We start from the raw sequence: 56,000 nt of genomic DNA, 5'->3' as shown, positions 1-56,000 counted from the left end.
GCACCCTCCTGTTGCCCAATTTCTACATAGGAATGGATTTTCTCCAACGCTTTTTGATTGATTACCGGCCCCACTTTTACGGATTCATCTGTTCCATCACCAATCGTCAACGTTTTCATTTTTTCCAAGAGGCGATTTTGCAGTTCTTCTTTTGCGTCTTTGTGGACAATGACCCTGCTGCAGGCTGTGCATCGCTGTCCGGCTGTTCCGAAAGCACTCCAAAGTATCCCTTCAACCGCCAGATCGAGGTCGGCATCTTCCATGACAATCACTGCATTTTTTCCGCCCATTTCAAGAGAGACTTTCTTCAGATGGCGGCCGCCCATTTCCGCTACTTGCCGCCCTGTATCCGTAGAGCCCGTAAATGAAATAACCCGGATGTCCGGATGTTCAATCATGGCCGTTCCAACTTCAGATCCAGCGCCAAATACGATATTAGCAACGCCTTCCGGAAGGCCGACTTCTTCAAAAATTTTCCCCATTTCATACGCCATCATCGGCGTTTCTGTAGCCGGTTTCCACAAGAACGTATTTCCTCCAACAATCGCCGGAAAAGATTTCCATGTAGCAATGGCGACTGGGAAATTCCACGGAGTGATGAGGCCTACAACACCTATTGGCGCACGCACGCTCATCGCGAATTTATCGGCGAGCTCTGATGGCGTGGTTTCGCCAAACAGCCGTCGTCCTTCACCTGCCATATAATAAGCCATATCAATTCCTTCTTGCACTTCTCCGCGCCCTTCTTCAATTACTTTGCCCATCTCTTTCGTGAGCACTTGCGCCAAATGTTCTTTTCTTTCTTTCATTAAACGGCCAATTTCGTATAAATAATCTGCTCGTTTAGGAGCAGGAACCTTAGCCCATTTTTTTTGCGCCAGCTTTGCCGCTCTGGCCGCTTCATCTACATCTGCTTTTGACGACATCTGAACTTGCGCAAGCTCCTCGCCAGTCGCCGGATTTAATACCGGCGTGAATTTTGCATTTCGTGGATCTCGCCATTTTCCATTGATAAAGTTAACCAATTTCATGTTCCTATCCCCTCCGCTGCAAATATATGTAACCGCTTTCATACCCATTATTTCATAAGCTCCAAAAGAATCCTACCCCCTTATGAACAAAATTCAAAATTTTCTTTTTTTATTTTTTATGTGAATAGCCCTGCTTTTTAGAAATGCAGAAGCTTTTTAATATGAACAAATAGCCATTTCTGTGAAATTATTTGAAATCTATTGACACTAACGGTGCGTCATAGTCTAATCTAAAAGAAGAGGTGATCATATGTACAAAGTACAGGAAGTGGCAAAAATTGCGGGTGTCAGTGTGCGCACACTTCACCATTACGACAGCATCGGATTGTTGAAACCATCGAATATTGGTTCAAACCGTTATCGATACTACAACGATGAAGATTTGCGTTTGCTCCAGCATATTCTATTTTTCAAAGAAATTGGTTTCTCGCTGAAAAAGATCCAGGAAATCGTTGCTGAAGGATTTGACTCTACTTACGCATTGACCACACATATTGACTTGTTGAGAAAAAAGAAAGACCGGCTTGAAAGCCTGATCAGCAGCGCGGAGCAAACGCTGCTTGAAAATGCAGGGGCCGCCCCTATGACGAATGCAGATCGCTTTGCAGCATTTGCCATCAAAAAAACTGACGATGACATTAAAAAATACAAAATGGCAGTTCCGGAACTTGAAGCGAAGGTTGATGCCGATTCTCCTGCCGCAACCAGCGAAGAAATTATGGAGGTCAGTGCAGAAGAACTTACGCCGTTTGTGAATTCGCCAGCAGAGCTGGAAGAGTTCGTTGAAGAAGTAAATTCTGTCGAAGAGCCACAGCCGGAAAAAGAAGAAGAAGATTTGGAAGAAATCAACCGGGAAGGAAACCGCATCTACCAATCAGTTGCAAGTTTGATGTATCTCCCTCCGGAAGCGGCGGAAGTTCAGAAAGAAATGCATGCCTATTTTACGTTGCTAAACCGCTTCTACGATTGCACGCCGAAAATGTTCCGCGGCCTCGCCGACCTGTATGCGGCTGATAGCCGATTTGCCAATAACATTGACCAGCACGGCGCAGGGCTGGCAAACTATTTGAAAGAAGCGATGTACGTGTACGCTTCCATTTTGCAAGATGCGTGAGTTGATCGGACCATGCAGCAGCTGCGGCAAAGATATCTATTGCCGGGACGGCTTTCTTGATGGGGTATACGTAGACGGTGAACTGATTTGCTTTGACTGTGCAGAAGAGCAGGAACAATGAAACAGAAAAAAACGCTGCCGATTTGGCAGCGTTTTTCTTATGTCCAGACTCTCGAAGTCTTAAACCGTTTCTTTTAATGCGTCTAAGCGCTCCTGCACTTCAGCACCGGTCAATCCGTGCTCAAATGCATAGCGGTTGCGTGGATGTTCGCGGCATTCGTCTGAACATGAACGCATATATTTGTGTTCGTTTTCTTCAGAAGCCAAAATTTTCTTGTTGCATTCCGGGTTGGCGCAGTTTACATAGCGTTCGCATGGTTCGCCAGTAAAGTGGTCTTTCCCTACGACAACATGCTCCACTTGGTTGATCGGCACAGCAATGCGCTCATCGAAGACGTACATTTGCCCATCCCAAAGCTGTCCTTTCACTTCCGGATCTTTTCCGTATGTCGCGATGCCGCCGTGCAATTGGGCCACATCTTCAAACCCTTCTCTTTTCAGCCAGCCAGAGAATTTTTCACAGCGGATTCCGCCGGTGCAGTAAGTCAAAATTTTCTTGCCTTCGAACATTTCTTTATTTTCACGGACCCATTCCGGCAAATCACGGAAGTTTTCAACATCCGGACGTACAGCGCCGCGGAAATGGCCTAGGTCATATTCGTAGTCGTTGCGTGCATCCAGCACGATTGTATCCTGGTCCTGCATGCGTTTATAAAACTCCGCAGGCTCTAAATAAGTTCCCGTCAATTCATGCGGATTGATGTCTTCTTCCAGTCCTAAGTGAACGATTTCTTTTTTAGGGCGTACATGCATTTTTTTGAATGCATGGCCATCTGCTGCGTCTATTTTGAAAATGATATCCGAAAAGCGTGAATCGCTCTTCACCATTTCCATGTATGCTTCTGTTTGTTCGATTGTACCGGAACATGTTCCGTTGATTCCTTCCTTGGAAACAAGGATGCGCCCTTTTAACCCCAGCTCTTTGCACGCTGCCAAATGTTCAGCTGCGAACGTTTCCGGATCTTCAATCGGCGTGTATAGATAATAAAGTAAAACATTGTGTGTATGATTTTGCATGAATCATACCCCCTATTCTTCAATTTGTCTTTTTAACCGTTTAAGGCTTAAAAACCTAGATTATTTTACATCATACGCCAGTAAATTTCAACTTTTGCAAGATTTCGCGAATGCTCCTCCAACAAAAAAAACAGCTGCCTCTCAGCAGCTGCTCTTCTTCTTATTTAGCAAACTCTATTTTTTACAGAACGCCCTTCCAAACAAGAATGGATGGCTTCAGCATTTAATGCCATCATCGAGAGACGCGTCTGGATCGCTGCACTTCCAATATGCGGAAGGACGGTGACATTCGGCAGGCTCAATAACGGGTGGTCCAACGGCACGGGTTCCTGTTCGAACACGTCCAAGCCCGCTCCCCAGATTTTTTCAGCCTTCAGCGCTTCATACAACGCTTGCTCGTCCACGATACCGCCGCGGGCTACGTTGATCAGACACGCCGTATTTTTCATGAGGGAAAGCTCGCGCTCCCCAATCATCCCTCTTGTCTCTTCTGTTAACGGCGTCAAAATGACGACAAAATCCGATTTCTGAAGAAGTTCATCGAGTCCTGCATATTTCACGTCTTCTAAGCTTCTTCGTGTTCGATTGTGGTATAGGATATTCATGCCGAAGCCTTGGCCGCGTCTGGCAACTGCCTCTCCAATTCGCCCCATTCCAATGATCCCGAGCGTTGCGCCGCCAACTTGCTGCCCCGCCATCCCCATTGGCGACCACGATTTCCAATCGCCTGAACGGACAGATTTTTCCGCCTCAATAATGCGTCGCGCTGTTGCCAGCAGCAAGGCAAAAGTCAAGTCAGCTGTTGCTTCCGTTAAAACTTCCGGTGTATTCGTCACCATGACCCCATGTTTCCGGGCTGCATCCAAATCGATATTATTATAGCCGACTGCTAGATTAGCAACGATTTTCAATTTTGGTGCAGCTTCAAAAACTTCATTATCAATCTGGTTGGACAACATGGCCCATAATGCATGCGCCTCTTTTACTTGCTTGACGATCTCTTCTTTAGGGGCAGAAGTTTGATCGTCATGCCACATACGGACCTCATAACTTTGCTGTAATTCTGCCACTGCCTCATCCGGCAGCTTTTGCGTTATATAAATGATCGGTTTCATATAGTACCTCCATTTTCTATTGTCAAACAATTATAGCAACTAAAAAAACTGCCGGCAAACGCCAACAGTTTTCCCAGTATCTTCAATCCATTTCCCGTGTTCTTATTTTTTTGAAATAATACCATATGACCGCAATCACAAAAAGCGCAATCAGCGCATAGACCACGTTTGAATAAATATCCAATTGCTTCAAAATCGCTTCCCGGTTATCGCCGACCGCTTCTCCGACGTATACAAGCACGGTGTTCCAAAGCAGCGTTCCGAGCGTCGTAAAGGTAAGGAACAGCCATAGCTTCATGTTGGACATCCCGGCCGGAATGGAAATCAGGCTTCGAACCAATGGGATTAAGCGGCCAAAAAAGATGGTCCAAATTCCAAACTTATCAAACCAGCGATCCGCGCGGTGGATGTCCGATTTTTTCACACGCAGCCAACTGCCGTATTTTTCAACGATTCTTTCCAGGCGCTTTACGTCTACCAGCAGTCCTACTCCGTATAAAACGACGGCTCCCACCACTGAACCTGCTGTAGAAGCGAGAATAACGCCCAACATCGTCATATCGGTCGTAGTCGTCATAAAGCCGCCTACTGTCAATATAACCTCAGAAGGAATAGGAGGAAAAACGTTTTCCAGCATGATCAGCAGGAATATCCCGATATATCCATAATCCGACATGATATCTGTAATCCATTGTTCCATTATTTCCCCCCTCTTATTTTGTTTCTTTAAAGTTCATCTTAATGGACCATAGCTCCGACCGGCTGCCGGTACGGATCGGCGGGCCCCAAAATCCAAAACCGGAGGAGACCAAGAAATGGGTGCTGCCTATTTTCCGGTAGCCATAATCCAGTTCAAAGACTTTTCGGGTAATCAAGTGGTTCGGCCACATCTGTCCTTTATGAGTATGCCCGGAAATATGAAAATCTACACCCAGCGGTATCGGCGTTTTCAAATCGGAAGGCGTATGGTCCATGACAATCCATGGCAAATCCTGATTCGGTTTTAGCAATCCCAGTGCATGGCGCTTTCCGTTCGTCCGATCTTCCCGTCCGGTGATGTAGAAACGGCCTCCCACCAAAATGGTTTCATCCCGCAGAATTTTCACCCCTGAACTTTCCATCAAACGTTCCAGCAGCGGAATTTTCTTTCCATAGTATTCATGGTTTCCAAGAACGCCATAGACACCGAATCTGGATTTTAATTTTTCCATTTCTTCTTTCATGCCGTAGCGGGCGTACCAAATCGGATCATCATCGACCAGATCACCGGCCAAAAGCACTAAGTCCGGATTTAAGCGGTTGGCTCGATCTACAAATCGTTTCAGGTGCCGCTTTCCGGATAAGACGCCTAAATGGAAATCCGATCCAATGACAATCTGCAGCGGCTCCTGTTTCGGCCCTTCCACTTCGATTTCCAATTCCCGGAGAACCGGGCTGTATGCGAGATAAGAACCCACTGCGAATATACCAGCAAATAAAATCGCTACGGCTGTACCTAAAACGAAAACTTCATCTTTCAGATCGAGCACTAACCCAATGATATTGGCCAAAGGGATGAGCAGAATCGCGTATTGCAAAAATGCAAACCAGTAGGAGCCGATGATGGTAAATGCCAGCCATCTATGCCCGAGCCTGCCGATGAAAAAGCTGAAAGCGATAAGCAGCCAAAGGAAAGAAAACAGCCCGATATTCATCCAAGGGGCTATTGTTTCTACCCATAGGTATACATTCCAGCCCAAGTAAACCACTAACAGCAGATAGATGCCGAGTGCTCCTATAATAGAACTTACTATCTTCATATGAAGTTCCTCTTCTCTTTTTATATAGAAGCTATTATAGCATCTTCCCTTTCATTCAGCCTTGCTGAGAGGCAGCTAAGCCTCAGGTCTTAGTGAAAGATGCAGTCAAGGACCGTGTTGCGGAATTTACCGCCTTGGTATGATTAAGGTACAAATTGAGAGGAGGAGTTAAATTGAATAAGTTTTGGATGATTACACTCGGCGCTATCGCCGGCATTATCGTACTTTCCAATCTTGGCGCCATTGCGGGATTGGCCATCTCCGGATTGATTCTTTACATGGGCGTACATTATTACTTGAAAAGCACAACAACAGCAGCAAAAATTTGGTGGGGCTTTGTCGGAGCCGTCGGAGTCTTATCTGCCATCTCAAATGTACCGGCTTTGATCGGTGTTGCCGCAGCATATGGCCTATGGATGATTTACCGCAAATGGAACGAGCAGCCGGTAACGGTTGCTAAAACGGATGACCCGTTTACGAACTTTGAAAAACAATGGAATAAGCTTTCAAAATAAGGAGGAATAGAAATGACATCAATTTGGGAACGCTTTAAATTCGCAGTAGCAACTGACTTGGATGCATTGGTATCCAAAAAAGAAGAAAAAAATCCGCTTGCAGTGCTGAACCGCTACATCTTAGAAGCAGAAAAACAAACAACCGACACCGGAAAATGGGTTGAACGGCAAGCGCAATTAAATGTTAAACTGGAAAAAGAATTAGATGAAGCGACGGCCATGCTCCAGAAGCGCCAATCTCAGCTTGAATTGGCTCAGGCATCGGGAGAAAGTGACTTATCCGTTTTTGCTGAAATGGAAGTGGCGGCTTATTCAAACCGGGTGTCGGAATTGAAGCGCAGCATTTCAGAGAACTTGGAAGAGTTGACCGGTCTTGAACAGCGCTACGAAGAAATGAAACACAAAGTAAAAGACATGAAAGTCAAACAGCTCCAATTGATGGGGAAAGAAAATGCGACACGCGCCCACCATCAAATGGATAAAGTGCTGAATCCGGAACTCGCTGCAGAACGCCTGGGATCCTATGATGATATGGCTTCCTACATTAAAAACCTGGGAGCCAAAGTAGAAGAGGACCATGAACGTTCAGCAATGGAGCGCCGCTTGGAATTATTAGAAAAAAAGAGCGCACAACAAAAGGAAATTGGTTAAACTAAAATGAGAAGAAGTGGATCTTCTTCTCATTTTTCTGCTACAAAGAAGGAGGCAAAAACTGCGATGCGCAATTTAACTACTAACAAACAGGCGTTTTTCATCTTAAGCGCTTTACTTCTCATATTCGTGGAAGCTGCATTTTTCCAAAATGGCAGCGTGTTTTTGGTTCTTCTTGGTATCGGACTGCTCTACTACGGAATGAAAAAGAGCACAAAATCCAGAAAATCGTATATCTGGACCGGCTTTATCTTAATCGGCATTTCCGTTCTGTCCATGTGGAGTTTACGCCTTCTCGTTTTCGGCGTAGCCATCTACCTGTTGATCAAGCTTTGGAAAGGCGAAGAATGGGAGCAAACCGTTCCAATTCAAGGAATGAGGGACAAAGGGCTGATCCAAAACAAGTTCTTTTCGGCGCAAAGCACCCCGATCGAATCTTACGAGTGGAAAGACATCCACGTCCAAGGATTTGTCGGTGATTTGCTGATTGATGCCACGCAGACCGTGTTGCCGAAAAAGACTTCTGTCATCTCGGTGCGCCAAGGATTCGGCAAAGTGAAAGTCATTCTTCCTTATGAAGTTCCCGTCCGTATTTTTTACACAACCTTGCTTGGGGAAGCCCGCTTTTTCACAGGAAGCAAGCAGCGCATCTGGAACGGGACTGTACACGCTGAAGACGGCTTTTCAGAAGACGGCAGCCGCACCGAAATGATTGTCACCATCACTACTTGGATGGGAGATGTCGAGGTGATTCGCCGATGAAAAAGCTCGTGCCGCGCAGTTTATTTTTCACCGCTTTATTTGCAGCGATCATTTTCAGTATTTTAATCGTCTTGCTGGGCCTCCCTTCTGTACGAACTTGGTCGGTGCTTTGGGAAGATTTCGTGGCCGGCCTGCCTTTTGGCATGTGGCTATTTGTCCTGATTTTGGCTTTGTCCGGAGGCATTGCCTGGTGGACAGAATCGTTGTCTCGTTCGAAAGTCCAGGAAGTTGAGGATATTTTCCAAGCACTGCTAAGAAATGAAGACCAGACTGTGATTGAAGCCGCCCATATGAAAACGCTCCCGGCAAATCTATCCACCTCCATTTTAAAACTGCAAAAACTGCTGGAATCACAGCGAAGAAGCTTGACCCGGATTTCAAATGAACGGGCTGAAACCCAAGACAGACTCATTCAGGAACGGCTTGTAATGGAGCGGCAGCGTCTTGCTAGAGAATTGCATGATTCAGTGTCTCAGCAATTATTCGCCGCATCCATGCTGCTGTCATCGATGACGGAACAAGACCAGGCTTCTCCGGGCTTATTGCAGACCGAGAAAATGGTACAGCAAGCCCAGCTTGAAATGCGGGCCTTGCTTCTCCATCTGCGGCCGGCTGCCCTGCACGACAAGAGCTTGCGGCAAGGTTTATATGAGCTCGTCTCCGAACTCAAAGAGAAAGTCTCTTTTAAAATCGAACACAAACTTGAAGAAGTGCCTTTGCAAAAAGGGGCTGAAGACCATTTATTCCGCATCGCCCAAGAAACTTTATCCAATACACTGCGCCATTCCAAAGCGACCGAAGTCCATATTCTATTTATTGAACGAGATGATTTTGCTATTTTACGCATACAGGATAACGGGATCGGTTTTGAAAGCGAGCAGTCGAAGTCTACTTCTTACGGATTAAAGCATATCGAAGAGCGGGCGATTGAAATCGGCGCTACCAGCAAAATTGTTTCCGTGCCTTCTGAAGGAACCATTGTCGAAGTGAAAGTCCCTATCGAAAGGAAGATTTCCAATGATTCGAATCTTATTAGTTGATGACCATGAAATGGTGCGCATCGGCGTCTCTGCCTATCTCCAATCCCAATCGGACATGGAAGTCGCAGGAGAAGCCGCTAACGGCGAAGAAGCCGTCAAAATGGCTTTGGAACTCCGGCCCGATGTCATCTTAATGGATATGGTCATGCCGGTCATGAATGGCGCCGAAGCGACGGAGGCCATCATCCGTGAATGGCCGGAAGCGAAAATCATGATCGTCACCAGTTTCTTAGATGACGACAAAGTTTATCCTGCATTGAAAGCCGGGGCTGTCAGCTATATCTTAAAAACCTCAAAAGCTTCACGCATTGCCGATTCCATCCGTGAAACCATGAATGGCACGCCGGTATTGGAACCGGAAGTCATGAGCAAGATGATGAAGCAAATGCGCCACGACCGTGTACTTCATGATGAATTGACGGACCGGGAGATGGAAATCCTTCTGCTTCTTGCAAATGGCTATACCAATCAGGAAATAGCCGATCAACTCTTTATCGCTCTGAAGACCGTCAAAACCCATGTCAGCAACCTGCTCGCAAAATTGGAAGTCCATGACCGCACCCAAGCGGTCATCTACGCTTTCCAACATAAACTGGTTTCACCGCCCAAATAAAAAACGCCGCCTGAATCCCAGGCGGCGTTTTTCTATAAGCTATTGATGGTTACAATGACTTTAAATAAATCTCCGTCCACTTCGATTTTCATTTCTCCTCCGTGGAGGTCTACAATGGACTGGGCAATCGCTAAGCCTAGCCCCGAGCCTTCAGTCTGCCGCGAAGTGTCGCCGCGTTTAAAGCGCTCAAACAATTCATCTGTATTCTCTCCCAATTCGTAGCGCGTAACATTTTTAATCGTACACTCCGCCTGGCCTTCCCGTTCCTGCAAATTGATATAGACACGGGTTCCAGGCATCGCATATTTGATAGCGTTTAAGATTAAATTATCGAGCACCCGCCACCACTTTTGACCGTCTGCTTGCACGTAAAGCGGACTCTCCGGAGAAGCGACGCGGAAATCCAATCCAGACGCTTCAATATCTTCTGCATGTTCTGCCAGAGCTTGAAGGAGCAGTTGGTTCAGGTCCAGCCGTGTTCGGTTAAGTTCCATATTGCCGCTCGCCATTTTCGAAACTTCGAATAAATCTTCGATCAGCGTTTTTAACCGCTGTGATTTGCGGTCCAGGATATTGGCATAGGAAAGCCGCTCCTCTTCCGATAAATTCGGTGTTTTCATCAAATCTGTATAGGTAATGATGGACGTCAGCGGCGTACGCAAATCATGGCTGACATTCGTAATCAATTCGGTTTTCAGCCTTTCGCTTTTCGCCTGTTCAGACATTGACAGCCTTACGCCTTCCTTCAGGCGGGTGAGCTGCCGGGCATGGTCGGCTAAAGGCGAATGGCCTTTAATCGGGATGTCTTGGTTTAAACGGCCTTCGGCCATTTCTTTTGTATTCCGCATCAAAATGTTCAAATAGCCAAAGCGGCTCATGGTGATCAATAAAACTGGAATCCCGATAAAGAGCGTAGCGGGAATCCAGACAATCAGAATTCCCCAACTCATAAACATGGCGGCTGTCCCCATCCCCCATAGGAAAATGATAAACAGCAAAATCAGCATTTGAACACCGATTGATTTCTTCAAAAAGGCCTGGCTCGCCGTTTTTAAGCTCTTGAAAATTGAACTGTTCTTGATATCCTGTTCCAAGTGCTGCCAGCCTTTATAAAAATTAAGCATCCAGATAATTTGAATAATAGCTAAAGCGATAAAGACGACAGCCAGGATAAACTGCCAGACCAAACCGCTGCCGTATCTGAGCATATTATCAGACCAGGAATACTGCAGCATATTGATAAATTTTCTGCTGCCATAAGGCAAGGCCAAAAGCAACGTCAGAACCAACAGGAAAAGGCGTGCTTCCAACGGCAAACTGCTCCATTTTTCATTCAACGGGCTGTCTGCAAACCACTTTCTGTTGAAAGGCAGTTTGGTCAAAAGCAGCACAACTCCTACAACAGCCAGGCCAGCCATTACATACAACATGTACTTTGTGAACGTAAAATGATCAAACAGACTGCCATTAAAAGATTCGCTTAACAGCTTCCGGTCAATTTGCAGCGTTCCTTCAAAATTCGCATCCGATAAAGGAAGTGGAAATTCCATGCTTTGGACTTCGCTTCCGTAAAAATACTCGGAATCCATGGTCAGTGGATTGCCAGGCGTATATTCTTTCTTAAAATAAGGATTGCTTTTCAACTCCCCTTTTTTAAAGGTTTCGCCTGTCTCTAAATTTGTCAGGCTATAAACGAAATAGTCATAGTCTTCCTTGAAAGAAAGTTTTTGCCGGTTCAATTCCTGGATGGTTTTCTCCACTTCATTTTTCCGTTCGGCAATTATTTTTTCTTTAACTACATTATCATCTGCAAAGTTACTGCGAATCGCTTCTATTTTGTTGTCCCGTTCTTCCGTCAGTATCTTCTCTACACTGGCATTCCCGTTTGCCTTTGCCTCGTCGATATCCGCTGCGTATTGATTTTGGATGCTTTGGACTTGTTCGCTTAAGGTTCCATAGCGCATCCGATATTCTTCAATCTGCTCTTGTGTAACAGCCCCCACATCTTCCGCGTTTACCGGATCCAGCTCCAGCGCAATCAAACTGTTTTCAAAATAGGAAAGGTCGTTGTCAAAATCTATCGTGTCCAGATAGGATTTGCCGAAATAACCTTTTCCCGACTCTAATACACTGAAAGAACTGACTAAAACGATTGCCAGAAGGATCAGCCATAACCATTTTTTCAATTCAGGCATCCCCTTTCGATAATGCACGGAGAGATGCCATCAGATCCGCAGCAGGAAAATTCACTAACAACTCAAAAATAAAAGATAAACAATAAGCCAAGCTGAACAATGCGATGACAACTGCGACGATCGACCAAAAATCATTTTTCAATTTTGTAGCCAACGCCCCACACCACCTTTAAATACCTCGGATTCTTTGGATCGGTTTCAATCTTCTCCCGGATTTTCCGGATATGCACCGCCACAATATTTTCTGCATTATAAGCCGGTTCATTCCAGACCCGTTCATATATATCGTTGATGGAAAAAACACGCCCCGCGTTTGCCATCAATAATTCGGTTATTTTAAATTCTATCGGCGTCAATTTGATCGAATCTCCGTGCAATGTCACTTCTTTCGATTCCGAATCCAGCACCAGGCCGTCAATTTCAATCCGCTGCGCCTTGTCTTGGTAGGTACCAAGAGTAACGTAACGTCTGAGTTGGGACTTTACCCGGGCGACCAGTTCCATCGGATGGAACGGCTTCGTTACGTAATCATCCGCCCCTACAGACAAGCCATGGATTTTATCCGAGTCTTCCGCTTTAGCGCTAAGCATAATAATCGGGATATTGCGCTGTTCCCGGATTTTAAAAGTGGCTGAAATGCCATCCAGTTTCGGCATCATGATATCCAATATGATGACATGCACTTCATGGGTTTCTAAAAGCTCAATGGCCTCCAAGCCATTAGCTGCTTTAAGCACTTGATATCCTTCATTTTTCAAATAGATTTCAATGCCGTCGCGAATGTCCTGGTCGTCGTCTGTGACCAATACTGTAAAAGGAGCCATCAGTTTCACCTCTTCCGTTTATAGTTTTATTATAAAAGGCAATTCTTAAGCACAACGAAGGAAAAATATGAAGAAATTCTTAAGAAAAGCGGAAGCTAGAAAAGCGGAAACAGCCGCTTAGGTCCGAAAGGCATAAGACAAATTGGCGAAGCGGCGATCTTTGCCGCATAGCCAAGATGGCTTATGATCCGAGGGCCTGGCTGTTGGAGTCTGGACAATAGAAAAGCGGAAGCGCCCGTTCAGCTCCGACAAGCTTAAGAGGAGCTGGAAATTGCAGCTGCCGCTTTCCGCTTCCCGAAAGTTAAAATGAGAATTCCGCCTAATAGCAGGGCCACTCCTATCCAAGCTGTGCTGGATAGCACTTCCTGCACGATGAAGACGCCGAGAATGGCCGCTGTCAGCGGTTCGGCCAGCGACAGGGTAACGGCCGACGAAGAAGGGATTTTTTTCAATCCTGTTGAAAATAAGATGTAAGAAAGGCTTGTCGCACCGATTCCCAGATATGCAATGACGCCAATATTTACAGGATCCGCGATGTAAGATAAATCCAGCACAAATAAAAATGGAAGTAAAAAACACGCACTTATCGAGAAAATAACGGCGACGGCAGGAACGGCTTCCATTTTGCTTAAAGCATTTTTACTAACCATTGCATAACCGGCAAAAGCGGCGCCTGCCCCTAAAGCCAATAAAACACCTGTAAGCCGAATGGCAGAAGAGTCCCCGTTTGTAAACAGCAATATACAGCCCACAATGGCAGCAGCTGTTGCCCAAGCCCACACGCGATCCGGCCTGCGTTTCAACACGATCCATTCGATCATTCCTGAGAACACCGGTGCACTTCCAATTGCGACTACTGTACCGACAGCCACTCCAGTTAATTGAACTGCCGAAAAAAAGAGGGGCTGAAACAGTGCCATAGCTGCCGCTGAAAGAAAAACTGCCGGCCAAGGAACCGCACGGAAAACAATTTTCTTAGCTGCAAGGGCTGCTAACAACAGGGCAAACCCCCCGATTCCAAGCCTCAAAGCACCGATTCCCAACGGATGCGCCGCCCCTACGATAAAACTTTGAGCCGTTCCGGTAGTCCCCCACAGCATAGCAGCCAGCAACACGTATATATAGGACCGAAAATACATCTAAAACCCTCCTGATTGCTTGCTCTTATAAGCTAGCTTACACGAATTATAAGATTTGAGATACCACCTTCCTTCTATTATAATTAAAAGAAAAAGAGGAGATGATCATATGTATATGACAGTCCCGGAAACTGCCGCGTTTTTATCGATGCCTGAAGAACAAGTCAACCGCTATGTATTAGAAGGCCGTATTCGTGCAGTCCATGACGGTGAACAGTACTTGATCAACACCTCCCAATTCGAAACGCATTTCCAGCAGTTGGAATTAGCCAAGGCCGAACTGGCCGAGTGGCGGGCAACGCCTATTCCGGATGATGTGGATATTAAAGACGAGGACTAAGATTCGCCTATGAGAAAAGCATCTCACCGCTGGAGCGGCGAGATGCTTTTTAGTTGGATTTCTTTAGCAAGTTGACGTGGTCAGTGGTACCGTCCTCCCCAAGAATAAACTGCAATTCGTAATCTCCAAGATAGTAGATAACATTGGTTTCTCCTGTGGCAGAAATGGTTCTTTCTTCTGCCGGCTCGCCAATTTCTTTCAGCAGATCTTCTTTCGTAATGCCGCCTAAATTCGTTTGTCTTTCCACATTCGTGCCATAATACCGTGCTTCTTGCATCACATTATTTTCGTCATATGCGATTTGATAAGAAGCTTGCCCCATCGAACCGTGGTAGAAATCGAATTCTCCTGCCTGCTCCTCAGGTTCCGAGATTTCGGCATACACTTCTTCACGCGTGCTTTCCCCTACCGTAAAACCGCTCGCAAAGCGATAAACCGTTCCTTTTTCTGCATCTTCTACAATGCCTTTCAATGTATCGATTGCCATTTGTTTTTGTTCATCTGAGATTTCTTCTGTTGATTCAGTTTCTCCATCAGCAGCTTCTGCGTCTTCTGTTTCGTTTGTTTCACCTGCAACTGCATCTTCTGAAGTTTCCTGCTCTGCTTCTTCAGCAGTTTCTGTATCGTCTGGCATCTCTTCTGCGATTGTCTCTTCTGTCGTGACGTCTGCCTGATCCTCCGGTTCATCCGAACAAGCCGCTAAACCGAACGCCAATAAAGCAACTGCACCCATCGAAAAAATTTTCGTACGCAAAGCGTCCACATCCTTTTATTAGAATAACTTTTATACTTAACTAGACGTTTCAGCTCGGAAAACGTCTCACTTTTACTCAAATTAATAAAAAAACAGGCTGCGGGATCCACAACCTGTTTTTTGAGCTACTTCTTCATTTAAAGTGGATACCGGACAAATTGTTTCTGGCTGTCGATCGACTTCTTGTTTTTTTCAGCCATCCGTTCGAAATTCAATGCAGTCATCGTTTCATAATCTGCATGTTCCGCCATGTCCAGATTGCGTAAATTCTTTTGCAGCATGTCTTTATTTTCCGCAATGCCCTTAACGAATTTCTGTTCTTCTTTCATCAAACGGTCCCATCCGTCCTGCTTCTCCAAATAAGCGGCAAAAGAACGGATTTCTTCATTCTTTTGGACTAAAGTATGAAGAGTGGTGTATTGGTACATACTCATCTGATTCGCCGTTTGCTGCGTTCTGAGCACGTCTTCTTCAGTGATTCTTCCAATTTTCAGCGCTTCATCGTAATAATTTTTATAGGCTCTTGTATCTTCATTGAATTTTTGTTGAAGCTCCCAAAGAACAGCGAACGCTTTTCGCCCGTCAAGCACTTTGGCATCAGCTGTAGAAACGGGAATATTTAAAGGATTGGTATAATATTCCGTTGGGATATTCAGCCGTTCTCCTCCGGCATTCAATATGCTTGAGCTCAAGTCCGCAAATAAAGAAAGATTGGACTGCGCTTCCATCGCTTCTTCCCTTACCTCGTCGCCTGTGCTGACATAAGCCGTCCCGACGACTTCATTATTTTTCGTGAACCCGCCCATATAATAAGGTTTGCCGTTCACTTCCCAATAAACCGGGTTTACGAATGCGCCTTCCGTCCACTTTTTATGTTTTTTCACTTTTTTCATTAAAAGTTTAGTCGTTTGATCATCCATGGTCGCCTTCATCTCCTTTGGTTGTCACTTTCTAGATGATAACATTAACCGAACAGTGCGTTCCAACCTTTAGAGATTGCTCCGCCCACTTTCGAAGCCGTATTTTTGATGCCGTCCCAGTTTTTCGCTACGTAGCCGGTCAGTTTTGATGCGCCCCAAATGGCTGCGCCTGCTACGACGAGGCCAGCGCCAATTGCCTGGCCGCCCGGAATCGCTGCAGCTACTCCGCCAGCGCTCATCAATGTAGAGCCGAAGCTTGCTGTTGCATCTGTCACAGCTGCTGTACGTTCTGCGCCTGTTGAATTGCTGTCTTGAAATACGCTAATGGCTTGAGCTGTGTTATTGTAGGTATCAACTGCTCCAAAAACTGTGCCCACTGCTGCCGTTGCCACGTTGAGCTTCCCCAGTGCGCCCATAGCCGATGATCCGGCCTGCGCTGCACCGCTCATCATGGAACCGGCAGCCGTTGTATTGGTTGCAATGTTCGTGCCGGAAGTAAGCGTCGAAATCGCGCCTCTTGCATCTTGATAAACGTCGACTCCATCCGAAACATCCGAAGCAAAGTCGAGAATCGGACTATCGATTCCAAGCTTCAATCCATTTAATAGTGACGAACGCAGGAAGGAGCTCGTGCTGCCTCCCATCGTATCGGCAGCATCTGCATTAAAAGATTCCGAAGCTAACCTTACTTGCCCCAAAATGACATCGTTGCCGATGTAACTTGTAACTTCCCAAGGTGTTGGTGAGTTGGGATTAGAACTGCCAGTGCCGCCGTCCGTCCCATTTCCGGAAGATCCGTCACCGTTCGTTCCATTGCCAGTGGTGCCGTTGCCATTTGAGCCGTTGCCGGACGTGCCGTCACCGTTCGTCCCGCTGCCATTTGAACCGTTGCCGGACGTGCCGTTGCCATTCGTCCCGTCACCGCTTGAACCATTGCCGGATGTTCCGTCGCCGTTCGTTCCGTTGCCCGAAGTTCCATCTCCATTCGTGCCATTGCCGCCGGTGCCATCGCCGGAAGTCCCGTCACCCGATGTTCCGTCACCATTGGTTCCATCACCTGAAGTTCCATCTCCGGAAGTTCCATCTCCGTTCGTGCCGGTGCCGTTGGTTCCATCTCCGTTTGTGCCGTCGCCTTGCCAGCTTTCGCCATTGGTTCCGTCTCCGGTCCACGTATCGCCAGACCAGGTGTCTCCTGACCACGTATTGCCTTCCCACGGCGTCCCTTCCCAAGTATCGCCGGACCAGGTGTCCCCTGACCACGTATTTCCCGTCCACGGCGAAACCGCAAATGCAACAGAACCGAAAAATGATTGGGCGACAATAAGCAGAATTGCGGTTAATGCAAATATGCGTTTGATCGTCGATTCCATTTCTTCCCCTCCTTTATTCATTCATTAATCTTGCATCGCCATATCTTGGTGATCAATTGAGAACAAACTTAGCTCTTCTTTCCACTTCAATACAAAAGATGCCAGAATTAGATAAAACAAAGGCAAAAATAAGGTATTCAAGAAGATATGGCAAATCGCGATAGCCAGGAAAGAGTTCGTGATATCCAGCACTAAGGCTTGGACGATTGCCGAAATAATAAATTCGCCGACCCCAAAACAGAAAATCAATAAAATAACTTTCCAATGCTGCCGTTTGAAAATCCGGCCGCTTTCCCGTATGGATGACCAAACCGATTGATTATCGATAATCGCAATAACCGGAGCCATCACAAAAATAGCCAATAGAATGACGCCGGGCAGAACAAACAATGCAAAACCAATTGTCACCAGCAAACCGGCGACTACCGAAAAGACAAAATAGTGAAAGCCCTTTAAAGCAAATTGAAAAAATGCCTGCCTTAACGGCCGGTCGTGCCCAATCTCTTCAAAATGCCAAAAGTATACGAATGGTACAAGCGTAAAAAAGAACAAAATAAACACAATGAAAGCCGAATAAATATCTCCAAAGCCAAACAGTGCACCATTCGTAGGGGTAATTGCCAAAATGTAGTTTGATGCAAAGAACTGCAGCAAAATGATCGGAAGCTGGATAAACAGGACCAACAACAGCAACCGCTCATATTTCTGTCCAAAAAAACTGAACGCCGAACGAATCGGATGTTCCATCGTAAAACCTCCTGTCGTTTATGATTGTTGAAGCTGCGCCAAATGATTTTTTCTCATGAATGGAAGTGCAAGTCCGACTGCGAGTGCGGTGAACGGGAAGCTCCCGTCACTGAACAGCCATTCTCCTACTGTCACCGGAACAAATATGGCATAAAAGAAAATCATCAATACAAGATAAATTCTTCTCCACTTTTTTTCTTTTTTCATTTTTCCACTCCTATTCCAACGAATACGTTCTGCCTTCCCACCCAGCTAATTTCTGGACGAACAGGATCTCAGGGCCTTTAGAAGACTTGGTTAAATTTTTAACGGCTCCGGCAAAAAAACCGTTATAGCCGATGGCACTGGCTTCTTTCGAAGATTTGACGACCACTTGGCCATTATCGAACACGGTCATTTGCGCCCCTGCCAATTCCCCGCCATTTGCCAAGATGGTATTTCGGGCACTTTCTTTCATCGAATTGATCCACCGGTATTCCATCTCATTATTCAACATTTTTTTGAGCAATCCACCGCCTAATCCTTTGTCCATTTCACTGGACAATACACGGTCAATCGCTTCATTTTGAATTTCGTTCAATGAATACTCCGCCATTTCACCTGACAGGTTGTTCACTTCTTTTTCAATCAGTTCGGCTATAGTGTCTTCTTCCTCTTCTGGTGCAGCCTCTTCAGGCGGTTCTGTTTCCCCGCCTTCTTCTTCAGCCTCTTCTGCCAGCATTTCCTTTAGCTTTGTCTCATAATCTGAAATGAAATCGGGAAGATCCTCATACAAACTAGCCGTTGCAGCTAAAGCCGCTTGCTGGGAAGTAGAGATGGCCTGCTCTTTTACAATCAAAGCGCCTGCTAAATTGAGAATGAGCACAAACAAGATGATCATGACGCTTAATAGGCCAATGACAAACAATGCGATATTCCCTTGCTCATTGTTTAAATAAGATTTGAACTTTTTCATTTGATCACCTTGCCTGACGTATCTGCAGTGTATGAAAAAGTGGGTTTTCCTCCTCCAAACATGCTGGCAGGAAGGAAGACAAAATCAATGTTGACGCTTACCGAGGCGGTAAAATTATTCGACCCCGAAATCGGCGCGCCCGCAAAGCTGATATAGCTGCCGCCTGCGTCTACGATATTTTGCGCAGCTTGCGATGCTTCGCCTGCATCCGCTGTGACCGAATAAACTTTCGCGGCTTCGCTCACCGCGGATTCTGCAATCATCAGCCCGTGAAATCCGGCGATAAACTGCCAGGCGATCATCATTACTGAAAATACGAGAGGGACCATGCCCAAAAACTCGATAGTTGCCGATCCTTCTTCATTGGTTAATGCTCTTTTCATGGTTTCCACCTCACCTGATAGACTCCCGCTTTTCCGGCTCATCTTGCAGGGGGCCGCAACTATAAGCCGGAAAAAGGGGAGTCCCCTTTTTGCTGTCATTCTGCCTCGTCTGGATATTTATCACTGATCTGCTTCCGCATTTCTGACAGGCCTTTCTCTTTCACTTCGTTCAATTCTGAAACGAGCGGCCCTTTTGCTGCGTTGGCTACATCACTGATTTCATACACTTTTTTCTCGAGAACGCTTTTTTGATCCCAGTTGATATAACCGGCTTCACGCAAATAACGCAGCCCTCTATTTAATGCCAGCTCCTGCTTCAAAGCGGAAGCGCTCCAATTATTTTCAAATTGCTGGATGGCCAGCCAGCTGTCATTGCTCGATTTCAAGACATCCAATTCGGAGTTTTGCTTCCAGCTCTTCCAGTTCTTCAATACTTCTTCAGATTGCTTAAACTGCGCAGTCAATTGCTTGCCGTCCGTCACATTTGAGAAGATCCCTTCTGCTGCTTTAGCGACGTCTTTCAATTGCTGCTGGGCTTCGGCATCTGCATTAAAGCCGATGACGTTGATAATTGGCGCTACGTCGCTGTCCGCCAGAGATTTTGCTACCGCTACCGGGTCTCCCCCGCAAGTTTCAATGCCGTCGCTGACCATATAAATCAAGTTTGTGTTCGTTTGGCTGTTCAGCCCTTTAAAACTTGCCTGAGCCGATTCCAATGCTCCAGCAACCGGCGTCCAGCCTGCAGGTTCAAATGTATTCAAAGCCTGCTCGAATTTTGTTTTATCATAGGTCCCGCGCTCGTACACTTCATCGATCGCTGCACATGAGGCCGCCTTATCTTCTTCAGAACCTGTACCTTCATGGCCATAGATCCGCAAAGACACATTCGCCTCTTCCGGAACTTGTGCCATGAAATTGCGGATGGATTCTTTCGCGAGCTCCATACGGGTTTTGTCGCCTACGTAATTAGCCATGGACCCGCTGGCATCCAAGATGACTTCCACATTGTAGTTTTCTTTAAAAGCAAAACGTTCATCTGCTTCCGGCGTTCCGGAAAGTGCAAACTCCAATTGATCCAGCACATCTTGTGGATTCTGGAAATCGTAGGCAACGATGGAATAAAGATAATTGAAATATAAATCTATTTCTTCCTCCGTTGCATCTTCTTTTAGAGGCGGCACTTCTCCGAATGCTTCGAAGAAGGCGGGCTCAATTTCTTCTTCATCTCCGCTTGATAGATCCAAATGTCCGATTTTGCCGACCGGCTGGCTGATCAGATCTTGATCGGTCTCGGGCAAAGCAATTAAATCCTCTTCTGAAATCACTTCTTCCAGCCCCGGCTCTTCTTCAACTTTTTCTTCGGGTTCAGCCACAGTCTTCTTGTCGGTTTCTGCAGTGGTTTGTTCGCCGGTGTCTGCCGCCTTCGGTTCTTCAGGTTCGTCTTGTTGGCAGGCTGCCAACCCCAGCACAAGCAACGATGCTGCTAAAATCTTGCCTAATTTCATCGTATGCTCCTTTCATGATGCGTATTCATTGCAATATCCGGCTTCAGGCGATAGCCCTTATACCAAGAAAAGCAGGGGGAGATTACTCCCCGCCGCCGATTTTTCCGATGAATCCATTAAATTTCTCTACAAGCGTCGTTCCAAAGTCGCCGCCTGAGAATGCTTGGGAAACTACACCTACTACGATGACAATAACTGCTGCAATCCCGATCCATTCCAACGTTTGAGATCCTCTTTCGTTATCTACTGCCGTTTTCATTGATGTCACCATTTGCAAGCTAAGGTCGTTTAATTTTTCTTTCATGTTAAATTCCTCCTAAAGTTTTATAGTATGTTGAAAATGCTGTTTTCTCCGTAAATCATATTCAGCAGCATCAGGCCTGCAATCATCATGATTGAAACCGGCGCCACTACAAATGTTGTTACCAAAGTGACTTTCGGCGATGCTTTGGCTGCCAGTTCTTTGACGCGCTCCTGTCTTAGCTGGCGCATATCTTCCGCCTGGATCTTAAAAGTCGTTGCGATAGGCACCCCTAGTTTCATGCCTTGGAGAAGAGATTTGATCAATTGCTGAAACTCTTCATTGTCATTGCGTTCCAGCAAGTTCCGATAAGCCGTTTCACGTTGCACCCCTAGGTCAATTTCCTGATTGAAGCGCATAAATTCCTCTCGGAGCGGACCGTCGAAAAAGCGTATCACCTCCCTTAATGCCTGGTCTAGGCTAACCCCAGCCTGAATACTCGTACTGATGGTATCCAGAAAATCGGGCAAATCCATTCTCAGTTTTTCCTGGCGTTTTTTCGCTTGCGACCTCACTAAGTAAATCGGGATAAAGTAGCCGATCAGCGGCAAGAAAACCAGGCCGTATTTAGAGAAGGGCAAGCCGATGATAAATGCGAGCATCGCTGCAAAAAATCCGATGATGAACAATAAAATCTTCAATCCTTGAAAGCGGGCAACCGTCAATTCATAAGGGTTGCCGGATTTTTTCAGCCAGTCGGCCACTTCAATGCTTTCACTAAAGAAATTGATGCGCTGTCCCAGTTCCGAAAATTCATCTGCATAGCCGCTTAACCGGCTGAACAGATTGGCTTTTTGTTTCTGTTTTTTCTTTTTCTTATCGAAACCATCAATCTGCGTCGTTTCGGAAACGTGCACGAGCACGCCCCTTTTTTCACTTACATAGACGGACCAGTTGCGGATTCCTAAAATCACCATGAACCAGAAGACAATAATCGTAAAAATAATGAGCGCATCCAAACCCTTCACCTACACTTTTATATTTGTAATTTGACGAATCAGGAAAAATGACAAGATGATTCCCAAGCCGAATGCAATCATCATAATGATGCCAATTGGCGTAGTCAGCGGATCCGTAAATCCATCAATGATGTTGTTCATGAACAAAAGAATGAATATGGGCATCGCCGGAACGATCAGCGAAATATAGCGCTGCTCAGAAGTCATCGTTTGGATGGTCTGATGCAGCAATTTCCGGTCTTCCAAGGTATGCGACATCGTTTCAAGCGTTGCCGCCAAATTGCCCCCTGTCCGCTTCTGAATCAGCAAGGTCGCGATAAATAATTGAAAGTCCCGCGAACTGTTCCTTTTCTGGACGGCCCTTAGCGCGGTTTCAAACGGCACTCCCAGTTTCAATTCATTCGAGAGCCGCTTGAACTCATCTTTCGCCGGTTCATTGACTTCCCTTGCCACCAAGTCAATTCCTTGGGTGATGGTCATTCCCGATCTGGCGCCATTCGCCAGAAGCCGGCAGACTTCACTGAGCTGTTCATTCAGGCGTTCTTCGTACTTGTTTTTTCGGATATAGAACAATAGAAAATGGCTGCTTACTAAAATACCGATGGTCAATATAATGCTTGGCAATGCCGCCATGCTGAAAATCATATTGAAAACCACGTAGAGCATGAGAACGCCCAGCACATGAATGCCGATGTATTCAGAAGCCAGCAGCGAAACGTTGGCGCTTTTGAGTTTCTTCGTCAGCTTCTCAGACATCGGAGATTCATCAAATCGGTCTCCCCAAACGCTGATGGCACTTTTTCTTTTTTCTTCGGGATACCAGGTTTTGAGCTTTTTCTTCCACTCCTGTTTTCCTCTGCGGTAGTCAAGGAACAAATAAACGCCAAAGAGCAGCGCCAAAACTGCTGCACTATATAAAATGGCAATGCTTATGTCCATTGAGCCACCTCCTCCTTGACCTGGAACATGGATTCATCCAAATCGATGCCGAATACCTTCAGGTGGTCCAGACATTTCGGAATATAGCCGGTCGGAGTAAAATGGCCGATGACTTCGCCATTTTTGCCGGTGCCGGTCCGCTTGAAAATAAACACATCCCGGATTTTAACGCCTTTGTCGTCATCTACATATACTTCTGAGATATTGACGATTTTGCGTTGCCCATCCCCGAGACGGTCAGCCTGGATGATATAATCCAGTGCTCCGACGATATACTCCCGGACGATTTCACTTGGCAAATCCATCCCCGCCATGATGACCATACCTTCGACCCGGCTAATGGCATCAACCGGCGAGTTGGAGTGGACGGTCGTCAGCGACCCTTCATGCCCGGTGTTCATTGCCTGCAGCATATCGAAAGCTTCCGCTCCCCGGACCTCCCCGACAATGATTCGGTCCGGACGCATGCGCAGCGAGTTCCGCACCAATTGGCGGATGCTGACTTCCCCTTGCCCTTCTACGTTTGGCGGACGCGCTTCCATACCGACAACGCTTCCCCTATTCAGCCTCAACTCTGCCGAATCCTCAATGGTAATGACCCGTTCATGGAGCGGAATCGATTTCGCTACAGCATTCAGCAGCGTCGTCTTCCCGCTCCCGGTTCCGCCGGAGATTAAGATATTAAGCTTTGCTTCTACAAGAGCCCGAATGAATTTGGACATGTTTTCATCCAAGGAAGAAAGCCGCAGCAAATCTTCCATTTCAAAGGGCTCTTTCCGAAATTTCCGGATCGACAGCAATGTACCGTTTAAACTGATGGGCGGAATGACGGCGTTCACCCGGCTGCCATCGGGCAAGCGGGCATCAACCATCGGCGAACTTTCATCAATTCGCCGGCCAAGCGGAGCGATTACCCGGTCGACAATGTGCCGGACATGCTCTTCGTTTTTAAAGGTGATATGGGAAGATTCCAGCCGGCCGTTTCGCTCCACGTGGATTTCTTTCGGTCCATTCACTAAAATTTCCGTAATCGTCGGATCTTTCAATAATTGCTCTAATGGGCCAAAACCTACTGTTTCATCTATTAAACGCGTCAAAAGCATTTCGCGGTCGGTTTTCGAGATGACCACTTTTTCTTCGAGCATGAACTGGCTGATCAGCCGTTCAATCGACAAGCGGCGCTCAGATTCTTCAGCGGCTATCAGCGGCTCTAAATTGGTTTCTGCCAGCAGGCGCGCTTTGTAATGCTCCAGCAATTCTTCCAAATATGGGCTCATTACTTGGGCGCTTTGTACCGCTACAGTCTCGCTGGCCGCTGCTGCTGATTCGGTTCTTTTCCGTTGAAAGAGCGACATCGCTTTCCCTCCTTCCTTCTAACATGGATTATTTCAGCATGGATACGACCCATTTCCGCATATCTTTTGCAGCGGGAGTAAGTTTTTTCTCTTTGGGCAATTTCCGGAGTGTCTCACCTTTGTTGATCGCGGTCTGTATTCCTTTTATATCGCGTCTGATTTCAGCTGCCACAGGGTATTCGATAAAACGTTCAATATCTTTCTTGCTTAATTCGTTTTCCCGTCCGACTTCATTCAGCACCAATTCCAGCCGGTCTGCAGTTGGAATCCCAAGCTTTTGGAACAATTCTTCCGTATGTTTGAAAACACGGATGGAAGGCGTATCCATTAACGTTGTGTAATAGATGCGGTCGGCTTCGACTAAGGCCGTATACGTACGTTCATCCATATTCACCGGCAAATCGACGATGATGAAATCATAGGCCCGGCGGCATACACGCAAAAGACGTGTAACAAAATCTTCTGTGATGTACTCAGCAAGTTCTGCATCGCAGGGACTGATGAGCAGCTCCATTTTCGATAGAGGCTCTTTTTCCGTTACGTTGCGTAAATGCTGTTCGGTCATTTCTTTGATGACCGGCTCCAAATCCAGAATATTTCTTGTGGTTTCTACACCCAAGTACGACTCCCCGCCTCCAAATTGCAGGTTGAGGTCGATATAGAGCACTTGAGCGGTGGACTCGAATTTTAAGGTTTGGGCGAAAGCAGTGCTCAATAAAGTTTTTCCGCTTCCTCCCTTGCCGCTATAGAAAGCGAATACTTGTCCGCTCCCGCGCTTGAAACTCAATTGCTTTTCTTTTTCTGGAGACTTTTCAAGCCGCGCAAGCATAATCGCCAATTGGTTTTCCAAGCCATTCAAATCTTCAGGAATGACGAAATAATCAATTGCCCCCGCTCTTACCAGATCGCGGAATAACTGAAAATCGTGGCTTTCGTGCACAAAGACCACCGGCGTCCCGTTAAGTTCTTGCTGGAGATAGGCATGGGTTTCCAAGTCCTTCCCAGGTTCGTGCAATAAAAGAACGAGCGCCGGATCCACGTTTTTCAGCTCCGAACGCAAATGGGTAGGGTCAAGCCACATATAGTCAAACTCACCTTCAAACTGCCGAGTGAGCAATGTAAATAATTCATTTTTCTGTCCGACAATCAATAGTTTCGATTCTTTCATATCCAAATCCCTCAGCTCTCCGGAGACGTTTCGGCTGCGTCATCCTGTTCTTTCTTGTCTGCTTCTTTTTTCTCTTCTGCTTTAGGTTTTTCTTCTTTCGGTTTTTCTCCAGCTTTTTCTGCCGGTTCTTTGGCAGCTTCCGTTTCAGCAGCTGTGTCCGTTTCCGGCGGGTCTTCTTTGCCAGCACCGACATTCGCTTTGATAATGCGGACACTATCTGCATAATTCTGCATATGTATTAACTTAGGTGCCTGTTCGAGTGAAACTTCCAGCTGCACGCCAGCAAACTTCTTATTGTCATTGGCTACACGCGCCACTTTTACGTCTTTCATGAAAATCTGTGTTTTGTTTTCATTGTCAAAACGGACAGAGACGATAATGTCAACCCGGTCCAAGGCTTCCAGCTCTTCGTCGAAAAACACACGATCCGAAGCCATTAAAGTGATGAGGCGATTATTCTCTTCCATTACTGCGGAAGCTTGCTTCAACATATTTTTCGTTATGAAGTCCCCTGCTGATAAAGGGATAACGGATACCTTATTTTGGAGGTCATCCGTGCTTGTAATATGCTGGTCGGTTAAAAACTTTTTTGGTATCTCTTCGACAGTTACGTCTTTCGGTGTGATGATGCTTCGAGAAGCGATATCCCCTTTGGCCGCATAGACTTTGACCATCGTCCCCAAATCGTTATTCAATTCCTTCACTTTCGATAATGTCAGGAAACCGGCCGTTCCTGCTAGAATGGCAGCTAGCACGAAAAAGATAATTGCTTTTCTTTTGGATTCAATCATTTTGGCACTCCCTTGGCATTAGGCATCTATTTCTCTACTTCTCGGCATTAGCAGGAAACTTTTTGCTCTTTGCTAAAATTTTCTTCGTTTAATAAAATTGGCAATATTATCCTTCACTTTTTATCTATATTTTAATTTCCTCTATATGCTTATCATTAAATTTATAAAGCTGTCAAAATCGTTTTTGTAAAAATGTACTTTTTACAGACAAAAAGTCTCATAGGTATTTTTTACCCTTCCGTGTCACAATGCCAACTATTCATTATCCTTTCATTTTATTTTGGGACCATCCTCCTTATAATGCTGCTCTATCCTTTTACCTTGCTTCTATACCTTTCATTCCCTTCTTTTAATCGGGACTTTTTAATCATTTTTTCAATTTTTTCATTATTAAAAAACCTCGAATTCAAGAGTTATTCAATAGAGATAAATACTCAAGACTTTGAGCTTAGTTATTCGCAATTGCCAATCTTGATACCAAGGTTTTTTCTTTTAATTTCCAATTATTTTTTCATTTTAATTATTGAATGTTTTTGTTCCTCTGCAATAAATCACCAAAAATAATAAAAAAATATAAAAAAGACAGAGAAGCTGGAAAAGCTTCTCTGTCTTTCGTCTGTCAAAATTAATCAGGTTGATAATTTAGACATGATTGCATATTCAAGTTTTTTTCTGATAAAGCCGCTCCATTTTTCAAATTCCACCAGAAATCCATCATGTCCAAACTTTGTTTCGATGATTTCCCAAGCGGCCCGAGGCTGAGATTCCAGCCATGGAACCATCAATTCACTCGGATAAAGAAAATCGTGCGTAAACGATAGCGCAAAAATTTCCACATCCAGAATTCCATCGCCTATATCATGGGTGTTCATCGCTTTTAAGAGCGTCAAATAACTATTGGCATCAAAGCGGTTCGCCAGTTTCTGCCCTTGATACCCCAAGTAGGATTCTACGTCATAGACGTGCCCAAAAGGTTTTCGGCCAAAGCGCTGATTGAACATTTCGCTGCTGCGGTATGTCACCATTCCGGCCATTCTCGCCACTTCAAAGCCTTTTATATCAGATGACTGTCTATAATAGCCGTTCTTAAAATGCGGATCGTTTTCAATCGCTTGAATGCCGATGTAATTGAAGGCGATGCCGTAGGCACTATAATAGGGGGTTACCGCAAGCGGAAAAATAATGTCCACAAATTCCGGATGGGATCTTCCCCATTCCAAGGTTTTCATGCCGCCAAGCGAGCCTCCAATAACTGCAGCCAAATGTGAAATCCCGAGTTCTTTCAACGCTTGATATTCCGCTTGGACCATGTCTTTTATCGTAATCGCCGGGAAAGCGGAACGATAAGCCTTCCCTGTTTTGGGATTGGTGGACAAGGGGCCGGTAGAGCCGTTGCAGCCCCCTAGCACATTGAACGTGATGACTTGGAAAACATTGGTGTCCACGGCATTTCCTGATCCGATCAATCCGGACCACCAGCCTGGAAGATCTGCGGTCCCTACTGCATGCTGATCTCCCGTCAACGCATGGCAAACGAGAACAACAGGACCGCCTTCGTTGCCGGTTCGTTCAAAGGCAAGCTCTGCATTTTCCAAGACTTCTCCAGATTCAAGAACCAAATTGCCGATGGATACACTGGTCATCCGTTTCCCCTCCTAGACGTTTTCAAGCACTGCCGATTTAATGGCCTGCTCCAGATCAGCGATTAAATCTTCCGGATCTTCAAGCCCGACCGACAAGCGGATCAATTCTTCTGTGACCCCTGCCCCCTCCAATTCTTCTTTGTTCAATTGCTGGTGGGTAGTAGATGCCGGATGGATTATCAGCGATTTCGCATCGCCGACGTTTGCTACATGCGACCACAATCCGACGCCATCAATCACTTTGCGACCGGCTTCACGGCCGCCTTTGACTCCGAAACTCACGATTGAACCATAGCCGTCTTTCAGATATTTTTTCGCCAGCTGATGGGATGGATGATTTTCAAAGCCGATGTAATTAACCCATTCGACTTGTGGATGCTGCTGAAGATATTCGGCAACTACCCGTGCATTGCTATTATGGCGCGGAATTCGCAAATGCAGGGTTTCAAGTCCCTGCAAGAAAGCGTGGGCGCTTTCCGGGCTTAGTGAAGGACCGAAATCGCGCAGCAATTGGACACGCAGCTTCGTCGCAAATGAAGCGCCTTCTGCATCAATGCCGTAGCGGATGCCATGGTAGCTTTCATCCGGCTCCGTGTAATTCGGGAATTTCGGATTGTTCCAGTTGAACTTTCCGCCGTCTACCACAACCCCGCCAATGGTCGTTCCATGGCCGCCAATCCATTTCGTCGCGGAATGGATGACGACATCTGCACCAAAAGCGATCGGATTGCTGCCGTACGGAGAAGCGAACGTATTGTCGATCAATAAAGGAATTTGGTTTTCGTGGGCGATTTCCGCCACTTTTTCCACATCAAATACATTCAAGCTTGGGTTTCCGATAATTTCACCGAAGATCGCTTTGGTTTTATCCGTGATGGCTGCACGGAAGTTTTCCGGATCTGTTCCATCCGCAAATTTCACTTTGATGCCGTAGCGCGGAAGTGTGTTGGAGAATAAGCTTACCGTACCGCCGTATAGATTGCTGTCAGCCAAAATTTCATCGCCCGCCTCAGCGACGTTTAAAATAGAAAATGCAATGGCCGCCATCCCGGAAGACAAGGCAACAGCTGCTGTCCCCCCTTCCAGCAAAGCGACGCGCTGTTCAAAAACGTCTACCGTCGGATTCATAATGCGCGAATAGATATTTCCGGTTTCTTTTAAACCGAAGAGATTTTGGGCATGCTCTGAACTTTTGAATACATAAGAAGTGGTTTTGTGGATGGCTACGCCTCTCGCGCCTGTCGTTGGATCGGGTTCCTGTCCGCCGTGCAATAAAAGCGTTTCGGGTTTGAAATTTGTCATTTTTATTCCTCCTAGTTTTTATTGATGAAAACCGAAGACGAGGAGGGAATAGAAAAAAGCCCTCTTCGTTAAGAAGAGGGCCGTCATATACGGAAATACCTCCTCTCATCTGCCAGACCGTTGCCGATCTGTAGGATTTAGCACCTTTCCAAGCAATTGCTTGGTGGTTGCCGGGCATCATAGGGCCTATTCCCTCCGCCTCTCTTGATAAGAGTATTCAGATTTAGTTTTTCATCTTGTTTAGCAGTATAAAAACATCGTCTACATTTGTCAAGCGGATAATTCAAAAAATTTTGAAACCTCCACTTCTCTTTAAACGTTTAATACTTTATAGAGGAGATGATGAGATGATTCTTTGGTTTACCTGCACTCTTATAATTGGTTATTTAATTGGTTCACTCCACGGATCCTCCATCGCACAGCTGATTTCAGGGATCAATGTCAAAAAAGAAGGCGTAAAAAACTCCGGCGCTTCCAACGCGGCAATTGTTCTCGGTTGGAAATTCGGCGCACTTGTCGCTTTGATCGACATTTCCAAAGGAATCGCCGCTGTCTTGGGGTTAAAGATTCTATTAAATCAGTTCAATTTATCTGGCGAATTGGCCTGGACATTGCTGTTTGTTATGAGCGCGGCTGTCGTCATCGGCCACAACTTCCCGTTCTATATGAACTTTGACGGCGGAAAAGGCACTGCGTCCATTATTGGCGTCATGCTTGCACTGGATTGGAAACTGGGGCTTGCCGGCGGATTGCTGCTGGTCGCTTGCGCTTTAGCAACAGATTATTTGGTCGTTGGCGTTCTCGTCCTGTATGGCATGCTGTTCGCCATCGCCTATTTTCCAGCAGACGGCATTTGGCCGCTTCTCACAGCCTTCGGACTTTTTGCCATGGCTTTCTGGAAACACATCGAAAACATTAAACGAATCAAAAACGGAACAGAAAGCAAAGTTTCTTCTGTCTTCCGCAAGAAAGCCGGGCCGGTTTAATGGCCGGCTTTTTAAATTTTAAATTATTTTTAAAAAGTTTCTTGACTTTTCTGCGTTGACGCACTAAAGTGAGAATTACAAATCGAATAGATACATCACTTTCTTATCCAGAGAAACCGAGGGACAGGCCCTATGACGTTTCGGCAGCGGATTCGCTTTTAGCGAAAACTGTGCTAATTCCTGCAAATGCATATATGTGCATTTGGAAGATGAGAATTGAGATGGTTTCAGTACGGAGCCCTCTTTTTTCTTATGGACAGGAAAAAAGAGGGCTCTTTTTGTTTTATTCTTTGCAGATTTGTATGATTTCGATTTACACAGCAACAGCATGAGGAGGCTATTTGAATGATTCAATTTGAGGGGGTTACAAAAACCTACCATTCCGGGAAACAGGAAATCCACGCATTGAACGGCATCGATTTAACTGTTGAAACCGGCGAAATATACGGCGTGATCGGCTTTAGCGGCGCGGGCAAGAGTTCGCTTATCCGCACAGTCAATTTACTGGAACGCCCCACAAACGGACGGGTGCTCATCCACGGCAAAGACATTTCCACCCTTACCAGCAAAGAAATCCGCGATACCCGAAAAGACATCGGGATGATTTTCCAGCATTTCAATCTATTGAATTCAAAAACGGTATTCCATAATGTCGCGATGCCGCTGATTTTGGCAAAAACGCCGAAAAACCAAATTAAAGAACAAGTGAAAAGCCTGCTTGAATTTGTCGGCTTGGCGGATCAGGCGGAAAAATATCCGGATCAGCTATCCGGCGGACAGAAGCAGCGAATCGGGATTGCTCGGGCATTAGCGACCAACCCTTCCGTCCTCCTTTGCGATGAAGCTACATCCGCCCTTGATCCCCAGACGACCCAGGCGATTTTGGACTTGCTGCGGCGCATCAACCGCGAATACAATATCACGATATTATTAATCACTCATGAAATGGGAGTTATCCGGGAAATTTGCGATAAAGTCGCGGTCCTCGAAGCTGGAAAAGTCATCGAGCAAGGTTCTGTATACGAAGTTTTCACCAATCCGCAGCAGCCGACCACTCAGCGATTTGTCCGCTCGGTCATGAACGATGAGCTGCCGGAATCGCTGTTGACGAAAATCCAAGATCCAGCGCAGAACCATTCCATCTACCGCGTCCAATTTACAGGCTCGTCAGTCGGACAGCCGCTCATGTCTCAAGTATCGCGCGAATTCAATCTTGATCTCAATGTCCTATTCGGAAATATCACGGAACTGCAAGGCGAACCATATGGCAACTTGATTGTTGAGTTTTCGGGAAGTTTAAGCGAGATCCAACGTGCGCTGACTGCGATCCGCAGCGATTCGGTCAAAGTCGAGGAGGTAAAAAATTATGCTAGTTAACAACGAACAGATAATAGAAGCCTTATGGGAAACGGTTTATATGACCGGCGCTTCGTTCTTATTCTCAATCATTATCGGTTTCCCGCTTGGCATCTTGCTTGTCGTAACTAGAAAAGGGCATTTGCTGGCAAACGAACCGGTTTCAAAAGTGCTGAACGTCATCATCAACATTTTCCGGTCAGTGCCTTTCATCATTTTGATGGTCGCGATTATTCCGCTCACCCGGTTGATTGTCGGTACATCCATCGGCACTGCCGCTGCCATCGTGCCGCTAGTGTTTTATGCAGGGCCGTACATTGCCCGCCTGATTGAAAACTCACTTCTCGAAGTCGACAAAGGGGTCATCGAAGCAGCACAGGCGATGGGTGCAACGCCGGGCCAAATTATTTTCCGTTTCCTCATCCCGGAAGCTTTAAGTTCATTGGTCCTCGCTTTAACGATTGCGATTGTCGGATTGATTGGTGCATCTGCAATGGCGGGGGCTATCGGGGGCGGCGGCCTTGGAGACTTGGCCATTACTTACGGCTACCAGCGCTTCGACACAGTCGTCATGCTGATTACCGTTGCTATACTCGTTATTCTTGTTCAAGGCGTTCAGTCTGCCGGCAACTTGCTATCTAAGAAAGTACGAAGAAGTTAACTATATTAAGTTGAAGAAAAGAATCCCTTATAAAAGTCGCTCGGCGCTTTGGGGAAGCTATCACAATAAGCCTGGCTGGAGAACGCCAGTCTTAATGCTAACGCTACCCCGGAGGCGCGCCGGCGCTAAGAGATTTCTTGATATGGAGCAAAACAGCGGAGACTCCTGCGGCTTAGCGATTCGACCGATACACCGCAGGAAGCGAAGCGGACGAGGAGAATTGGGCGGGAGCCCGCTGGAAAGCGCAGCTATTTTGCGGAATATCAGTTAGCGGATTCTTTAGCTCTACTTATATACAAATAATTTATTGGAGGAATACATCATGAAAAAAATTACATTGACGGTTTTATTCGCATTATTGGCATTGGTCCTTGCGGCTTGCGGCGATGATGCTTCAGGCGAAGAAGGAAACAGAAAAATAACGCTCGGAATTAGCGGATCCGATACATCCATTTGGGATTTTGTTGCAGAAAAAGCGGAAAAAGAAGGCATTGACCTTGAAATCATCACATTCTCTGACTACGTGGCACCGAACTTGGCGCTTGCTGAAGGCGAACTGGACTTGAACGCCTTCCAGACCATCTCTTATTTCGACGAGTTTGTAGCTGAACATGATATCGACATCGTACCGATCGGGTCAACCGTGATTGCACCGATGGGACTCTACTCTGACAAATACGAATCAATCGATGAACTGCCAAACGGATCACAAATCGCCGTACCGAACGAAGCAACGAACATGGGACGCGCTTTGCTTCTTCTTCAAGAAGCAGGCTTGATTAAATTATCGGACGATGCAGGACTTACAGGCACAGCTGATGACATTATTGAGAACCCGAAAAACATTGAAATTATGCCGATGGTTTCAGGGCATACGCCGCGTGCAATGCCGGATGTTGCCGGATCAATCATCAATAACGGCGTCGCAGTTGATGCTGGCTTGAATCCAACTGAAGATCCAATTGCTGCAGAAAGCGATACAGCAACTCCTTACATCAACCTGATTGCAGCAAGTGCTGAAAATGCCGAAGACGAAGACTTCTTGAAAATTGTAGAACTTTACCAGCAAGACGATACAGCTGATTTCATCGTAGAACATACAAAAGGCGCTTCCATCCCGACATTTATCCCAGTAGAAGAATTGGTTGATTATCAGTAAGAAAAGCGGAAATGGCCCGTTAGCCCCGAAAGGCATAAGACGAATCAGCGAAGCGGCGTTCTTTGCCGCACAGCTGGTTTGGCTTATGACCCGAGGGGCTGGCCGTTGGAGTCTGGACAGTAAGAAAAGCGGAAAGAGCCGGTTAGCTTCGGCAGCCATAAGATGGTCCACGAGGAGGCTGTTGCCGCCGCAGTGGGCCAGCTTATGGCCGAGAAGCTGGCTCTTGCAGCTGGACAGTAAGAAAAGCGGAAATGGCCGTTTAGCCTCGACAAGCTTAAGACGAATTGCCGAAGCGGCGCTTTTTGCCGCACAGGCGAGACGGCTTAAGACCTCGAGAGGCTGGCCGTTGCAGCTAGACAGTAAGAAAAGCGGAAAGAGCCATCCATACACCAAAACCTAAGGAGGAATTTCAATGACAGCAATCAAAGAAGCAGCTCAAACCATTTCCCAATCCATCGAATCAAACCGTGGGGTCTATATCGAAACCAGCCAAGCGATCCATGCGAAACCCGAAATCGGAAACGAAGAGTTCTTCGCCAGCGCCACTTTGGTGAAGCTTCTCGAAGAAGCAGGATTCACTGTAGAAACTGGCGTCGCCGGGCATGAAACAGCATTCTTTGCGAGCAAAGACAGTACGCTTCCCGGCCCAACCATCGCTTACTTGGCAGAATACGACGCTCTCCCTGGAATCGGCCATGCTTGCGGACACAATATTATTGGCACAACGAGCGTCGCTGCTGCGATTGCGTTAGCTGAAACCCTCTCGGCAACCGGCGGCCGTGTTGTCGTGCTTGGCACACCAGCAGAAGAAGGCGGCCCGAACGGAAGTGCGAAAGGAAGTTTTGTAAAGCATGGTTTCCTTGAAGGCATTGATGCTGCGCTCATGATCCACCCATCCGGAAAAACAGCCGTCACTGGCCCTTCCCTCGCAGTGGATCCGCTAGAATTCCATTTTTACGGAAAACCGGCCCATGCAGCGGGCGCTCCAGAAGAAGGCATTAATGCCCTTGACGCTGTGCTCCAGCTTTTCAACAGCATCAATGCCCTTCGCCAGCAATTGCCTTCAGATGCACGCGTCCATGGCATCATCACCCATGGCGGCGATGCTCCAAATATTATTCCAGAATATGCAGCGGCCCGCTTTTACATTCGCGGCGATTCATGGAAAAAGACTTCTGACACGGCCGCAAAAATCCGGGCGATTGCAGAAGGCGCTGCACTGGCTACAGGCACAACCGTTAAAATTGTGCGCTTCCAAAATGAAGTGCAGGACCTTGTGTTGACTCCCGCTTTAGATCAGGTAGTCCAAAGCGAACTGGAAGCAGTCGGCGAAGAGGTGGCTACTTCCCGCGCGAAAGGCCTTGGATCAACCGATGCCGGCAATATCAGCTATGCCGTGCCGACTGCGCATCCTTATATCAAAATTGGACCGGATGACTTGGTTGGCCATACTGCAGAGTTCCGGGAAGCAGCTAAATCAGATGCAGGCAATGAAGCGTTGATTAAAGGCGCCAAAGCGTTAGCGAATACAGGCTACCGTTTATTGACCGAACCGGCTTTGCTGGCTGAAGTAAAGGAAGCCCATGCAAAAGCCTTGCAGGATAAACAGCTATAACCCGAAAAGCCGGAACTTCCTTAATCGGAAGTTCCGGCTTTTTGTTTGTTTAGCCTCTTCTTTTCTCGTATTTCCAAAATTTATTATTTTCGTGCTAAAATCATAACAGAACATATTTTAGGAGGAATACGATGTTTGAAACTTTAATCGAACGGCTTATTCGCTATGCCAAGATCGATACCCAATCAGATCCCGAAAGTACAGCTACCCCTTCCACTTCAGGACAATGGGATTTGCTGAATGTACTTGAAAAAGAAATGAAAGACATCGGCCTCGAAGAAGTCGAAACAGATGAATATGGCTATTTGTTTGGTACGCTTCCGGCAAATACAGAAAAAGAAATGCCTGTTATCGGTTTTCTGGCGCATGTGGATACCGCTCCTGATTTTACAGGAAAAAACGTAAACCCGCAGCGTATTGATCATTACGACGGAAAAGATATTCCGTTAAACGACTCTGTCATCATGTCCACTACTGATTTCCCGGACCTCAAAAATTATGTGGGCCATACATTGCTGACTACTGACGGAACCACGCTTCTTGGAGCTGACAATAAAGCCGGCGTAGCGGAAATCATGACGGCCATGGAATACTTGGTGCAGCATCCGGAAATCGAACATGGAAAAATCCGTGTGGCTTTCACGCCGGACGAAGAAATCGGACGCGGTCCGCATAAATTTGATGTGGCACGTTTTGGCGCTGACTATGCTTACACGATGGACGGCGGCCCTCTTGGTGAATTGCAATATGAAAGCTTTAATGCCGCTGCCGGCAAATTGACGGTGCAAGGGAAAAGCGTACACCCGGGATCGGCTAAAGACAAAATGGTGAATGCACAAACCATCGCCATCCGTTTCCAAGAGCACATGCCAAAAAATGAAGTGCCGGAAGCAACCGAAGGCTATGAAGGGTTTATTCACTTGAACAACTTCAACGGCAATGTGGAAAAAGCTGTTCTTTCCTATATTATTAGAGATTTTGATAAAGAAAAATTCGAAGCCAAAAAACAGCTGATGCAAGAAACCGCTGAGAAATTGCAGCAGGAATACGGTGCTGAGGCAGTCACTTTGGAACTCGAAGACCAATACTATAATATGCGTGAAAAAATCGAACCCGTAATGGAGATTGTCGATTTAGCAGAGAACGCGATGAAAACGATTGGCATTGAACCAAATATTGTTCCTGTCAGAGGCGGAACGGACGGCTCCCAGCTTTCCTATATGGGCTTGCCGACGCCGAATATTTTCACTGGCGGAGAAAATTATCATGGCCAGTACGAATTCATTTCCGTGGATAATATGGAAAAAGCCACTCGCGTCATTCTTGAAATCGCGAAAATCCCACAATAAAAATAAGCGCCCGCGGGCGCTTATTTTTTTATAGAATCGCTCTTCCATTCTGGGCAAGTGCATAATGGATGCCGTGCTGCAAAGTTTGGAAGCAGTTAAATTTAGATAGATCGATACCAGATTCTGTAATAACCATGCTCATCTGAGGGGAAATTCCCACAAGAATGGTTTTGGTTCCGATCAAACCTGCCGTTGATCCCAATTTTTCAATGAGACTGGCAGCCTCCTGCGTAAAGCGGTCATTCAGCCCCGTTAGATCCAGCACTAAATAATTCGCTTTATGTTTCGGCAGATTTTGCAATGTTTTCACCAGCAGCTCTTCTGCCCTTGCTTGGTCATACGTTCCGAGAAGCGGCACCACGACAATGTCTTCCAGAACCGGGATAATCGGAGATGAAATTTCTTTGATCAAACTGTTTAGTTCACCTGTCTTTTCTTGGACCAATCTCTCCAGCTGATCGATCTGTTCGGCCTCTTTTAGCCGGGCAAAGCGGTGAATATTCTCTTCTATGTTTTGCTCTGACGGGAAATACTCGATAATCGTTTCCTCATATCCATCAATTTGATGATGGACGATGCTGTACCAAATGCTTGTATTGAAAAGTTTGCTGAAAATCCCGGCGTAATGGGCAGCCAAATAGCTTCCGCCTTCTTTTTTCCCTTGCGCTACATTAATTTTATGCTCCCAGCTATTCTTCAAATGCACACGAAGCGTTTGTTTGGCTTCATCCATATCCTGTATTTTCGCAAGTCCCCATCCAGCAGATGCATATGTATTCGTAATCAGATTGGCTGCTTCAGCAACCGACACATTCTCCATTTCCGAGAAATAATCCCCTACCAGCAACCCTTGCCGGAATCCCGTCGATTCCATAACAACGCTTGCCGCATCTTCTCCGGAAATCTCTTCAATCGAATCAAAAAAGATTTTCATGGCAGAAGCTGTCCAGAAAAGCACCGAATCCTGTCCTTCAAATATGAATCTTCCTTCTTCCAGGTCCCATTCAAAACTCAGTCCACCTACGTTTATTGAAGGTTTTGTTTCCATGATCCAACTCCTCTCGTTCACTCCCTCTATTTTACCATAATGTTTGACAAGCTATTAGAAATAGCCCGAATAGGCATGAATTTAGAGCATTTTGATGCCAGAGGCGATACCTGCATGTTTTAAAACTCTCTATAAAAGGAATAAACCAGTAACAGACAAAGAAAGAGGTGCTTTCCATGAGTGACAAAAAACCTTTCGAAGGAAAAGAGCGCGAAACAAAAGACGGCGCTCCTATGGATAATCCTGAACAATTCAAGACGGACAAAAAAACGATGCATGAAATGTTCAAAGAAGAACAAACAGTGGACTCCCTCCCTCTTGAAGATTTGAAGCAGGAAAAAGCGGAAGAAGGCAAGCCGCGCGCTACAAAAGAAGATTCATCCAGCGAAGAAAAGTTCCCGGATTAATAATCAAAATACATCTACTTTTCTGAAGAACCGCAAGGCTAATGCCTTGCGGTTCTTTTATGTTATGATTCTCTTTGGAACAGGAGTGGATACATTTGAAAAACTGGATATACCCAGTAATGGTCGTTGTTGCGGCCAGCTGTTATGGAGTACTTTCTACGATTATAAAAGTCGCCATGAGCCATGGCTTTACAACAGCCGAAGCTGTTACAAGCCAATATTTTACCGGTTTTGTACTAGCGGCTATTTTATTTGCCGTAACGCAAAGAAGCCTTCCGCGCCTACGCGGTTGGAAGATTCTTGTCTTATCCGGGTCGTTCACTGCAGCGACTGGAATGGTTTATAGCCATTCGCTTAATTACTTGCCAGCCTCGCTGGCAGTCGTGCTCTTATTCCAATTCACTTGGATCGGCATGTTCATGGATTGTATCGCAAACCGAAGATGGTTGAAGCGTATAGAAGTGATTTCGCTTCTCATATTGTTCGGGGGAACGATTCTTGCTGCCGGAGTTATTGACGCTGATTTAAGCGGCATCCCTTGGCAAGGATGGGGATGGGGAATTGGAGCTGCATTCTGCTTCTCAGCGTTCATGTTTGTCAATGGCAAGCAAATCGAAGGCATGGATACAACAACCCGCCTATTTTATGTGTCACTGGCAGCGGCTCTTGTCATCGCAGTCTTCCAGACGCCTGAAATCATGTGGAACGGAACTTTCTTCGGAGAAGGGTTATGGATATACGGCCTCCTTCTAGGATTCTTTGGAATCATCATGCCGATTTATTTTTTCTCAATTGCCGTCCCTCACGTAGGGTCGGGGCTAGCTTCCATTTTAAGTGCGATGGAACTGCCAGTCGCCGTTATTGCTTCGGTCATCATCTTAAGTGAATCTTTGACAGTGCTCCAGATTGTCGGCATCTTCGTCGTCCTTACTGGAATGGTGCTGCCAAGCATGTTCAACCGAACCCCAAAACCAGTCGAACGTGTTGAAGAACCTGCTTAACTAAGCAGGTTTTTTCTTTGCCCAATTTCTCCACGTTTATTTCCCGAGAAAACAGGAATACTAGAAGTAAGTTTAAATTCAAAGGAGTGGAAAATATGGATCAGCAAGAACTGAAGCAGCAGGCTTTAAAGATTTTAGAGGATAGTTATGTGGGGGTTTTGGCTACGGTGAAAGACAATAAACCGCATTCCCGCTATATGACATTCTTTAATGATGAATTCACTTTATATACAGCGACAAGCGATCAAACGCAAAAAGTCGATGAGCTTGAGAACAACCCGCATGCCCATATTCTCCTTGGCTATGAAGGCGAAGGCGTCGGCGATGCATTTCTTGAAATAGAAGGCACGATAGGCATCCATGATGATAAAAGCATCATCGACAAAGTATGGAACGAGCACTTAAGAGGCTGGTTCAGCGGTCCGGACGATCCTCATTTGGTGATTCTTGCGATTAAACCTTCGCGTGTACGCATTATCAATAAAAAAGGCGAAGAGCCGCAAACACTTGAATTGTAGACAAAAAACGGCTCCGATTTTTCGGGCCATTTTTTTATGTGTGGAGGATTTCACGCAAGCCTTCCCGGTTAAAAAGAAGATCCTCCAGTGTGTATTCATCCAAAATCGCTAAATAAGCATGGAGCGCTTTTCCTAATACGCCGCGCAATCCGCAAACCGGTGTTATGGGACAGCGGTTATGTTCGCGGTCAAAACACTCGACCAGATGGAAATCATCTTCCATCCGGCGCACAACCGTCCCCACATTGATATTTTGCGGAAGATCGGCTAAGCGGATGCCTCCCCCACGGCCGCGGACTGTTTGGATAAATCCGGCTTTCCCGAGTTCAAATGTCACTTTCATTAAATGATTTTTGGATATATGGTAAGCATCCGAAATTTCTTGGATGGTCGTCAATTTGCCTTCCGGTTTGGAACCCAAATAAATCAACACGCGCAATGAATAATCGGTATACATGGTTAGTTTCATCAATCTCACCTTCCCTGCCTCCTCATTATAGCCATTAAGGAGAGCCCGATAAAGCAATTGAGATTGCAGCGAACTTCACAAAGGAAAAAGGAGATGGTTTTCATGTTGTCAAATGAAACACGATCCATCATCAAGTCCACTGTTCCTGTATTGGAAGACCACGGCGTCACGATTACGTCAGCGTTTTATAAAAATCTCTTTGAAGCCCATCCGGAATTGCTGAATATCTTTAACCACGCAAACCAAGCGCAAGGAAGACAGCAGACAGCACTTGCCAAAGCCGTGTATGCGGCAGCCGTCCACATAGATGACTTGGCAGAAATTATGCCCGCCATTATCCAGATTGCCCATAAGCATGTAAGTTTAGGCGTAAAGCCGGAACATTACCCGATTGTCGGTGAACATCTTTTAAAAGCGATGAAAGAGGTGCTTGGCGATGCCGCAACGGATGACATCATCGATGCATGGGCTGAAGCTTACAGCGTGATTGCCGATGCCTTTATCGATATGGAAAAAAATATGTACCGGAAAACGGCTGCGCAGGAAAACGGCTGCGCAGGAAAACGGCTGGATGTATTTTAAAGACTTTGTAGTCGTCCGAAAAGAAAAGGAAAGCCAAGTCATCACTTCCTTCTATTTAAAACCGGTAGACCAATCGAATGTTCCTGCTTATATACCGGGGCAATACATTTCGCTGCGGCTGTCGATTCCAGGAGAGCCCTATACCATGATCCGCCAATACAGCCTGTCTCAAGCTTCTAAGCCGGACGAATTCCGGATTTCCGTAAAACGTGAAGCAGACAATGACCCTAACGGCGTCGTGTCGATTTACCTTCACGAAAAAATTCAGGAAGGCGACCGCGTGGAAATCAGTGCCCCTGCTGGCGTATTCGTGCTCGATTCGTCCAAAACAACACCCGTTGCGTTTATCAGCGGCGGTGTCGGCATTACGCCAATGATGAGCATGTTTGAAACCGTGGCCACTTCGACTCCTGAGCGGCCGACCACGTTTTTGCATGGTGCCAGAAATCGCTTGCAGCACGCCTTTGACGAGGACATCCGCTCTTATACAGACCGGATGGAATATGCGTATTATAAAACCATTTACGACGAAGAAGATGGCTTTATCACACGCAGAACTTTAGAAGAATACGTAGATCCTTCAGGCGACGCTTATGTTTGCGGACCTCCTCCCTTTATGGTGAGCATCATTCGGGAGCTTCGCAATATCGGAATGGATGACAGCCGCATCCATTTTGAGTTTTTTGGTCCGGCCATCGATCTGCCTGATTCCAACTAAAGGATTTGCTTCATTTCAAAAAAGAGTTCGTTGGTTACTCCATGAACTCTTTTTTTGTGTGAATTTTTTGTGAAGCAAAATGTGTCCAATTTTTAAAGATGTATTTTAAATATATCTTTAAAAGCATAAGAGGTTTATAGTCGAATTATAGAAAACAAAAGGAGCGAATGAAGATGCTATCTCAAGAAACAAAATCCATCATCAAATCTACGGTACCGGTACTTGAAGAACATGGCACAGCAATCACAACGGTCTTTTACAAGAATTTATTCGACGCACATCCTGAATTATTGAACATTTTCAATCATGCCAATCAGGCGAAAGGACGCCAACAGGCTGCACTTGCCAATACCGTTTATGCAGCTGCTGTCCATATCGACAATTTGGAAGCTATTTTGCCGGCGGTTGTTCAAATCGCGAACAAGCACGTCAGTCTGGGCATCAAACCTGAGCATTATCCGATTGTCGGAGAATACCTTTTAAAAGCGATTAAAGAAGTTCTTGGAGATGCGGCGACGGATGAAATCATCCAGGCATGGGCCGACGCTTACGGCATGATTGCCGACGCCTTTATCGGGGTGGAGCAAGGCCTGTATGAAAAAGCGGAAAATCAAGCGAACGGCTGGAAATTCTTCAAAGAGTTCGTGGTCGCCGACAAAGTAAAAGAAAGTGAAAACATCGTTTCCTTTTATTTAAAGCCGGCGGATGGCTCCCATGTGCCTGCGTATCAAGCTGGCCAGTATATTTCCGTACGCCTCGCTATTCCGGGAGAAGACTATTTGTTCAACAGACAGTACAGTTTATCCCAAGCGGCAAATCCTGATCAATTCCGCATTTCTGTGAAGCGTGAAGCGGACAATGATCCAAACGGGCGCGTATCGGTTTACCTTCACGAAGAATTAGCTGTCGGTGATGCCATTGAAGTCAGTTCCCCTGCTGGCGAATTTGTGCTGGATAGTGAAAAAGATTCTCCCGTTGCTTTCATCAGCGGCGGTGTCGGCATTACGCCGATGATGAGCATGTTCGAAACTGTCGCGGCGTTAACGCCTGAACGTCCAACCGTTTTCCTCCATGCCGCACGAAATGAGTCTTTGCATGCCTTTGACCGCGATATTCAAAATCATCTCGCAACAATGACGAACGCTGCCTACAAGACGCTGTATTCGGACCTTCCGGATGGCTACATCACCCGTGCGGTTCTGGAAGAGTTTGTGGATATTACAGGCGATGTCTATGTATGCGGACCCGTGCCTTTTATGGAAGCGATCATCCATGAACTGCGTGCCATGGGCATGAAAGAACAGCAAATTCATTTTGAATTCTTTGGTCCGGCCGTAGCATTGCGAACGGTATAAAATTTCAAGGAAAATTGAAGGATCGGCCAACGCTATTCCATAGCTTTTGGCCGATCCTTCTTTTTTCTCACTTTACGGAACCTTCTTTTAAAAATTCCAAACGGTTGCCGAACGGATCGAAAACAAAAAATCGTTCGACGCCAGGGATGCTGGCATCATTTTTTACGTCAATGCCTTCGCTATCCAATTGGCCCTTCAACGCTTCATAGCCATCTACGAAAAAAGCAGGGTGTGCTTTTTTCGCTGGAGAAAAGGGCTCTTCCACTCCTACATGCAGCTGAAAAGCGCCAAATTCAAACCATACGCCTCCCCGCGACTTCAATGGCTCCGGTTTTTCCACTTCCTTCATGCCCAATAAATCTCCGTAAAATTTTCGCGCCTGTTCTTCGTTCCCTTTCGGCGCAGCCACTTGCACGTGGTCGATTTTGCTGATCGAAAATGCCATTTTTTCGCCTCCCCTTCTGCCCTAGTTTAATAAACGAACGGGAAAAAGAACATTCAATTGTATGGATGAATTACGATAAGTTTTAGTTATCCCTTTGCAAATTCTTTCTTTTCCCTTAGCATGATAAGTAATTAAAGGAGTGAAAATCCATGGAAGCATCTCCAGAGCTTAAACTCATCCTCGCCCATTATTCAGTAGCCGCCGGACGCACACCTGAAGCACCGCTGTCCCATGACATGAAAACAGCGGTGCTTCAATTAAAGGAATGGTGCGGAAGCGTGAATGACGGCGCTGCGGTTTCGTATTTCTTCCGGCAGTATGCCTTATTCATCACGGCTCAATTTGATTTGATCGTTAATCATGGCTGTTATTTTAAAGGTTCGTTCAGTGATTTGCGTTTTAATCAGGTCCGCAATTATGGCTTTCCTTTGCTTGAGACTCATGCTGCCCCTGAACATCTTGCAATGATTTCAGATACCGGACGTTTTGCTGCTATGCACGAAGTGCTGTATGAGCAAGCTGACCGGGCCATTCAGGAATTCCGCCGCTATGTAAAAATTTCGCCCATTATTCTTTGGGAAAACATTTTAGGGTCGCTTCTGTGGTTCTATGCCAATTTTGAAAAACGCCAACCGCGCAGAGCTGCTGAAGATCTGGAGTGGCTGCTGGAGACAGAAAATTGGAAGCCGATCAAAACATCCTATCTCGCTAAACTTTTGGGCAACTCCTCTTTGGAGGCAGCCGTCACCCGCCCTTTGCGAAAAACCTGCTGTTTATACAAAGAACTCGATGCTTTTGAAACTTGCACCTTTTGTCCGCAGCCTCACCTTCATAAGAATGCATAAAAAATCCCCGGCTCCACGCCGGGGATTTTTGATTATTTTTCGAACACTTCATGCAGGATTTGCCCTGGTGAACTGTTGATCAAGTTTTTATAAACGCAGCTGTTCGGTTTTTTCATCAAAACCTTAGCAAACGATTTCGCATGTTCTGTTTCTCCCACAACATGGATTTCATCCCAATGACGTTCTTTTTTCAAATTCTCGATTTTGCTGCTCATATCTTTATAAAAACGTTCTAAGTTCTCACGCAACCGATGGTCTAAATCGTCCGCATGGCTTCCGCTGTTTCCGCCTAAATGCGCTCCACCGCCGCCCATGCTATTGCCACCGCCGCTTCTCGCTGCGGAATGGACGCCTTTTTGCTCCGTCCACACTTCTAAACCTGAATCAAATTCATAGAAAATCTCTTCGTTGATAATCCCCATTGAAGTATCCAGTACGCGGATCCCTTTAAAGCTAGGCAACACCACGCCTGCATACGGATAGGCTTTATACATATAGCGCAATTCATCCAGTGCCGGCTTCGCTTCCCAGTGGAAACTTGTTTTCACCGGCACTTGAACATAGTGCACGGACCATAAATCATCATGTGTAGATGCAAAAATAACGACACCCTTTTGGAGGTCGTCTTTATGGTCAAGTATTTCCCGCTCCACTTTTTTTCTCAGCTCTTTGTAGCGCTTCATTTCTTTTTCATCTTGCGAGGCTTCTAAATATTCATCCAATCGTTTCAAACCATTTTTGAGGTGAATTTTCCAAGCGCCATTTTGTGCGTTCAAATCCGCCGGGTTCGTATTCAAGTAGACGCTTAATACGCAACGGTCATCACAATTAAATGCCTTTAGTTTCTGGATTTCATCATATAATGTCATTCATCCATCATCCTCCTTAAAATACATCCTCTATAATTCCTTACCCTAAGTCTTCTACATTAAACGAAAGACTTCCTTCTTTTTTTATTATTCTGACGTTTAAAAGAGGTCTACCGAGGTAAACAGATAGTGCAATCAAAAAAAGGGAGTGTGGACCGAATGGAAAATATCGATAAAAAAGTAGACGATAAATTAAAATCTTTTGATGATGAGAAAAAAGAAGATATCTTAGCGAACTTTGAACATTTTAAGCAATACTTAAGCAGTAAAGTTGAAATGGGTGAAAAATTAGGATTGAGCGAAGAGCGTTTGGCCCAGATCACTGAAAAAGTCGCCAATTACTTAGCGAAAAACGAAGATCCGAAAAACCGCGAAGAATATCTTCTCCAGGAATTATGGAAAGTTGGAGAAAAAGAAGAGCAGCATATGCTTGCTCACATGCTCTTGCGTTTAGTGAAAAAAGAGTAGCATTATTGATCAGTCTATAGAAAAAGCGTCCCTATACAAGGGACGCTTTTTTGTCGAATAATTGGAACATCAGTAAATAGACAAGGCCGCTAGCTACTGCCAATAAAGCGAGAATGGCAAACGTCCAGCTGAAACCGAACCAGGCTGTCATGGGAATCGACACCGGCGCAATCATTCGCCCGATGGTATAGCGCATACTCGCAGCTGCAAAATACTGGCCTCGCATATCTTCTGGAGCCAGTTTCGAGATGAAGCTCTGCTGGATGCCCACGACCATCAGTTCAGCAAACGTAAAGATAGCCATAGCGATGACGAAGATCCAAAATAGTGAAGTCAGTGGGAAGAGAAGCATGGCAGCTGCATAGAAGCAGGCTGATAAGAAAAATACCCATTTTTCGCGGAACTTCGTCATCCACCTTGTGACTATCACCGTCATCAACGCAACTAAAAGGCCATTTTCCGATAACAGGAAACCGAATGAAGTCTCGCCTGTCACGGTCCATTCCTTGCTTCCGAAAGAAGCAATCGTCTGGACATCAATCGATTCTTTCAAGTAGATCGGAAACAGCAGATCCAGCTGCATGAATGTCTGGGCCCCCAGGATGCCGGCAATAACGAACAGGAGGAAAACCCGGTCTTTAAAAATCAATCCGTATTCTTTGAGTTGGCCGAGAACCGCTTTTGACAGACCCGCAGATTCCCCTTCTGCCCATTTGTCCTGCATCTTTTGAGACAATGTTTCGTTTGTGTAAAGGCGCAGCACCAACCCAAGAATCATCGAGATTACCGCCACCGTCAATAAGAGTTCGAAGCGGAATGAGAAAAATAGTACAGCACCGATCAGCGGCCCTACGACTACGGCAATATTCAAGGTGGTGTAGAAAATGGCAAACACATCGCTCCTGTATTTTTCCGGTACGACATCCGCTACCATTGCCTGGCTCGCAGGCCAATAAAGCGAGCTGCACATTCCTGCAATAGTGAAAGCCACAAACCCTAAAGCCGCTGAATCAAACCAAGGCGAATTGGCAAAAGCGAATAGCAGGAATGCGGCTCCCTGCGCAATGGAAGCGATGACAAGCATGCGCCGCCGGCCAAATCGGTCAGCGCAATATCCGCCAATTAAATTGGCTGCTACAGAAAAAACCTGGGAGACAATAAGCAATAAACCTGCTGTCCCTTTGCCAAATTCTTCTGCAAAATAGATCGCTAAAAATGGAAATACCATCCAATAACTTGTATTCATAAAAAATTCGCCGACAAGGCGCACTTTTAAACTTCGATCCCAATCTCTAATTTTCATTTTCCTGTCCCCGCGTTCCTAAGTTGAATGTAAAACGTGCTGTCAGTCAATCACTTCCAACAATTTGTAGCTCAAACAAATATCAATCATCAAGTCTTTCCGTTCTTTGGCGAATTGGATCGATAGCCGTTCATGATCCCGTTCAACGATTTTTCCCGTACCAAAAACACGATGCCGAACTTTTGCCCCTTCAACCAGCTCGTCATCTGCTTTGACAGCATTGGGATTATCCGGAACGTCCACTTTAATCGGGGTTCGAGCAGCCGGTTTCCGCTCCTTCACTGCTTTACTTGTTGTTTTTTCAGGAACGATTATTTCACGCACTTCATTCATAAAGCGAGATTCGTTATCATAGCTGATCAATTCCAAATGTTTTTTGGCACGCGTCATTCCTACATAAAACAACCTTCTTGCCTCTTCCAGTGTCGCTGGATTTTCTGCATCTTCTTCAGCGGGAATCACGCCTTCCACCAAATCCACCATATAGACCCGATCGAATTCAAGCCCTTTGGAACTGTGGAAAGTCGACAATGTCAGCATATCATCCGTTTTTTCCGCTTTGGCATTTTGCGTAATCTGCTCAAGCTCTTTCAGCCTTACTGCAAACTCTGTCATGGACTCCAAAGGCTCTGCAATTTGCTCAAGCTTCATGAGGATCTGCTCCAAGTACTGCAGACGCATCCCGAATTTTTCTGCCCGGCTCGAAAGCATCTGGTCATAGCCGAGATCTGCCCGGATCGTGCGGATGACTTTTAGCGGACGCATGCTGTTCAAGGCTTCAAACCATTTCTTTTGCTCGTTGAGAATTTTGATTTGGTAGTCCTTTAGCGTGACGCTCCGGTTAATCTCATCGAATGCGTTATGCTGCGTCGGCTTCATCCGGCTTAAATACTTCAATTGGCTGCCTGACCAGTACGCATTGGTTTTCGAAGCAATTTTGGCATAGATGTCCACCCGTTCCGGTTTTAAGCTAAAACGCATGAAATTCAGCATGTCTTCGACAATCCAATGGGAGAAAAAGCGGTTGTCTGCGTCCTTCATATAAAAAGGAATGCCATGGCGCTCCAATTCGCTCATCAACAAAGTGGAAGATGAATTATTGCGATACAGAATGGCCACTTCACCAAAATCGGTTAATTGCTTTAATTCTTTAAAGAGATACTTGAGCTGCGCTTCTTCTGATGAAAGCCGCTTTAACACAATGGGCTCCCCGGCCGGCTGTTTGGTGAACATATTCTTATCATGGCGCTGCTTATTGGCTTTGATGAAGACGTTTGCCGTATCGACGATATTCTTGGTCGAGCGGTAATTGCGCTCCATTTTCATCACATAAGCATCCGGATACACGCTCTTAAATTTCAGCAGATATGTCGGTTCCGCTGCACGCCACGTATAAATCGATTGATCATCATCGGCCACTACACAAAGATTGTGATGGCGAGCCACCAGTTTTTCTACAATCGCATGTTGGATAAGGGATGTATCCTGGCTTTCATCGGTCATGACGTATTCCCACTTATTCTGGTATTTCGACAGCAATGCCTCGTCTTTTTCTAAAGCTTCATTAGCCAAAGACAGCATGTCATCAAAATCCACTAACCGCTGGTCATAATTTTCTTTAAAAGCTTCGTAAGTCTTTAAGATTTCGTTAGCGCCGTCAAATGGCGCTTTCTGCTGGGACCATTTTTCACGGGGAATCATTTTGTTTTTGACAAAACTGATAAACGAAGTCAATTCCTCTAATTGATCATCTGTAATGGGCTCCCCTACTTCCGTCTGATACATTTCCCGGAGAAGCCGTTTCTTATGGAGGCCATTGGATTCGCTTCCTTCAATCATGATATAGCGGGAGTCCGCAAAATATTCACGGGTGATCTGAAAAGCTAAACTGTGGATCGTTGAGAAATCGACAGGCGAAAGTTTCGGAAAAAAGCGTTTATAGCGTTCGTTCATATCGGACGCCGAGGCTTTACTGAACGTAATCGCTTTGATCTTTTGCGGGCGCACGCCTTTTTCCTCAATCAAATAGCCGATTCTCATAATCATCGTTGTAGTTTTCCCTGAACCTGGACACGCTAAAAGAAGCAATGGGCCGTCTGTCCGTTCCACAGCTTTCTTCTGGATTTTATTCAGTTCCACTCCAAGCTCTTTCTGTTTCCGTTCAAAAAAATGGCTCATATGCTGCTCCTTCGCTGTTTCATTCCTTCTATTTTAACACACAAAAGGACTCAAATTAATGAGTCCTTCTTTGGTAATCCCTTAAAATTCAAATGAAGTTATTCTCATCCGGTTTACTGATCGGCTCTGCATTCCGTTTATCTTTTCGGGTTTTCGGATTTTCATAGTGCCGGTCATCGAGCCCTTCTTTTTGTTCATCTAATTGCTCACCGATTTCCCTCGGATCTTCTGAGTGAAGTTTTTCGTTTTGCCGTTCCGCTTTTTTGCTTTCCGGCGCTTCAAAGTGGTCTCCATGCTTTTCTTTATCAGCAAACATTTGCATGTCTCCTTTCAAGAATAGTATTGAAGTGTTACTTTGTTTCAAGAATTTCCGCCACTCGCCCGACTTGGCCATCTTCAAGCCGAACTTTAATGCCATGCGGATGGGTAGCTGAATTGGTTAAAATGTCTTTTACAATGCCTTTGGTCAACTTACCGGATCGCTGGTCTTGTTTCAGCACAATATTCACTGCAATCCCTGGTTTTACATCGATTCTTTTTTTGCCGTCCATTGTCTTCACTCCTGACTTTCTTCTATCATACCGCTCTTTGGCGAAATAAAAAAGGCGGGGATGGTTCCCCGCCTTTCTGCATCTGCTTACTCCAACGAAATTTTATAAGCGGTCTTTTCGGCTGTTTCTTAAATCATCGGCATCAAGGTCTTCATCAATATCCGCTTCTTCCCGGCGAACCGTTTCGCTCACTGTTTCCGTGTCTTGCACTTTGCGTTTACCAACAACAATTTCTTCATTCACGACATCCGTTTTCGATACGTTGACGCGTTCTTCTGTTACCGGAATGTGAATATTGTCGCCTTCCTGATAGGCATCTCCAGTCAAACCGCCTTCTGTGCTTTCTTCATTCACCGGACGGCGTTCTACATAAACTTCCTCGCGTTCAACCGGTACTTCAATGGTCTGCTCATCTTCCACCACGTGCTTCCCTACATTTACTTCTCCAGTCTGCACGCGGTCTTTGTTCACATGCAAACGCTCCTCATGAAGGCGAAGCCGCTCTTCTTCATCGTGCGAATGGTCTCGGTTCAAATCACTGTCTGTCAAGCCGCTTGTCGTACGATCTGTATCTGTAAATCCGCCGGCCGTATGATCCGTATCAGTCAAGCCGTCAGTCGTACGTTCTGAATCGGTCAAGCCGCCCGTTGTCCGGTTTGTATCGTCAAAACGGTCTTCACGATCCAATTCGTTAGTGGCTGAAAAATCATTCGCATCCCGGCTTGGCCGCGGCGTGTCGTCGACATTGCTGCCGCCGCCTAATCCGAAGCCAGTTCCTGTATCCCGTCCGACACCGGCTGTTTCATCATCAAGTCTTGACACCGCTGAAGTATCATCTGAATCCACCATATTCCGTTCTCTATGGAAATCAATATCATTGGCCTCATTCGTATCTACAGTCAAACCGTCCCGTGCTACGATTCCCGAATCCGAATGCCCAACGGCTCTTGTGTTTTCGACAGTCGGGTCTCCGTATACTGCACCGCCGGCCAATGTACTTTTGCCTTCGTCACGGCCTGTATAGCCTTCTGAAGTCCGGGAGTAATTGTCGCCGATTTCTTTATCAACAAACAATAAAATTCTGCCATTCTGCACTTCGTTGTAATAGCGGTCCGCTTCGTCGCCATCTACACCTAACCCATTAAAAGCCTCACGGACAGGTTCATTGCCGGACAAGAATCCCATGAATTTGTCTTTCCAGCTGCCTTCAGTGGATTTGTAATCAACATCTGTCCGGCCGCGCACCATAGAAATCTGTTCTTTGTCGCGTGCCATGACATACATATGGTCTTCACTCGTGCCTTGCGCTTTCAGTTCTTCGATTTTTCTTAACACTTCTGTTTCGTTGTCGAAAGTTCCCATAAATTTATTGTTGGCCATTTTCGATTCCTCCAATTTCAGTATGTGTAACTTGAAAAATCTTGCTTACAAAAGATTTACCCGCGCCTCTCCATCTCAAACATTTGAAAAACTGAATGAGCCATTTCACCCATACTTCTGTTATCTGTAAAGCCTTACTCTTTAGAAAAAATTTCAAAACTTGTTCCTTATTAAATCTTTAAAATTCTTTAAATCTTTTTCCATTTTTCTGTAACTTTTTGTATTCTGAAACGTCTGTATGATTAAAGCATGATGGCAGGGGGGATTGTATGCGCTCTTTAGGGTTGGCGATATTATTTTTAAGTTGTTTTTTCACGCTGGCCGGCTGTTCGGCAGAACCTGTAGCTTCCAAAAGCATTGCTCCGCCGAAACTGGATTACTCCACTTTACATATCGTACAGCATCCTGCTGAACAAGCCATCTTGATTGAAGGCACCTATTTTGAAGTGGCTCCCACCAGCCAGTTCACCCAAACATCAGGAGCGCCGCTCGAGCAGCGCCAGTTAAAAACAGGCGATTTGGTTGCCTTGACTGCCCACCGGGAAGCGACAGATACCTTCCCTGGAAAAGGCACATTAATTTCCCTTGTCCGCTATGATGATGAACGCAGCCAAAGCATCAGCCAAGCGATTGCCCATGTGATTGAAAATCAGGACACGGGCGTGGACATCATCGCACCGTCGATCAAAGCAGTCAGCAGCCACTCCGTCACTTTTCAATTTTATGATTGGGGAAAAACCCGGAAATTTGAGGGCATCGTGAACATCGGCAGCTTAGCCTTCCAGATAAAAGAACTGCCTTACGCTTCACAAAATGAAAACCCGTGAGCTTTTGCAGCTCACGGGTTTTTTCCAGTGTATTGAAAAAGATGGAAATGGAAAAGTTTTGTTTAAAAATTCGATACTCCGCAAAATGGCATTGCAATGAACTGGCTCAGGAGCAAGCGGTTTAGAACGATGCTTTTATAAGAATATCGTCTCCAATCCTTTGCTCCAAATCTTTGGAGAGGGCTCCAGCACCGGCGCGGTTCCGGACAGGGTGGAGCAATAAGACGAGTGGTTTTCTCGGCTTATTGTGGGAATCCTGTCCATAGCGCCGCAGTGCGGATTCCAGAAGCAGACGCTCGCACCTAACTAGTTCCTTGAGAAGTTGCAAAAACCCGTGAGCTTTTGCAGCTCACGGGTTTTTTTAGAAAATGCTCAAGTCCCACTCTTTAGAAATCTGGCGCAGCATCATGGTGCCAGCTGCACTGTTCCCTTGGACGTCGATTGCTGGCCCATAAACTCCGATGCCCGCTCCGGCCCGGAACTCGTACGTCTGGGAGTGGAGCTTAGGCGGAACGGCCGCCAAAATCCCACCAGATACCCCGCTTTTTGCGGGAATGCCGACATGGGCCGCAAAATTCCCGGAAGAGTTGTACATGCCGCACGTCACCATCAACACTTTTGCGACTTGGGCGATTTCATCTGAAAAATGATTTACTTTCGTGATTGGATTAAAGCCGTCATAGGCGATAATCAATCCGATCAATGCCAAATCTTGTGTGCTTATTTTAATGGAACATTGGCGGATATAAATATCGAGCGCTTCTTCGACTTCGATTTCAAGGAAGTTCGCTTCTTTCAAATAATAAGCAAGCGCCCGGTTGCGGTGAGAAGATTTCCATTCGGAATCATAGACTTCCCGGTCCATTTCGAGTGGATGCCCAACCAACCCTTCCAGGAATTCCAGCAAGTATTCGTATTTCTTTTGGCTGGTTTGCCCTGGAAGCAATGCCGATACAGTAATAGCGCCTGCATTGATGAACGGGTTGAACGGTTTATTCGGCCGGTGGATTTCAAAAGGGATGATGGAATTGAAGGCTTCACCGGTCGGTTCGACATCTACTCTTTCAAGCACAAAATCCAAACCGTAATGGCAGCACACCGCAATAAACGATAGCGCTTTTGAAATGCTTTGCAGCGTGAATTCCTGATCCGTGTCCCCGGCACAATAATAATGGCCGTCTTCATCCACCATGCAAATTCCTAAACGGCTCGGATCCACTTTTCCAAGCGCCGGAATGTATTGTGCGGTGGTTCCTAAAATGGCATGTCCTTTGTTTTCTTCGATCCACGCTTCCAGTTGCTCTTGAATATGCGGGTTTCTTTGCATGTCATGCCTCCTTGCCTTCTAAAAATCCCCTGGTTTCCACAAGGGGGTTCTGTTTATAATTGGCCGTACCAGACTTTCGCGGCTTCCACTTCCGGCATTGTCAATTGATGGCCGTAATTTTCCCAGTGCAGATGCACTTGTGCCCCTGCATTCTTAAGCAAACTTTCCAAATCAGTCGATTCCTCCGATGGACAGATGGGGTCATTAGTCCCTGCTGAGATAAATACGGGAACCCCTGCCAAATCCGGCAGTTCCGTCTCGCGGTTTGGAACCATCGGATGATGGAGAATGGCGCCTTTTAACGCATCCGAATAAGTGAACAGCAAATTTGCAGCGATGTTTGCCCCATTCGAATAGCCGATGGCGATGACATTGCTGCGGTCGAAATCATGGTCTTTTGCTGCTTTTCCGATAAATTCATTGAGCTCTTCCGTTCTGGCTTTCAAATCTTCCATGTCAAAAACGCCTTCAGCCAAACGCTTGAAAAACCGCGGCATGCCATTTTCGGAAACATTGCCCCGTACACTCAGCACAGAAGCTTCCGGATCGATATGTTTGGCGAGCGGCAATAAATCATTTTCGTTGCCTCCCGTGCCGTGCAATAGTAAAAACGTCGGTTTCTCTTTGTTGGATCCTTGATGGAATATGTGCTTCATCTAAATCATCCTCCTATTTCAGACACCTTACTCGTCTGTTTCCCTAATTGATTTAACTTAAACTTATCTTGAATTCGAGATAATTATACCACAGCAAAGAAAAATTCCCAATGAGAAGTGATCGCTGCAAAAAAACACCCGCAAAATTTGCGGGTGTCAAAAAATTATTTCGCTGTTTCAAGCATCTCTTCCAAGTTTTCTTTCGTGAAAAGATAGTTTTCATTGCAGAAATGGCATTGCGCTTCTGCCTGACCATCCGTTTCAATCATATCTTGAATTTCATCGGATCCAAGGCTGATGATCGCATTATGGATGCGGTCACGCGAGCACTGGCATTGGAAATGCACCGGCATGTCGTCCAAAATCTTCACGTTGTCTTTGCCTAATACGGCAAAAAGAATTTCCTCAGGCGTCATCCCTTGGCGCACCATGTTGGAAATCGTCGGAATTTCACTGAGGCGGCTTTCGATTTCCGTAATGATCGTTTCGCTCGTTCCCGGCATCAATTGAATGATAAAGCCGCCGGATGCCTGGATCGTGTTGTCCGGATTGACGATGACGCCAACGCCGACAGATGAAGGCACTTGTTCAGAAGTAACGATGTAATGCGTAAAGTCTTCGCCCAGCTCACCTGAAACGATCGGCACTTGACCGACGAATGGCTGCAGTAAGCCGACATCTTTGGAAACGGACAGCGTTCCTTCTGTTCCGACCGCTCTTCTCACGTCCAATTTCCCTTGTGCATTCAAATCAAAATGTGTCTGCGGGTTGGAAACGTAGCCTCTGACTTCACCTTTCGCGTTCGCATCGACTAAAATAGTGCCGAGCGGTCCGCCTCCATTGATTTTGATCGTCAATTTTTCTTCGCCTTTCATCATGGCGCCGAGCATGACGCTCGCTGTCATGGAACGGCCCAGTGCTGCAGAAGCTGTCGGCCATGTGTAATGGCGGCGCTGCGCTTCACTGACCGTTTCCGTCGTGCGTGCAGAATAAGCACGCACTTGCCCATCGTATGCTAAAGCTTTCACTAAATAATCATTCATCTATTTTCACTTACTTTCTTTATAAATTTAAATGGTTTTTGCTGCTTTTTCATGGCGGACTTTGTCCGGCGTTACATCGTTTCCGAGTGGATCGAGCACGGTCAATCCGGTTACCGTGTTCTCAACTTGCCCCCGGATTTCGCGCAAATAATCTTCCCGCAATACTTGCTGCTCGACTTTCTCAGCATTTGTCAGCCCGATTTCACGAGCTTTCTTTGACAGTTCATTGATTCGTTTCAATTGAGGAATCATCTGATCCACTCCTTTCCTCGTTGCTAGGCGACCATTTTTCTTTGCACCCATTGCTGCAAAGCTTCCGTTTTCAGCAGGAACCGCTGCTCATTCATTTTTTCAGCCAATGATGAAATGGTCTCCCGTTTCATGACCGATTTCCAAGCCACTTCCGCTTCTTCCATTAAATCCGTCAGGAGGCAGCAGCTTTCTTCCTTTTCCAGTTCCAGCAGATCGCCTAAAATGCCGCTGGACGAATAAAGCGACTGCCTTCCTTCTATCGCAAGGTAGATATCATAGACTGTGATATCTTCCGCCCGTTTGTTTAATTTGAATCCGCCTTTTACGCCTGGCACCGATGCAATGACTCCTGCACTGACCAATTTGCGAAGCAGTTTTTGGAAATACGTAGGCGATGCTTTCAGCTGCTGGCTGATTGCTTCTCCCGGAAGCACAGCTTTATCCGGCAGCATGTTCAACAGTAAAACGGCATAAACCGACTGCTCAACGCCTGTTTTCATATGCACATTCATCACCTCCGCTTTTTAAACGCGGACAATCCTTATCCTCGTTATCACATAATAATTTATTTTGAAATGAAAGTAAATCAATTGAACTTGGAGGCACTCCCGAAACTTTCAAGCCCAACCGTAAAAAAACACCTGCTAAAAAAAGCAGGTGTTTTCCATAATTAAATAAAACTGGCGAGTGCGCCCTATGACAATGCGAGAAGAACTACGAAAGCTGGATGGATTCCCCAGGCTTTAAGCACTCCACCTTTCGCACAAAATAATTTCTAGCTTTGTTTCATGAAATTGGTACACGTAATGCCCGCCGCCACTTCAAATCGGTCTTGTTCCACAAAACCGAAAGAATGGTAAAGATTTTTGGCTGGCTCATTGGCTGTTCCAGTGCTGACGATAAATTTATATCCCTTGTATCGCTTCATAAGATCAGCAAGCAGCGCTTTCGCGATTCCTCGTCTGAAGAAATCCGGATGAACGACCAAGCGGTAAATATCAATCAGATCTTCTTCTTCAATATAGGAGATAAAGCCTTTTAATTCCTCTTCTTTAAATCCGGTAAAGCTTTCGTTGCTTTGCTGTATGTCCTCAATCGATTCTGTTAATTGCGGAATTCCATGAAATCCCATCAACTCGGCTTCAATAAGATAGGCCGGCTGTTGAATGCGTTGGATATCCTTCGCCGTTTCTTCATCCCGATGGTCTAATTGGCCAATCATACTTCCACCCCCAAGACTCATTTTACCATTTATGCGGAGTTTC

Annotated in this window: 60 protein-coding genes, 1 pseudogene and 2 riboswitches (1 of these 63 running past the window's edge); of the genes and pseudogenes, 21 read left to right on the top strand and 40 right to left on the bottom strand. The window is 45.9% G+C overall.

Annotated features, from left to right (window positions below; all coding sequences use genetic code 11):
* Positions 1 to 1,031: the 5' portion of an aldehyde dehydrogenase family protein gene (locus tag BN1080_RS03580; RefSeq protein ID WP_052650580.1), read on the bottom strand. 451 nt of this gene lie to the left of the window's left edge; the window shows 1,031 of its 1,482 coding nt (coding positions 1-1,031); the start codon lies at positions 1,029 to 1,031; its stop codon lies off the left edge, out of view.
* A 250-nt stretch (positions 1,032 to 1,281) separates the two neighbouring features.
* Between BN1080_RS03580 and BN1080_RS03575 the strand changes: the two genes are divergently transcribed.
* Positions 1,282 to 2,145, top strand: a complete 864-nt coding sequence (locus tag BN1080_RS03575; protein WP_052650579.1) for a MerR family transcriptional regulator — start codon at positions 1,282 to 1,284, stop codon at positions 2,143 to 2,145.
* A gap of 180 nt (positions 2,146 to 2,325) precedes the next feature.
* Here BN1080_RS03575 and trhO read toward each other — a convergent pair whose 3' ends face one another.
* From trhO to BN1080_RS03555, 4 genes are all read right to left on the bottom strand, one after another.
* On the bottom strand, positions 2,326 to 3,282 hold the full coding sequence (trhO, locus tag BN1080_RS03570) for an oxygen-dependent tRNA uridine(34) hydroxylase TrhO (RefSeq protein ID WP_052650578.1): 957 nt from the start codon (positions 3,280 to 3,282) through the stop codon (positions 2,326 to 2,328).
* Positions 3,283 to 3,446: 164 nt separating this feature from the next.
* On the bottom strand, positions 3,447 to 4,397 hold the full coding sequence (locus tag BN1080_RS03565) for a 2-hydroxyacid dehydrogenase (RefSeq protein ID WP_052650577.1): 951 nt from the start codon (positions 4,395 to 4,397) through the stop codon (positions 3,447 to 3,449).
* A gap of 82 nt (positions 4,398 to 4,479) precedes the next feature.
* Positions 4,480 to 5,097, bottom strand: a complete 618-nt coding sequence (locus BN1080_RS03560) for a DedA family protein (protein WP_052650576.1) — start codon at positions 5,095 to 5,097, stop codon at positions 4,480 to 4,482.
* Positions 5,098 to 5,110: 13 nt separating this feature from the next.
* Positions 5,111 to 6,196 carry a metallophosphoesterase gene (locus BN1080_RS03555; RefSeq protein ID WP_052650575.1) on the bottom strand — a complete coding sequence of 362 codons (1,086 nt, stop codon included), beginning with the start codon at positions 6,194 to 6,196 and terminating at the stop codon, positions 5,111 to 5,113.
* A 173-nt stretch (positions 6,197 to 6,369) separates the two neighbouring features.
* Here BN1080_RS03555 and BN1080_RS03550 point away from each other — a divergent pair, with 173 nt between their 5' ends.
* The 5 genes from BN1080_RS03550 to BN1080_RS03530 all read left to right on the top strand — a co-directional run bounded on the left by BN1080_RS03550 (position 6,370) and on the right by BN1080_RS03530 (position 9,777).
* Complete coding sequence (locus BN1080_RS03550; RefSeq protein WP_052650574.1) at positions 6,370 to 6,711, top strand: lmo0954 family membrane protein; 342 nt, start codon at positions 6,370 to 6,372, stop codon at positions 6,709 to 6,711.
* Positions 6,712 to 6,723: 12 nt separating this feature from the next.
* Entirely contained in the window at positions 6,724 to 7,362 is a 639-nt protein-coding gene (locus BN1080_RS03545; protein ID WP_052650573.1) for a PspA/IM30 family protein, read from the top strand.
* A gap of 66 nt (positions 7,363 to 7,428) precedes the next feature.
* Positions 7,429 to 8,124, top strand: a complete 696-nt coding sequence (liaF, locus tag BN1080_RS03540) for a cell wall-active antibiotics response protein LiaF (protein ID WP_052650572.1) — start codon at positions 7,429 to 7,431, stop codon at positions 8,122 to 8,124.
* Entirely contained in the window at positions 8,121 to 9,164 is a 1,044-nt protein-coding gene (locus tag BN1080_RS03535) for a sensor histidine kinase (protein WP_052650571.1), read from the top strand. Before liaF ends, BN1080_RS03535 begins: the two co-directional genes overlap by 4 nt.
* Positions 9,142 to 9,777: a response regulator transcription factor gene (locus tag BN1080_RS03530; RefSeq protein WP_052650570.1), complete on the top strand. Its 636-nt coding sequence runs from the start codon at positions 9,142 to 9,144 to the stop codon at positions 9,775 to 9,777. Before BN1080_RS03535 ends, BN1080_RS03530 begins: the two co-directional genes overlap by 23 nt.
* 32 nt (positions 9,778 to 9,809) lie before the next feature.
* On the opposite strand, the gene BN1080_RS03525 is transcribed toward BN1080_RS03530, so the two are convergent.
* The 4 genes from BN1080_RS03525 to BN1080_RS03515 all read right to left on the bottom strand — a co-directional run bounded on the left by BN1080_RS03525 (position 9,810) and on the right by BN1080_RS03515 (position 13,935).
* On the bottom strand, positions 9,810 to 11,963 hold the full coding sequence (locus BN1080_RS03525) for an ATP-binding protein (RefSeq protein WP_052650569.1): 2,154 nt from the start codon (positions 11,961 to 11,963) through the stop codon (positions 9,810 to 9,812).
* A gap of 1 nt (position 11,964) precedes the next feature.
* Positions 11,965 to 12,126: a hypothetical protein gene (locus tag BN1080_RS17150; protein WP_199876583.1), complete on the bottom strand. Its 162-nt coding sequence runs from the start codon at positions 12,124 to 12,126 to the stop codon at positions 11,965 to 11,967.
* A complete protein-coding gene (locus tag BN1080_RS03520; RefSeq protein ID WP_052650568.1) occupies positions 12,104 to 12,796 on the bottom strand; it encodes a response regulator transcription factor in 693 nt (230 codons plus the stop codon). The genes BN1080_RS17150 and BN1080_RS03520 overlap by 23 nt, the downstream gene beginning before the upstream one ends.
* A gap of 254 nt (positions 12,797 to 13,050) precedes the next feature.
* A complete protein-coding gene (locus tag BN1080_RS03515; RefSeq protein ID WP_052650567.1) occupies positions 13,051 to 13,935 on the bottom strand; it encodes an EamA family transporter in 885 nt (294 codons plus the stop codon).
* A 109-nt stretch (positions 13,936 to 14,044) separates the two neighbouring features.
* Here BN1080_RS03515 and BN1080_RS03510 point away from each other — a divergent pair, with 109 nt between their 5' ends.
* Entirely contained in the window at positions 14,045 to 14,275 is a 231-nt protein-coding gene (locus tag BN1080_RS03510) for a helix-turn-helix domain-containing protein (protein WP_052650566.1), read from the top strand.
* Between the two features lie 49 nt (positions 14,276 to 14,324).
* Here BN1080_RS03510 and BN1080_RS03505 read toward each other — a convergent pair whose 3' ends face one another.
* The 16 genes from BN1080_RS03505 to BN1080_RS03430 form a co-directional block, all read right to left on the bottom strand.
* Positions 14,325 to 15,029 carry a DUF4309 domain-containing protein gene (locus BN1080_RS03505; RefSeq protein WP_052650565.1) on the bottom strand — a complete coding sequence of 235 codons (705 nt, stop codon included), beginning with the start codon at positions 15,027 to 15,029 and terminating at the stop codon, positions 14,325 to 14,327.
* Positions 15,030 to 15,166: 137 nt separating this feature from the next.
* The gene (locus BN1080_RS03500; protein WP_052650564.1) at positions 15,167 to 15,949 is read right to left on the bottom strand and encodes a hypothetical protein; all 783 of its coding nucleotides are present in this window, start codon (positions 15,947 to 15,949) and stop codon (positions 15,167 to 15,169) included.
* Between the two features lie 44 nt (positions 15,950 to 15,993).
* Positions 15,994 to 17,319 (bottom strand): hypothetical protein, encoded by a 1,326-nt coding sequence (locus tag BN1080_RS03495; protein WP_052650563.1) that lies wholly within the window; start codon positions 17,317 to 17,319, stop codon positions 15,994 to 15,996.
* 24 nt (positions 17,320 to 17,343) lie between these two features.
* The gene (locus BN1080_RS03490; RefSeq protein WP_052650562.1) at positions 17,344 to 18,066 is read right to left on the bottom strand and encodes a hypothetical protein; all 723 of its coding nucleotides are present in this window, start codon (positions 18,064 to 18,066) and stop codon (positions 17,344 to 17,346) included.
* 18 nt (positions 18,067 to 18,084) lie between these two features.
* Complete coding sequence (locus BN1080_RS03485) at positions 18,085 to 18,273, bottom strand: hypothetical protein (protein ID WP_052650561.1); 189 nt, start codon at positions 18,271 to 18,273, stop codon at positions 18,085 to 18,087.
* A 10-nt stretch (positions 18,274 to 18,283) separates the two neighbouring features.
* Entirely contained in the window at positions 18,284 to 19,021 is a 738-nt protein-coding gene (locus BN1080_RS03480; RefSeq protein ID WP_052650560.1) for a Tad domain-containing protein, read from the bottom strand.
* Positions 19,018 to 19,404, bottom strand: a complete 387-nt coding sequence (locus BN1080_RS03475) for a TadE/TadG family type IV pilus assembly protein (protein WP_052650559.1) — start codon at positions 19,402 to 19,404, stop codon at positions 19,018 to 19,020. Before BN1080_RS03475 ends, BN1080_RS03480 begins: the two co-directional genes overlap by 4 nt.
* Positions 19,405 to 19,499: 95 nt before the next feature.
* Positions 19,500 to 20,909, bottom strand: coding sequence for a vWA domain-containing protein (locus tag BN1080_RS03470; RefSeq protein ID WP_052650558.1), 1,410 nt, complete (start codon positions 20,907 to 20,909; stop codon positions 19,500 to 19,502).
* Between the two features lie 82 nt (positions 20,910 to 20,991).
* Positions 20,992 to 21,213, bottom strand: a complete 222-nt coding sequence (locus tag BN1080_RS03465) for a hypothetical protein (RefSeq protein WP_052650557.1) — start codon at positions 21,211 to 21,213, stop codon at positions 20,992 to 20,994.
* Positions 21,214 to 21,233: 20 nt separating this feature from the next.
* Positions 21,234 to 22,169 (bottom strand): type II secretion system F family protein, encoded by a 936-nt coding sequence (locus BN1080_RS03460; protein ID WP_052650556.1) that lies wholly within the window; start codon positions 22,167 to 22,169, stop codon positions 21,234 to 21,236.
* 9 nt (positions 22,170 to 22,178) lie between these two features.
* On the bottom strand, positions 22,179 to 23,108 hold the full coding sequence (locus tag BN1080_RS03455) for a type II secretion system F family protein (RefSeq protein ID WP_110925560.1): 930 nt from the start codon (positions 23,106 to 23,108) through the stop codon (positions 22,179 to 22,181).
* Positions 23,099 to 24,463 (bottom strand): TadA family conjugal transfer-associated ATPase, encoded by a 1,365-nt coding sequence (locus BN1080_RS03450; RefSeq protein WP_052650555.1) that lies wholly within the window; start codon positions 24,461 to 24,463, stop codon positions 23,099 to 23,101. Before BN1080_RS03450 ends, BN1080_RS03455 begins: the two co-directional genes overlap by 10 nt.
* Positions 24,464 to 24,491: 28 nt before the next feature.
* Positions 24,492 to 25,631, bottom strand: coding sequence for a CpaE/TadZ family protein (locus tag BN1080_RS03445; RefSeq protein ID WP_052650554.1), 1,140 nt, complete (start codon positions 25,629 to 25,631; stop codon positions 24,492 to 24,494).
* Positions 25,632 to 25,642: 11 nt separating this feature from the next.
* A complete protein-coding gene (gene cpaB / locus BN1080_RS03440) occupies positions 25,643 to 26,422 on the bottom strand; it encodes a Flp pilus assembly protein CpaB (protein ID WP_052650553.1) in 780 nt (259 codons plus the stop codon).
* A 629-nt stretch (positions 26,423 to 27,051) separates the two neighbouring features.
* Positions 27,052 to 28,065, bottom strand: coding sequence for a homoserine O-acetyltransferase MetX (gene metX / locus BN1080_RS03435; RefSeq protein WP_052650552.1), 1,014 nt, complete (start codon positions 28,063 to 28,065; stop codon positions 27,052 to 27,054).
* A gap of 12 nt (positions 28,066 to 28,077) precedes the next feature.
* Positions 28,078 to 29,367, bottom strand: coding sequence for an O-acetylhomoserine aminocarboxypropyltransferase/cysteine synthase family protein (locus tag BN1080_RS03430; RefSeq protein WP_052650551.1), 1,290 nt, complete (start codon positions 29,365 to 29,367; stop codon positions 28,078 to 28,080).
* A 102-nt stretch (positions 29,368 to 29,469) separates the two neighbouring features.
* Positions 29,470 to 29,581, bottom strand: a riboswitch (SAM riboswitch).
* Positions 29,582 to 29,714: 133 nt separating this feature from the next.
* On the opposite strand from BN1080_RS03430, the gene BN1080_RS03425 reads away from it, so the two are divergent.
* From BN1080_RS03425 to pepT, 6 genes are all read left to right on the top strand, one after another.
* The gene (locus BN1080_RS03425) at positions 29,715 to 30,353 is read left to right on the top strand and encodes a glycerol-3-phosphate acyltransferase (RefSeq protein WP_052650550.1); all 639 of its coding nucleotides are present in this window, start codon (positions 29,715 to 29,717) and stop codon (positions 30,351 to 30,353) included.
* 100 nt (positions 30,354 to 30,453) lie between these two features.
* Positions 30,454 to 30,569: riboswitch (SAM riboswitch) on the top strand.
* Positions 30,570 to 30,698: 129 nt separating this feature from the next.
* Positions 30,699 to 31,730 (top strand): methionine ABC transporter ATP-binding protein, encoded by a 1,032-nt coding sequence (locus BN1080_RS03420; protein WP_052650549.1) that lies wholly within the window; start codon positions 30,699 to 30,701, stop codon positions 31,728 to 31,730.
* On the top strand, positions 31,720 to 32,370 hold the full coding sequence (locus tag BN1080_RS03415) for a methionine ABC transporter permease (protein ID WP_052650548.1): 651 nt from the start codon (positions 31,720 to 31,722) through the stop codon (positions 32,368 to 32,370). The genes BN1080_RS03420 and BN1080_RS03415 overlap by 11 nt, the downstream gene beginning before the upstream one ends.
* 322 nt (positions 32,371 to 32,692) lie before the next feature.
* Positions 32,693 to 33,529, top strand: a complete 837-nt coding sequence (locus BN1080_RS03410; protein ID WP_052650547.1) for a MetQ/NlpA family ABC transporter substrate-binding protein — start codon at positions 32,693 to 32,695, stop codon at positions 33,527 to 33,529.
* Between the two features lie 412 nt (positions 33,530 to 33,941).
* Positions 33,942 to 35,144, top strand: a complete 1,203-nt coding sequence (locus tag BN1080_RS03400; RefSeq protein ID WP_052650545.1) for a M20 family metallopeptidase — start codon at positions 33,942 to 33,944, stop codon at positions 35,142 to 35,144.
* Between the two features lie 131 nt (positions 35,145 to 35,275).
* Positions 35,276 to 36,493, top strand: coding sequence for a peptidase T (gene pepT, locus BN1080_RS03395; RefSeq protein ID WP_052650544.1), 1,218 nt, complete (start codon positions 35,276 to 35,278; stop codon positions 36,491 to 36,493).
* A 28-nt stretch (positions 36,494 to 36,521) separates the two neighbouring features.
* On the opposite strand, the gene BN1080_RS03390 is transcribed toward pepT, so the two are convergent.
* Complete coding sequence (locus BN1080_RS03390; protein ID WP_052650543.1) at positions 36,522 to 37,541, bottom strand: STAS domain-containing protein; 1,020 nt, start codon at positions 37,539 to 37,541, stop codon at positions 36,522 to 36,524.
* Positions 37,542 to 37,717: 176 nt separating this feature from the next.
* On the opposite strand from BN1080_RS03390, the gene BN1080_RS03385 reads away from it, so the two are divergent.
* The 3 genes from BN1080_RS03385 (at position 37,718) to BN1080_RS03375 (ending at position 39,467) form a co-directional block, all read left to right on the top strand.
* Positions 37,718 to 37,948: a hypothetical protein gene (locus BN1080_RS03385; protein ID WP_052650542.1), complete on the top strand. Its 231-nt coding sequence runs from the start codon at positions 37,718 to 37,720 to the stop codon at positions 37,946 to 37,948.
* A gap of 95 nt (positions 37,949 to 38,043) precedes the next feature.
* Positions 38,044 to 38,949: an EamA family transporter gene (locus BN1080_RS03380; protein ID WP_199876582.1), complete on the top strand. Its 906-nt coding sequence runs from the start codon at positions 38,044 to 38,046 to the stop codon at positions 38,947 to 38,949.
* Positions 38,950 to 39,044: 95 nt separating this feature from the next.
* Positions 39,045 to 39,467 carry a pyridoxamine 5'-phosphate oxidase family protein gene (locus BN1080_RS03375; protein ID WP_052650540.1) on the top strand — a complete coding sequence of 141 codons (423 nt, stop codon included), beginning with the start codon at positions 39,045 to 39,047 and terminating at the stop codon, positions 39,465 to 39,467.
* A 34-nt stretch (positions 39,468 to 39,501) separates the two neighbouring features.
* Here the strand turns inward: BN1080_RS03375 and BN1080_RS03370 are convergent, their stop codons facing one another.
* A complete protein-coding gene (locus tag BN1080_RS03370; protein WP_052654371.1) occupies positions 39,502 to 39,936 on the bottom strand; it encodes an Rrf2 family transcriptional regulator in 435 nt (144 codons plus the stop codon).
* Positions 39,937 to 40,038: 102 nt separating this feature from the next.
* Between BN1080_RS03370 and hmpA (BN1080_RS03365) the strand changes: the two are divergent.
* A pseudogene (hmpA, locus tag BN1080_RS03365) lies at positions 40,039 to 41,236 on the top strand (NO-inducible flavohemoprotein).
* A gap of 173 nt (positions 41,237 to 41,409) precedes the next feature.
* Positions 41,410 to 42,591, top strand: coding sequence for an NO-inducible flavohemoprotein (hmpA, locus tag BN1080_RS03360; protein WP_052650539.1), 1,182 nt, complete (start codon positions 41,410 to 41,412; stop codon positions 42,589 to 42,591).
* 67 nt (positions 42,592 to 42,658) lie between these two features.
* Here the strand turns inward: hmpA (BN1080_RS03360) and BN1080_RS03355 are convergent, their stop codons facing one another.
* The gene (locus BN1080_RS03355; protein WP_052650538.1) at positions 42,659 to 43,036 is read right to left on the bottom strand and encodes a VOC family protein; all 378 of its coding nucleotides are present in this window, start codon (positions 43,034 to 43,036) and stop codon (positions 42,659 to 42,661) included.
* 149 nt (positions 43,037 to 43,185) lie between these two features.
* Here BN1080_RS03355 and BN1080_RS03350 point away from each other — a divergent pair, with 149 nt between their 5' ends.
* Complete coding sequence (locus BN1080_RS03350; RefSeq protein WP_052650537.1) at positions 43,186 to 43,881, top strand: hypothetical protein; 696 nt, start codon at positions 43,186 to 43,188, stop codon at positions 43,879 to 43,881.
* 32 nt (positions 43,882 to 43,913) lie between these two features.
* Here BN1080_RS03350 and BN1080_RS03345 read toward each other — a convergent pair whose 3' ends face one another.
* Positions 43,914 to 44,750, bottom strand: a complete 837-nt coding sequence (locus BN1080_RS03345; RefSeq protein WP_052650536.1) for a VLRF1 family aeRF1-type release factor — start codon at positions 44,748 to 44,750, stop codon at positions 43,914 to 43,916.
* A 159-nt stretch (positions 44,751 to 44,909) separates the two neighbouring features.
* On the opposite strand from BN1080_RS03345, the gene BN1080_RS03340 reads away from it, so the two are divergent.
* A complete protein-coding gene (locus BN1080_RS03340; RefSeq protein WP_052650535.1) occupies positions 44,910 to 45,218 on the top strand; it encodes a DUF3243 domain-containing protein in 309 nt (102 codons plus the stop codon).
* A gap of 31 nt (positions 45,219 to 45,249) precedes the next feature.
* Here BN1080_RS03340 and BN1080_RS03335 read toward each other — a convergent pair whose 3' ends face one another.
* The 5 genes from BN1080_RS03335 to BN1080_RS03315 all read right to left on the bottom strand — a co-directional run bounded on the left by BN1080_RS03335 (position 45,250) and on the right by BN1080_RS03315 (position 50,630).
* On the bottom strand, positions 45,250 to 46,521 hold the full coding sequence (locus BN1080_RS03335) for an MDR family MFS transporter (protein WP_052650534.1): 1,272 nt from the start codon (positions 46,519 to 46,521) through the stop codon (positions 45,250 to 45,252).
* Positions 46,522 to 46,563: 42 nt separating this feature from the next.
* A complete protein-coding gene (locus BN1080_RS03330; RefSeq protein WP_052650533.1) occupies positions 46,564 to 48,699 on the bottom strand; it encodes an ATP-dependent helicase in 2,136 nt (711 codons plus the stop codon).
* Between the two features lie 88 nt (positions 48,700 to 48,787).
* Positions 48,788 to 49,015 carry a hypothetical protein gene (locus tag BN1080_RS03325; RefSeq protein ID WP_052650532.1) on the bottom strand — a complete coding sequence of 76 codons (228 nt, stop codon included), beginning with the start codon at positions 49,013 to 49,015 and terminating at the stop codon, positions 48,788 to 48,790.
* Between the two features lie 34 nt (positions 49,016 to 49,049).
* Positions 49,050 to 49,250 carry a YwbE family protein gene (locus tag BN1080_RS03320; protein ID WP_052650531.1) on the bottom strand — a complete coding sequence of 67 codons (201 nt, stop codon included), beginning with the start codon at positions 49,248 to 49,250 and terminating at the stop codon, positions 49,050 to 49,052.
* A gap of 102 nt (positions 49,251 to 49,352) precedes the next feature.
* Positions 49,353 to 50,630 (bottom strand): DUF2382 domain-containing protein, encoded by a 1,278-nt coding sequence (locus BN1080_RS03315; RefSeq protein ID WP_052650530.1) that lies wholly within the window; start codon positions 50,628 to 50,630, stop codon positions 49,353 to 49,355.
* 269 nt (positions 50,631 to 50,899) lie between these two features.
* Here BN1080_RS03315 and BN1080_RS03310 point away from each other — a divergent pair, with 269 nt between their 5' ends.
* Entirely contained in the window at positions 50,900 to 51,457 is a 558-nt protein-coding gene (locus BN1080_RS03310; RefSeq protein WP_052650529.1) for a hypothetical protein, read from the top strand.
* A gap of 361 nt (positions 51,458 to 51,818) precedes the next feature.
* Here the strand turns inward: BN1080_RS03310 and BN1080_RS03305 are convergent, their stop codons facing one another.
* From BN1080_RS03305 to BN1080_RS03280, 6 genes are all read right to left on the bottom strand, one after another.
* Positions 51,819 to 52,784, bottom strand: coding sequence for a glutaminase (locus BN1080_RS03305; RefSeq protein WP_052650528.1), 966 nt, complete (start codon positions 52,782 to 52,784; stop codon positions 51,819 to 51,821).
* Positions 52,785 to 52,837: 53 nt separating this feature from the next.
* Positions 52,838 to 53,440, bottom strand: a complete 603-nt coding sequence (locus BN1080_RS03300) for an alpha/beta hydrolase (RefSeq protein WP_052650527.1) — start codon at positions 53,438 to 53,440, stop codon at positions 52,838 to 52,840.
* 164 nt (positions 53,441 to 53,604) lie between these two features.
* A complete protein-coding gene (gene hslO / locus BN1080_RS03295; protein WP_052650526.1) occupies positions 53,605 to 54,483 on the bottom strand; it encodes an Hsp33 family molecular chaperone HslO in 879 nt (292 codons plus the stop codon).
* Positions 54,484 to 54,510: 27 nt separating this feature from the next.
* A complete protein-coding gene (locus tag BN1080_RS03290; protein WP_052650525.1) occupies positions 54,511 to 54,735 on the bottom strand; it encodes a DUF896 domain-containing protein in 225 nt (74 codons plus the stop codon).
* A 23-nt stretch (positions 54,736 to 54,758) separates the two neighbouring features.
* A complete protein-coding gene (locus BN1080_RS03285) occupies positions 54,759 to 55,241 on the bottom strand; it encodes an RrF2 family transcriptional regulator (protein ID WP_052650524.1) in 483 nt (160 codons plus the stop codon).
* 269 nt (positions 55,242 to 55,510) lie between these two features.
* Positions 55,511 to 55,957: a GNAT family N-acetyltransferase gene (locus tag BN1080_RS03280; protein WP_052650523.1), complete on the bottom strand. Its 447-nt coding sequence runs from the start codon at positions 55,955 to 55,957 to the stop codon at positions 55,511 to 55,513.
* Between the last annotated feature and the right edge of the window lie 43 nt (positions 55,958 to 56,000).

The sequence above is a fragment of the Planococcus massiliensis genome (assembly GCF_000821325.1).
GTDB classification, from domain to species: domain Bacteria; phylum Bacillota; class Bacilli; order Bacillales_A; family Planococcaceae; genus Planococcus; species Planococcus ruber.
Note: the sequence above shows the minus strand (reverse complement) of the source record. Positions and strands in the feature narration are given on the sequence as shown.

Excerpts from the sequence above, each read along its gene's own strand:
- BN1080_RS03310 (WP_052650529.1), top strand. The coding sequence starts at position 50,900 with ATGCGCTCTTTAGGGTTGGCGATATTATTTTTAAGTTGTTTTTTCACG.
- BN1080_RS03515 (WP_052650567.1), bottom strand. The coding sequence starts at position 13,935 with ATGTATTTTCGGTCCTATATATACGTGTTGCTGGCTGCTATGCTGTGG.
- BN1080_RS03545 (WP_052650573.1), top strand. The coding sequence starts at position 6,724 with ATGACATCAATTTGGGAACGCTTTAAATTCGCAGTAGCAACTGACTTG.
- BN1080_RS03535 (WP_052650571.1), top strand. The coding sequence starts at position 8,121 with ATGAAAAAGCTCGTGCCGCGCAGTTTATTTTTCACCGCTTTATTTGCA.
- BN1080_RS03565 (WP_052650577.1), bottom strand. The coding sequence starts at position 4,397 with ATGAAACCGATCATTTATATAACGCAAAAGCTGCCGGATGAGGCAGTG.
- BN1080_RS03340 (WP_052650535.1), top strand. The coding sequence starts at position 44,910 with ATGGAAAATATCGATAAAAAAGTAGACGATAAATTAAAATCTTTTGAT.
- BN1080_RS03450 (WP_052650555.1), bottom strand. The coding sequence starts at position 24,463 with ATGTCGCTCTTTCAACGGAAAAGAACCGAATCAGCAGCAGCGGCCAGC.
- cpaB (WP_052650553.1), bottom strand. The coding sequence starts at position 26,422 with ATGATTGAATCCAAAAGAAAAGCAATTATCTTTTTCGTGCTAGCTGCC.
- liaF (WP_052650572.1), top strand. The coding sequence starts at position 7,429 with ATGCGCAATTTAACTACTAACAAACAGGCGTTTTTCATCTTAAGCGCT.
- BN1080_RS03530 (WP_052650570.1), top strand. The coding sequence starts at position 9,142 with ATGATTCGAATCTTATTAGTTGATGACCATGAAATGGTGCGCATCGGC.
- BN1080_RS03495 (WP_052650563.1), bottom strand. The coding sequence starts at position 17,319 with ATGGAATCGACGATCAAACGCATATTTGCATTAACCGCAATTCTGCTT.
- BN1080_RS03510 (WP_052650566.1), top strand. The coding sequence starts at position 14,045 with ATGTATATGACAGTCCCGGAAACTGCCGCGTTTTTATCGATGCCTGAA.
- BN1080_RS03330 (WP_052650533.1), bottom strand. The coding sequence starts at position 48,699 with ATGAGCCATTTTTTTGAACGGAAACAGAAAGAGCTTGGAGTGGAACTG.
- BN1080_RS03430 (WP_052650551.1), bottom strand. The coding sequence starts at position 29,367 with ATGACAAATTTCAAACCCGAAACGCTTTTATTGCACGGCGGACAGGAA.
- BN1080_RS03355 (WP_052650538.1), bottom strand. The coding sequence starts at position 43,036 with ATGGCATTTTCGATCAGCAAAATCGACCACGTGCAAGTGGCTGCGCCG.
- BN1080_RS03575 (WP_052650579.1), top strand. The coding sequence starts at position 1,282 with ATGTACAAAGTACAGGAAGTGGCAAAAATTGCGGGTGTCAGTGTGCGC.
- metX (WP_052650552.1), bottom strand. The coding sequence starts at position 28,065 with ATGACCAGTGTATCCATCGGCAATTTGGTTCTTGAATCTGGAGAAGTC.
- BN1080_RS03420 (WP_052650549.1), top strand. The coding sequence starts at position 30,699 with ATGATTCAATTTGAGGGGGTTACAAAAACCTACCATTCCGGGAAACAG.
- BN1080_RS03350 (WP_052650537.1), top strand. The coding sequence starts at position 43,186 with ATGGAAGCATCTCCAGAGCTTAAACTCATCCTCGCCCATTATTCAGTA.
- BN1080_RS03560 (WP_052650576.1), bottom strand. The coding sequence starts at position 5,097 with ATGGAACAATGGATTACAGATATCATGTCGGATTATGGATATATCGGG.
- BN1080_RS03305 (WP_052650528.1), bottom strand. The coding sequence starts at position 52,784 with ATGCAAAGAAACCCGCATATTCAAGAGCAACTGGAAGCGTGGATCGAA.
- pepT (WP_052650544.1), top strand. The coding sequence starts at position 35,276 with ATGTTTGAAACTTTAATCGAACGGCTTATTCGCTATGCCAAGATCGAT.
- BN1080_RS03280 (WP_052650523.1), bottom strand. The coding sequence starts at position 55,957 with ATGATTGGCCAATTAGACCATCGGGATGAAGAAACGGCGAAGGATATC.
- BN1080_RS03480 (WP_052650560.1), bottom strand. The coding sequence starts at position 19,021 with ATGAAAAAGTTCAAATCTTATTTAAACAATGAGCAAGGGAATATCGCA.
- BN1080_RS03500 (WP_052650564.1), bottom strand. The coding sequence starts at position 15,949 with ATGGATGATCAAACGACTAAACTTTTAATGAAAAAAGTGAAAAAACAT.
- BN1080_RS03375 (WP_052650540.1), top strand. The coding sequence starts at position 39,045 with ATGGATCAGCAAGAACTGAAGCAGCAGGCTTTAAAGATTTTAGAGGAT.
- BN1080_RS03370 (WP_052654371.1), bottom strand. The coding sequence starts at position 39,936 with ATGAAACTAACCATGTATACCGATTATTCATTGCGCGTGTTGATTTAT.
- BN1080_RS03345 (WP_052650536.1), bottom strand. The coding sequence starts at position 44,750 with ATGACATTATATGATGAAATCCAGAAACTAAAGGCATTTAATTGTGAT.
- BN1080_RS03555 (WP_052650575.1), bottom strand. The coding sequence starts at position 6,196 with ATGAAGATAGTAAGTTCTATTATAGGAGCACTCGGCATCTATCTGCTG.
- trhO (WP_052650578.1), bottom strand. The coding sequence starts at position 3,282 with ATGCAAAATCATACACACAATGTTTTACTTTATTATCTATACACGCCG.
- BN1080_RS03485 (WP_052650561.1), bottom strand. The coding sequence starts at position 18,273 with ATGAAAAAAGAAAAAAAGTGGAGAAGAATTTATCTTGTATTGATGATT.
- BN1080_RS03470 (WP_052650558.1), bottom strand. The coding sequence starts at position 20,909 with ATGAAATTAGGCAAGATTTTAGCAGCATCGTTGCTTGTGCTGGGGTTG.
- BN1080_RS03325 (WP_052650532.1), bottom strand. The coding sequence starts at position 49,015 with ATGTTTGCTGATAAAGAAAAGCATGGAGACCACTTTGAAGCGCCGGAA.
- BN1080_RS03290 (WP_052650525.1), bottom strand. The coding sequence starts at position 54,735 with ATGATTCCTCAATTGAAACGAATCAATGAACTGTCAAAGAAAGCTCGT.
- BN1080_RS03455 (WP_110925560.1), bottom strand. The coding sequence starts at position 23,108 with ATGGACATAAGCATTGCCATTTTATATAGTGCAGCAGTTTTGGCGCTG.
- BN1080_RS03475 (WP_052650559.1), bottom strand. The coding sequence starts at position 19,404 with ATGAAAAGAGCATTAACCAATGAAGAAGGATCGGCAACTATCGAGTTT.
- BN1080_RS03335 (WP_052650534.1), bottom strand. The coding sequence starts at position 46,521 with ATGAAAATTAGAGATTGGGATCGAAGTTTAAAAGTGCGCCTTGTCGGC.
- BN1080_RS03400 (WP_052650545.1), top strand. The coding sequence starts at position 33,942 with ATGACAGCAATCAAAGAAGCAGCTCAAACCATTTCCCAATCCATCGAA.
- BN1080_RS03300 (WP_052650527.1), bottom strand. The coding sequence starts at position 53,440 with ATGAAGCACATATTCCATCAAGGATCCAACAAAGAGAAACCGACGTTT.
- BN1080_RS03415 (WP_052650548.1), top strand. The coding sequence starts at position 31,720 with ATGCTAGTTAACAACGAACAGATAATAGAAGCCTTATGGGAAACGGTT.
- BN1080_RS03320 (WP_052650531.1), bottom strand. The coding sequence starts at position 49,250 with ATGGACGGCAAAAAAAGAATCGATGTAAAACCAGGGATTGCAGTGAAT.
- hmpA (WP_052650539.1), top strand. The coding sequence starts at position 41,410 with ATGCTATCTCAAGAAACAAAATCCATCATCAAATCTACGGTACCGGTA.
- BN1080_RS03520 (WP_052650568.1), bottom strand. The coding sequence starts at position 12,796 with ATGGCTCCTTTTACAGTATTGGTCACAGACGACGACCAGGACATTCGC.
- BN1080_RS03385 (WP_052650542.1), top strand. The coding sequence starts at position 37,718 with ATGAGTGACAAAAAACCTTTCGAAGGAAAAGAGCGCGAAACAAAAGAC.
- BN1080_RS03410 (WP_052650547.1), top strand. The coding sequence starts at position 32,693 with ATGAAAAAAATTACATTGACGGTTTTATTCGCATTATTGGCATTGGTC.
- BN1080_RS03425 (WP_052650550.1), top strand. The coding sequence starts at position 29,715 with ATGATTCTTTGGTTTACCTGCACTCTTATAATTGGTTATTTAATTGGT.
- BN1080_RS03390 (WP_052650543.1), bottom strand. The coding sequence starts at position 37,541 with ATGGAAACAAAACCTTCAATAAACGTAGGTGGACTGAGTTTTGAATGG.
- hslO (WP_052650526.1), bottom strand. The coding sequence starts at position 54,483 with ATGAATGATTATTTAGTGAAAGCTTTAGCATACGATGGGCAAGTGCGT.
- BN1080_RS03445 (WP_052650554.1), bottom strand. The coding sequence starts at position 25,631 with ATGAAAGAATCGAAACTATTGATTGTCGGACAGAAAAATGAATTATTT.
- BN1080_RS03465 (WP_052650557.1), bottom strand. The coding sequence starts at position 21,213 with ATGAAAGAAAAATTAAACGACCTTAGCTTGCAAATGGTGACATCAATG.
- BN1080_RS03490 (WP_052650562.1), bottom strand. The coding sequence starts at position 18,066 with ATGGAACATCCGATTCGTTCGGCGTTCAGTTTTTTTGGACAGAAATAT.
- BN1080_RS03315 (WP_052650530.1), bottom strand. The coding sequence starts at position 50,630 with ATGGCCAACAATAAATTTATGGGAACTTTCGACAACGAAACAGAAGTG.